This window comes from Shewanella sp. 10N.286.54.B9, from assembly GCF_041468565.1.
Taxonomy (GTDB): domain Bacteria; phylum Pseudomonadota; class Gammaproteobacteria; order Enterobacterales; family Shewanellaceae; genus Shewanella.
In genome coordinates, this window is the sequence record NZ_JBFRIY010000029.1 from 1 (window position 1) to 57671 (window position 57671).

At 42.4% G+C, this 57671-nt stretch carries 57 protein-coding genes (1 of these 57 running past the window's edge); 36 read left to right on the forward strand and 21 right to left on the reverse strand.

Going from position 1 to position 57671, the window contains the following annotated elements; genetic code table 11:
* From AB4135_RS10655 to AB4135_RS10665, 3 genes are all read right to left on the reverse strand, one after another.
* Positions 1-510 (reverse strand): CIA30 family protein, encoded by a 510-nt coding sequence (locus AB4135_RS10655; RefSeq protein ID WP_371992707.1) that lies wholly within the window; start codon positions 508-510, stop codon positions 1-3.
* 254 nt (positions 511-764) lie between these two features.
* The gene (locus AB4135_RS10660) at positions 765-1280 is read right to left on the reverse strand and encodes a hypothetical protein (RefSeq protein WP_371992709.1); all 516 of its coding nucleotides are present in this window, start codon (positions 1278-1280) and stop codon (positions 765-767) included.
* Positions 1281-1291: 11 nt separating this feature from the next.
* Positions 1292-3451 carry an LruC domain-containing protein gene (locus AB4135_RS10665; protein ID WP_371992711.1) on the reverse strand — a complete coding sequence of 720 codons (2160 nt, stop codon included), beginning with the start codon at positions 3449-3451 and terminating at the stop codon, positions 1292-1294.
* Between the two features lie 308 nt (positions 3452-3759).
* Between AB4135_RS10665 and bshA the strand changes: the two genes are divergently transcribed.
* Complete coding sequence (gene bshA, locus AB4135_RS10670; RefSeq protein WP_371992713.1) at positions 3760-4920, forward strand: N-acetyl-alpha-D-glucosaminyl L-malate synthase BshA; 1161 nt, start codon at positions 3760-3762, stop codon at positions 4918-4920.
* A 19-nt stretch (positions 4921-4939) separates the two neighbouring features.
* Positions 4940-7171: a cation:dicarboxylate symporter family transporter gene (locus AB4135_RS10675; protein WP_371992714.1), complete on the forward strand. Its 2232-nt coding sequence runs from the start codon at positions 4940-4942 to the stop codon at positions 7169-7171.
* An 87-nt stretch (positions 7172-7258) separates the two neighbouring features.
* On the opposite strand, the gene AB4135_RS10680 is transcribed toward AB4135_RS10675, so the two are convergent.
* Positions 7259-8263, reverse strand: a complete 1005-nt coding sequence (locus tag AB4135_RS10680; protein WP_371992716.1) for a lipid A deacylase LpxR family protein — start codon at positions 8261-8263, stop codon at positions 7259-7261.
* A 426-nt stretch (positions 8264-8689) separates the two neighbouring features.
* On the reverse strand, positions 8690-9688 hold the full coding sequence (locus AB4135_RS10685; RefSeq protein ID WP_371992718.1) for a helix-turn-helix domain-containing protein: 999 nt from the start codon (positions 9686-9688) through the stop codon (positions 8690-8692).
* A 194-nt stretch (positions 9689-9882) separates the two neighbouring features.
* Between AB4135_RS10685 and AB4135_RS10690 the strand changes: the two genes are divergently transcribed.
* The 12 genes from AB4135_RS10690 to AB4135_RS10745 all read left to right on the forward strand — a co-directional run bounded on the left by AB4135_RS10690 (position 9883) and on the right by AB4135_RS10745 (position 22865).
* On the forward strand, positions 9883-10386 hold the full coding sequence (locus tag AB4135_RS10690; RefSeq protein ID WP_371992719.1) for a hypothetical protein: 504 nt from the start codon (positions 9883-9885) through the stop codon (positions 10384-10386).
* A 166-nt stretch (positions 10387-10552) separates the two neighbouring features.
* Positions 10553-11275 carry an oxygen-insensitive NADPH nitroreductase gene (gene nfsA / locus AB4135_RS10695; protein ID WP_371992721.1) on the forward strand — a complete coding sequence of 241 codons (723 nt, stop codon included), beginning with the start codon at positions 10553-10555 and terminating at the stop codon, positions 11273-11275.
* A 214-nt stretch (positions 11276-11489) separates the two neighbouring features.
* Complete coding sequence (locus AB4135_RS10700; RefSeq protein WP_020911583.1) at positions 11490-11831, forward strand: zinc ribbon domain-containing protein YjdM; 342 nt, start codon at positions 11490-11492, stop codon at positions 11829-11831.
* A 442-nt stretch (positions 11832-12273) separates the two neighbouring features.
* Positions 12274-12678 carry a hypothetical protein gene (locus tag AB4135_RS10705; RefSeq protein WP_371992723.1) on the forward strand — a complete coding sequence of 135 codons (405 nt, stop codon included), beginning with the start codon at positions 12274-12276 and terminating at the stop codon, positions 12676-12678.
* A 172-nt stretch (positions 12679-12850) separates the two neighbouring features.
* The gene (cyoA, locus tag AB4135_RS10710) at positions 12851-13753 is read left to right on the forward strand and encodes a ubiquinol oxidase subunit II (protein ID WP_371992725.1); all 903 of its coding nucleotides are present in this window, start codon (positions 12851-12853) and stop codon (positions 13751-13753) included.
* A 2-nt stretch (positions 13754-13755) separates the two neighbouring features.
* Positions 13756-15741, forward strand: a complete 1986-nt coding sequence (gene cyoB, locus AB4135_RS10715; protein WP_371992727.1) for a cytochrome o ubiquinol oxidase subunit I — start codon at positions 13756-13758, stop codon at positions 15739-15741.
* Complete coding sequence (gene cyoC / locus AB4135_RS10720; protein WP_371992729.1) at positions 15738-16373, forward strand: cytochrome o ubiquinol oxidase subunit III; 636 nt, start codon at positions 15738-15740, stop codon at positions 16371-16373. The genes cyoB and cyoC overlap by 4 nt, the downstream gene beginning before the upstream one ends.
* Positions 16373-16708 carry a cytochrome o ubiquinol oxidase subunit IV gene (cyoD, locus tag AB4135_RS10725; protein ID WP_371992731.1) on the forward strand — a complete coding sequence of 112 codons (336 nt, stop codon included), beginning with the start codon at positions 16373-16375 and terminating at the stop codon, positions 16706-16708. Before cyoC ends, cyoD begins: the two co-directional genes overlap by 1 nt.
* A gap of 13 nt (positions 16709-16721) precedes the next feature.
* Positions 16722-17654 (forward strand): heme o synthase, encoded by a 933-nt coding sequence (gene cyoE / locus AB4135_RS10730; RefSeq protein ID WP_371992733.1) that lies wholly within the window; start codon positions 16722-16724, stop codon positions 17652-17654.
* 160 nt (positions 17655-17814) lie between these two features.
* Positions 17815-19944 (forward strand): M3 family metallopeptidase, encoded by a 2130-nt coding sequence (locus tag AB4135_RS10735; RefSeq protein WP_371992735.1) that lies wholly within the window; start codon positions 17815-17817, stop codon positions 19942-19944.
* Positions 19945-20254: 310 nt separating this feature from the next.
* The gene (locus tag AB4135_RS10740; protein WP_371992736.1) at positions 20255-20545 is read left to right on the forward strand and encodes a hypothetical protein; all 291 of its coding nucleotides are present in this window, start codon (positions 20255-20257) and stop codon (positions 20543-20545) included.
* Positions 20546-20606: 61 nt separating this feature from the next.
* Positions 20607-22865 (forward strand): TonB-dependent receptor, encoded by a 2259-nt coding sequence (locus AB4135_RS10745; RefSeq protein ID WP_371992738.1) that lies wholly within the window; start codon positions 20607-20609, stop codon positions 22863-22865.
* A 341-nt stretch (positions 22866-23206) separates the two neighbouring features.
* Here the strand turns inward: AB4135_RS10745 and AB4135_RS10750 are convergent, their stop codons facing one another.
* Positions 23207-23866, reverse strand: coding sequence for a nitroreductase family protein (locus AB4135_RS10750; protein ID WP_371992740.1), 660 nt, complete (start codon positions 23864-23866; stop codon positions 23207-23209).
* A gap of 348 nt (positions 23867-24214) precedes the next feature.
* On the opposite strand from AB4135_RS10750, the gene AB4135_RS10755 reads away from it, so the two are divergent.
* The 3 genes from AB4135_RS10755 (at position 24215) to AB4135_RS10765 (ending at position 26817) form a co-directional block, all read left to right on the forward strand.
* On the forward strand, positions 24215-24532 hold the full coding sequence (locus tag AB4135_RS10755; protein WP_371992742.1) for a hypothetical protein: 318 nt from the start codon (positions 24215-24217) through the stop codon (positions 24530-24532).
* 565 nt (positions 24533-25097) lie between these two features.
* Positions 25098-25889, forward strand: coding sequence for a type IV toxin-antitoxin system AbiEi family antitoxin domain-containing protein (locus AB4135_RS10760; protein ID WP_371992744.1), 792 nt, complete (start codon positions 25098-25100; stop codon positions 25887-25889).
* Positions 25882-26817, forward strand: coding sequence for a nucleotidyl transferase AbiEii/AbiGii toxin family protein (locus AB4135_RS10765; RefSeq protein WP_371992746.1), 936 nt, complete (start codon positions 25882-25884; stop codon positions 26815-26817). The genes AB4135_RS10760 and AB4135_RS10765 overlap by 8 nt, the downstream gene beginning before the upstream one ends.
* A gap of 73 nt (positions 26818-26890) precedes the next feature.
* Here the strand turns inward: AB4135_RS10765 and AB4135_RS10770 are convergent, their stop codons facing one another.
* Complete coding sequence (locus AB4135_RS10770; RefSeq protein WP_371992747.1) at positions 26891-27220, reverse strand: hypothetical protein; 330 nt, start codon at positions 27218-27220, stop codon at positions 26891-26893.
* Between the two features lie 218 nt (positions 27221-27438).
* Here AB4135_RS10770 and hsdR point away from each other — a divergent pair, with 218 nt between their 5' ends.
* Together hsdR and AB4135_RS10780 are read left to right on the forward strand one after the other, a co-directional pair.
* A complete protein-coding gene (gene hsdR, locus AB4135_RS10775) occupies positions 27439-29892 on the forward strand; it encodes an EcoAI/FtnUII family type I restriction enzme subunit R (protein WP_371992750.1) in 2454 nt (817 codons plus the stop codon).
* Between the two features lie 87 nt (positions 29893-29979).
* Entirely contained in the window at positions 29980-31335 is a 1356-nt protein-coding gene (locus AB4135_RS10780; protein WP_371992752.1) for an MATE family Na+-driven efflux transporter, read from the forward strand.
* A 39-nt stretch (positions 31336-31374) separates the two neighbouring features.
* On the opposite strand, the gene AB4135_RS10785 is transcribed toward AB4135_RS10780, so the two are convergent.
* Positions 31375-31668: a hypothetical protein gene (locus AB4135_RS10785; RefSeq protein WP_371992754.1), complete on the reverse strand. Its 294-nt coding sequence runs from the start codon at positions 31666-31668 to the stop codon at positions 31375-31377.
* A 118-nt stretch (positions 31669-31786) separates the two neighbouring features.
* Between AB4135_RS10785 and AB4135_RS10790 the strand changes: the two genes are divergently transcribed.
* Positions 31787-31936, forward strand: coding sequence for a hypothetical protein (locus AB4135_RS10790; RefSeq protein WP_220738851.1), 150 nt, complete (start codon positions 31787-31789; stop codon positions 31934-31936).
* Positions 31937-31946: 10 nt separating this feature from the next.
* Positions 31947-32078, forward strand: a complete 132-nt coding sequence (locus AB4135_RS10795; RefSeq protein ID WP_371992756.1) for a hypothetical protein — start codon at positions 31947-31949, stop codon at positions 32076-32078.
* 63 nt (positions 32079-32141) lie between these two features.
* Here the strand turns inward: AB4135_RS10795 and AB4135_RS10800 are convergent, their stop codons facing one another.
* On the reverse strand, positions 32142-32546 hold the full coding sequence (locus AB4135_RS10800; RefSeq protein WP_371992758.1) for a hypothetical protein: 405 nt from the start codon (positions 32544-32546) through the stop codon (positions 32142-32144).
* Positions 32547-32798: 252 nt separating this feature from the next.
* On the opposite strand from AB4135_RS10800, the gene AB4135_RS10805 reads away from it, so the two are divergent.
* The 5 genes from AB4135_RS10805 (at position 32799) to AB4135_RS10825 (ending at position 42077) form a co-directional block, all read left to right on the forward strand.
* On the forward strand, positions 32799-34292 hold the full coding sequence (locus AB4135_RS10805; protein WP_371992760.1) for an N-6 DNA methylase: 1494 nt from the start codon (positions 32799-32801) through the stop codon (positions 34290-34292).
* A complete protein-coding gene (locus AB4135_RS10810; RefSeq protein WP_371992762.1) occupies positions 34292-36262 on the forward strand; it encodes a restriction endonuclease subunit S in 1971 nt (656 codons plus the stop codon). The genes AB4135_RS10805 and AB4135_RS10810 overlap by 1 nt, the downstream gene beginning before the upstream one ends.
* Before the next feature lie 75 nt (positions 36263-36337).
* A complete protein-coding gene (locus AB4135_RS10815; RefSeq protein ID WP_371992861.1) occupies positions 36338-39874 on the forward strand; it encodes an AAA domain-containing protein in 3537 nt (1178 codons plus the stop codon).
* Positions 39875-39910: 36 nt separating this feature from the next.
* Positions 39911-40906, forward strand: a complete 996-nt coding sequence (locus AB4135_RS10820; RefSeq protein ID WP_371992764.1) for a hypothetical protein — start codon at positions 39911-39913, stop codon at positions 40904-40906.
* A 34-nt stretch (positions 40907-40940) separates the two neighbouring features.
* The gene (locus tag AB4135_RS10825) at positions 40941-42077 is read left to right on the forward strand and encodes a hypothetical protein (protein WP_371992766.1); all 1137 of its coding nucleotides are present in this window, start codon (positions 40941-40943) and stop codon (positions 42075-42077) included.
* Between the two features lie 295 nt (positions 42078-42372).
* Here AB4135_RS10825 and AB4135_RS10830 read toward each other — a convergent pair whose 3' ends face one another.
* The 11 genes from AB4135_RS10830 to AB4135_RS10880 form a co-directional block, all read right to left on the reverse strand.
* A complete protein-coding gene (locus AB4135_RS10830; protein ID WP_371992768.1) occupies positions 42373-42939 on the reverse strand; it encodes an inovirus-type Gp2 protein in 567 nt (188 codons plus the stop codon).
* A 162-nt stretch (positions 42940-43101) separates the two neighbouring features.
* Positions 43102-43365: a helix-turn-helix transcriptional regulator gene (locus AB4135_RS10835; RefSeq protein WP_371992770.1), complete on the reverse strand. Its 264-nt coding sequence runs from the start codon at positions 43363-43365 to the stop codon at positions 43102-43104.
* Between the two features lie 78 nt (positions 43366-43443).
* Positions 43444-43635, reverse strand: coding sequence for an AlpA family transcriptional regulator (locus tag AB4135_RS10840; protein WP_220740484.1), 192 nt, complete (start codon positions 43633-43635; stop codon positions 43444-43446).
* Between the two features lie 228 nt (positions 43636-43863).
* Positions 43864-44697, reverse strand: coding sequence for a hypothetical protein (locus AB4135_RS10845; RefSeq protein ID WP_371992772.1), 834 nt, complete (start codon positions 44695-44697; stop codon positions 43864-43866).
* A gap of 52 nt (positions 44698-44749) precedes the next feature.
* Positions 44750-45952: an integrase domain-containing protein gene (locus AB4135_RS10850; RefSeq protein WP_371992774.1), complete on the reverse strand. Its 1203-nt coding sequence runs from the start codon at positions 45950-45952 to the stop codon at positions 44750-44752.
* Between the two features lie 357 nt (positions 45953-46309).
* Positions 46310-46921: a hypothetical protein gene (locus AB4135_RS10855; protein WP_371992776.1), complete on the reverse strand. Its 612-nt coding sequence runs from the start codon at positions 46919-46921 to the stop codon at positions 46310-46312.
* 136 nt (positions 46922-47057) lie between these two features.
* Positions 47058-48041 (reverse strand): hypothetical protein, encoded by a 984-nt coding sequence (locus tag AB4135_RS10860; RefSeq protein WP_371992778.1) that lies wholly within the window; start codon positions 48039-48041, stop codon positions 47058-47060.
* Positions 48028-49062 (reverse strand): tyrosine-type recombinase/integrase, encoded by a 1035-nt coding sequence (locus AB4135_RS10865; RefSeq protein WP_371992780.1) that lies wholly within the window; start codon positions 49060-49062, stop codon positions 48028-48030. The genes AB4135_RS10860 and AB4135_RS10865 overlap by 14 nt, the downstream gene beginning before the upstream one ends.
* A gap of 20 nt (positions 49063-49082) precedes the next feature.
* Positions 49083-49691 (reverse strand): hypothetical protein, encoded by a 609-nt coding sequence (locus AB4135_RS10870; RefSeq protein WP_371992782.1) that lies wholly within the window; start codon positions 49689-49691, stop codon positions 49083-49085.
* A 33-nt stretch (positions 49692-49724) separates the two neighbouring features.
* Positions 49725-50348: a hypothetical protein gene (locus AB4135_RS10875; RefSeq protein WP_371992784.1), complete on the reverse strand. Its 624-nt coding sequence runs from the start codon at positions 50346-50348 to the stop codon at positions 49725-49727.
* A gap of 28 nt (positions 50349-50376) precedes the next feature.
* The gene (locus AB4135_RS10880) at positions 50377-51051 is read right to left on the reverse strand and encodes a helix-turn-helix domain-containing protein (protein ID WP_371992786.1); all 675 of its coding nucleotides are present in this window, start codon (positions 51049-51051) and stop codon (positions 50377-50379) included.
* Between the two features lie 93 nt (positions 51052-51144).
* Here AB4135_RS10880 and AB4135_RS10885 point away from each other — a divergent pair, with 93 nt between their 5' ends.
* The 9 genes from AB4135_RS10885 (at position 51145) to AB4135_RS10925 (ending at position 56821) form a co-directional block, all read left to right on the forward strand.
* Entirely contained in the window at positions 51145-51351 is a 207-nt protein-coding gene (locus tag AB4135_RS10885; RefSeq protein ID WP_102038998.1) for a DNA-binding protein, read from the forward strand.
* Positions 51352-51418: 67 nt separating this feature from the next.
* Positions 51419-51961 (forward strand): phage regulatory CII family protein, encoded by a 543-nt coding sequence (locus tag AB4135_RS10890; RefSeq protein WP_371992788.1) that lies wholly within the window; start codon positions 51419-51421, stop codon positions 51959-51961.
* A 16-nt stretch (positions 51962-51977) separates the two neighbouring features.
* Positions 51978-52373 carry a hypothetical protein gene (locus AB4135_RS10895; RefSeq protein WP_371992790.1) on the forward strand — a complete coding sequence of 132 codons (396 nt, stop codon included), beginning with the start codon at positions 51978-51980 and terminating at the stop codon, positions 52371-52373.
* 85 nt (positions 52374-52458) lie between these two features.
* Positions 52459-52698: a hypothetical protein gene (locus AB4135_RS10900; protein ID WP_371992791.1), complete on the forward strand. Its 240-nt coding sequence runs from the start codon at positions 52459-52461 to the stop codon at positions 52696-52698.
* Positions 52699-52953: a hypothetical protein gene (locus AB4135_RS10905; protein ID WP_371992793.1), complete on the forward strand. Its 255-nt coding sequence runs from the start codon at positions 52699-52701 to the stop codon at positions 52951-52953.
* Positions 52953-55256, forward strand: coding sequence for a replication endonuclease (locus AB4135_RS10910; protein ID WP_371992794.1), 2304 nt, complete (start codon positions 52953-52955; stop codon positions 55254-55256). The genes AB4135_RS10905 and AB4135_RS10910 overlap by 1 nt, the downstream gene beginning before the upstream one ends.
* Complete coding sequence (locus tag AB4135_RS10915) at positions 55243-55506, forward strand: PapB/FocB family fimbrial expression transcriptional regulator (protein WP_371992795.1); 264 nt, start codon at positions 55243-55245, stop codon at positions 55504-55506. The genes AB4135_RS10910 and AB4135_RS10915 overlap by 14 nt, the downstream gene beginning before the upstream one ends.
* Before the next feature lie 658 nt (positions 55507-56164).
* The gene (locus AB4135_RS10920) at positions 56165-56473 is read left to right on the forward strand and encodes a hypothetical protein (protein WP_371992797.1); all 309 of its coding nucleotides are present in this window, start codon (positions 56165-56167) and stop codon (positions 56471-56473) included.
* 126 nt (positions 56474-56599) lie between these two features.
* Positions 56600-56821, forward strand: a complete 222-nt coding sequence (locus AB4135_RS10925; protein ID WP_371992865.1) for a hypothetical protein — start codon at positions 56600-56602, stop codon at positions 56819-56821.
* Here AB4135_RS10925 and AB4135_RS10930 read toward each other — a convergent pair.
* On the reverse strand, positions 56745-56996 hold the full coding sequence (locus AB4135_RS10930) for an ogr/Delta-like zinc finger family protein (RefSeq protein WP_371992799.1): 252 nt from the start codon (positions 56994-56996) through the stop codon (positions 56745-56747). The two genes, AB4135_RS10925 and AB4135_RS10930, sit on opposite strands and share 77 nt — an antisense overlap.
* Positions 56997-57180: 184 nt before the next feature.
* Here AB4135_RS10930 and AB4135_RS10935 point away from each other — a divergent pair, with 184 nt between their 5' ends.
* On the forward strand, positions 57181-57671 hold the 5' portion of the coding sequence (locus AB4135_RS10935) for a YEATS-associated helix-containing protein (RefSeq protein ID WP_371992800.1). 358 nt of this gene lie beyond the right edge of the window; only the first 491 of its 849 coding nucleotides appear in the window; it begins with the start codon at positions 57181-57183; the stop codon falls past the right edge of the window.

Below are 57671 nucleotides of genomic sequence, written 5' to 3' on the forward strand. Positions count from 1 at the left end.
CTATTTTAGGACTAGACAATCTAATAAAATAGATTTAAACGACAAAGAGAATGGTCCTGGTTGCTTGTCAGCAAGTAAAAAGCCTATCTGTTTTACATTTGTGAGTTTCAGTTCTGGCGCATTGACCTTTTGCCCGCGAAAAAGTGCGCTGAACTCGTCAGCACTAAATTGGTAAGTTAACCATCTACCAGGTTCGGTATTGAAGGTGCGAGAGTACGCCGCAGCGTCCCAGTCATTATTTGTACGTAAACGCAGTTGATACTGCCTACCATCGCCTTTCACGCGAATATTAACGTGCGTTGCCTTTGCTGGCACTTTAGTGGTTAAACTCGTTCTTGTTGAGGCAAAGCCGCCGTTGTTATCAAGTGATAACTCACCACTAAAAGTCGCGACTTTATTGTCATAACTAATGGCGCTGCTTGTTACTCCTCCCATTACAGAATCATTGATAATATTCCAGTTATTCTCGGGCTCAATAGTAAAAGGTGCAGCAAGGCTCACGCTACTCATTAATAGGCTCCCTAGAAGCAGTGTAATGTTGGTTGATAAGTTGCGTTGTTCTTTCCCGTGTTGATTCATTCTATATTGATAGCTGGCTGGCTTCATATTGTTCTCTTGTAAATAGCTTTATCATCAATACGACGCAAGCACTGATTTGGATGACTGTTTATTTTTTAAAAAGTATATGGAATAGGAAACGATATAAAAAAGCCGCGATGGGTGGAGTGCAACATCGCGGCAAAATAGACCTACTTTTGAGAGTGTTAATCCATTGTCAGTATTTGGCTCTCGCTGTCAGCCATATAACTCCATTCCACATACTGTGGGTTTTGTCCTTCATAATACCAAATCACGGCAATTAACTGACTTTCATGGTTAGCAATTTTCAGCTCTTTGTTTAGCTTACCATCGCTTAAAGGGCCTCTAAATAAACAAGAGTCAAAGTTAACGCTGTAACTGCCACCTTGAGCGGTATAGTCATCACATAGTGAGAAATAACCGCGGCTCTGGTTGCTTTTATCGACATTAATCGTTAGCTGATAAGAAGCTTCTAAGGCGTTATCAGCATCAACGACTAAATCATCGAGAGACGTCGGATCAGGTGCTAGCTCCGGATCTGTGGTCGTTGTTGTCGTTGTCGTCGCTGTTGGTGTAACCGCCGCAGGCGTAGGACTTGCACCGTCTCCATCGCCGCCACCACCACAAGCTGTTAATGCCAATAATGACAATGCGATAAGACTTAAACGAACATTGATGATTTTTTCAATTTGAGTTTTCATGTGATTCTCCATTAATCGTTAAAGATAAGTGCATTGTCGGCATTTTCGTACCAAGTTGGATTAGTTGCGCCTGTGTCATCGGCAGCAAAATCAACAAACTCGGAATAAGCATTGTCTAAGCGCTCTTTCTCTTTAGGGTGCTTCCATGTCACAGGGATCTCAATTGCCCAAGCCATGCCATTCTCATTCTGGAAGTACTGGTTTTCACTTGGATTTGAAGCATCTTCTCGGTAGCCGAAATAGTTGCTTGAGAACTTATCCGTAGGTGCTTGGTTCTTTAAGTGGATCTCAAGCTGACGACCAGGATTAGCACCAACTGCATTTTTGGCTGCAAGTCCATGATCGGTATTCGGTGTTGCGAAAATAAATGGGTCATAAGGGAAAGCTGGGATTATGCTTTCTGACACTGGTACATCAAATGGGATATCCAGTGACCATGTGGTTCTGAAGGCGCTTTCACAACCTGTTTCAGTTCTCAGGTATTCACAACCTTGCTCTAGCGTCACATAATCGGAAAGATCTTGAGTAAAGATAAACACCGCATTAGTTTGGCCGGTTTCCAGTGGAGAATCTTGCTGAGCAATATCATCAATGCTCCAGTTAATCAAAGACTCCTTAATCTTGTTACGACTAACACCAGGTAGATGCACGCCAAAGCCGTTATGATAAGCTGCGCCCATCGCTGCTAGCTGAGCTTCAAAGCCAATACGCCTCACTTTATTGTCTTTTACATATTCAATAATGCGTAGCTGCACCACTACATCGTTCATGTCAAAGTCGCCCAAATCTGGGTATAGATCCTCATAGGCAAGCGTGGTGAAAGTAGAAGAAGAAGGGTAGTAGTTAATGGTGACACCAGTTTCAGTTAAGGTCACGGCATAGTCTTCAACTTCGCCATCTCCAACACCACCGGTCGCGGCAATATCTTGTTGCGTGCTTAAACGAAAGCGTGCCCAGGTTGGTCCCTCTTTTGCCCAACTAGGAACTTCAATGCTAATGGTGTTTAAACCGTTGTCTAACGGTTCGCCAAGGATGATCTGTTCTTCTAATTCAAAGGTACCGCTTTGATCCCAATCAAACCATGCATTTAAATAGCCATCTCCACCTTTGGCAGTAACCAGTAAAATGGCGCTTTCACCCAGTTCAAAACCGGTCGGCATGACCACACCATCATCATCATCGGAGTTATCGCTAGCATCATCTGACAGTGGCGCTGCGTAACCATCGGACTCATTATCAACTAATGCACCTAAGTACAAGTTATCGCTTATTGAGTGACGAGCACCGTTTGAGTCTAGTACCGTACCGTATGAATCAGGAGCATCACCAAAATCCACTGAGTCACCGACAGTCACTTCAGCTAAAGCACATCTCGCGCCGTCATTACTTGAGGATGCGGGTCCATAGGCAAATAAAACGGCAGTTGGTGAAGCATCATTCACGTTGACTTTGTAGATATTACCGTTGCTATTATTACTGACGTATAAATTTCCATCAGGGTCGAAAAACTGTGCGCCAAAGATAAAATTTCTACCACTCGAGGTTATTACAGTACCTAAGTCCGTTGCTGCCCCGGTTGTCACGTCAATACGCAGCAACTTGCCGTTAGAGCCATTGCTTATCGCATAAATGTGACCGTCTGTTGGGTGAAAGGCCAGATCGGTAATATAGTAATTAGCATTCTGTTTACTTCCTGGAATGATAGTCATGTTGTAGTTTGCAGGGTTATCGAGGGGGATTTTGAATAAGCCTTTACCTTTACGGTAGCCATACCAGACGTTTTCCGCAATGGCGACATCACCGACATAGATAGAGCCCGCAGCGGCTGAGTCAGCATCTTTAGAGACAGTTAACGCGGCTATTTGATAGTCGTTGCCTGTCTTGCCCAATGTTCCGTTTGAATAATCCCAGCCGTAAATGTAGTTGTCGTGGTAGTTAAAGCCAACACCATTATAAGCGTCGCCGTTGCCCATATCATTGGACAATACAGTGTAACTACCTGTCGCTAAATTCACACCGTAAGTTTTGGCCGTATTTGATTGTTTTTGAATGACAAACGCTTCAGTAGGACAAGCGCTAAAAGGCTCAGAGGCATTAACATTCGCTGATATAAGAAGGCTAAGAAGTAAAGGGGAACCGCAGCTCAATGAAATAGTCTTGGATATTTTCATAATGCATCTCTCACTGTCATGTTATCAAAGTAAACTAGATAATGCATAAGACGTGCCATTATATAAACATTATATTTATCAATAGCTTGATTTGTTTTTGTGTGGCGTGACAGCTAGTTTTTTGCATTTTGCAAACAGAAATAGTAACAACAAGCACTATGGTCCGTGATGCAATAGAGAGTGAATTAGCAGTGAATAAATCGTTGTGAGTGTATGTTTATTATACTTATTTGCTTAACTGCATAACGGTGCTAAGTTTTATCTAGCGATAACATCTTGTTAACTATTGTTTGGGTGGTAGCAAATTTATGTCTAAACTGCGTATCGGAATAGTATGTCACCCTAGCATTGGTGGCTCAGGCCTAGTCGCAACCGAACTTGGCCTTGGTTTAGCCAAACTTGGTCATGAGATTCACTTTATTTCCAGTGTTAGGCCTTTTAAACTCATTGAAGATTTTCAGCAGCTTTTCTTTCATTCTGTAGAGGCAATTAATTATCCGCTTTTTTCAGACCCTCTATATACCTTTGCGCTAACGGCTAAAATTGTTGAAGTTGCGGAGCAATATCAACTCGATGTAGTGCACGCGCATTACTCTATACCTCACTCTTTATGTGCGTATCTTGCGGGGGAGATCAGCCAACATAAATTCTCTACGGTAACAACCATTCACGGCACTGATGTCACGGTAGTTGGGCAAGATAAACCTCTGTATCCGCTTAATAAGTTTAGTATTCACAAAAGCAATAAGGTCACAACAGTCTCAAGTTTCCAACGTAACTATATTTACAGCCACTTTGATAATGATAAATCGATAGATGTCATCCATAACTTTATTGATCTGAATGTGTTCTCGCCAACATTTGCCAACATTAATACCCGCAGACAAATGGCGAAAGACGATGAAAAAGTGGTGATGCATGTTTCAAACTTTAGAGCACTTAAAAATACCGATACGGTGATTCAAGCATTTCATCTACTACTTCGTAAAGTGAATGCACGTTTGGTGCTGCTCGGTAGTGGGCCATATATAGATAACATTAAAGCTCAGTGCGACCAGCTCGGCATATTGCGCCATGTTACTTTTATGGGGGATGTGATGCATGTGGAGTCCTACCTTCCGAATGCTAATTGCGTTATCCAGCCAAGTTATCGTGAGTCGTTTAGCATGGTGCTGCTGGAAGCTATGGCCTGCGCAGTTCCGACTATCAGTAGCAATGTAGATGGGATCCCTGAAGTGGTTGAGCATGGAGTGAGCGGTTATATGTTTGATCCTGACGATGCATTAGCGATGGCAAAAGCAATGGAAACTATTCTGCTAGACGATAATAAGCAGCAACAAATGGGACTCGCAGGGAGGGCGCGGGCTAGAGCACTCTTTAGTCCCGAGCAAAAAATAGCCCAGTATGTTGAGTGTTATCACAGCGCTATTGCCGATAATAGCGACTTAAAGGCTGTTGTAAATAGCTAAAAAAAGGACGATTTGGATTATGCTTGATAAGACAGCAGTCGCCGATGTAAATAATGACATTGAGCCAGAAAAAGAGAGTATAGAAGAGCCTAAAAAAAAGATGAGTATGTCTACGCTTGTCCTGCTGTCATTTGCAGCGGGTATTGCGGCAGGGCTGTTTTTCGGCGAGATGTTAGCTTGGATGTCGGTGATAGGTGATGCCTTTATTAAGCTACTGCAGATGACCATTATACCCTATATTATCGTATCGCTTATCTCTAGCTTAGGCAGCTTGACCCTAGCACAAGCTAAATCTCTGGGGGTGAAGGTGGGTAAGTTGATGCTGGTGATTTGGATGTTTGGTTTGCTATCCATGTTCCTTATCAAGTACAGTTTCCCCGATTGGCAGGCGGGAGAGTTTTTCAGCTTAACCGCGCTGCAAGACCCAAATTCGATTAACCTACTCGATGTGTATATCCCATCAAACCCGTTCTTTTCTTTGTCTAATAGTTATATTCCTGCGATTGTGCTTTTTTGTGTGGCTACCGGTATAGCGCTTATCTCTATAGATGACAAAGAGTCGTTAATGCGGCCGATGCAACTGCTAGGCGAGTCATTCAACAAGGTGACGCAAAGCATTGTAAAGCTAATGCCAATTGGTATTTTTGCCATGACAGCAGCGACCGCAGGCACCATGGACTTTGAAGAGTTTCAAAAGCTGCAAGTTTACTTTGTCGCCCATGTCGTCATGACGCTGATTTTGACCTACTGGGTATTGCCAGCAATCTTGGCAACAATTACACCATTTTCATATCGTGACATAACAGGTATTGCAAAAGATGCGATGATCACCGCATTCGCAGCGGGTAATATTTTTATTATTATTCCGCTACTTATCCAGCGAACCAAAGAGCTATTTCATAAATACGATATTGGCGATCAACAGACAGATGATTACGCCAATATCATTATTCCGGTGGTGTTTAGTTTTCCGAACCTTGGCAAATTGTTAACCATCGTTTTCGTGCTGTTTGCTGCTTGGTTCTCTGGCAAAGAGATTGATTTTTTAACCTACCTGCCGATGTCGATAAACGGCCTAATTAGTCTGTTTGGCAGTGTATATTTAACCATTCCTATGTTGCTAGATTCGCTCGAGTTGTCATCGGACCTATTCCAGCTCTATATGGTGTCGAGTCTGTTTACCAGTCGATTCACCTCCTTACTCGCGGCGATGAATATCTTTATTCTTGCCGTGGGAGGTACAGCCATGCTGGTGGGTATTGCTAAGGTGAGCTATACACGATTAATCATGTATAGCGTTTTGACGCCAGTGGTCATTGGCGTGAGTCTACTGGGCTCTAGTTGGCTATTGAGCAGTATTGTTAACACCGAATATAGTATGGATGAAGTGGTCGCACAGATGAGCGCCGCAGAAAAAGTACCTGATCAGGTCACCTCTTTTAGATGGGATGAATTAGCCGAAGCTACCGGCCCTAGAAGTGTGGCAGAGATAAAAGAAAGCGGTGTATTAAGAGTGGGCTATAACCCCATTCAAGTGCCGTTCTCATTTTATAATGCCCAAGATGAACTGGTGGGTTTTGATGTTGAGTTGATGAAAAAATTAGCGACAGAGATGGAGGTCAAAATAGCATTTGTACCTTACACTTTTGCCAACGTGTTAGGCGCGATAAACCAAGGTCAGTTCGATATCGCTATATCGGGGCTACAGATGACCACTAAACGCATCGAGCATGTTGGTTTTACTACACCAGTACTCGATCTGCATTACTCGTTTGTGGTTAAAGATCATCGCGCTGATGAGTTTAAGACCGATAAAATGCTGCGCGAGGCTGGTCCGCTTCGTATTGCTTCTGTAGGTTCTTATTCAATCATTCCACATCTACAGAAGAAGTTTACTAATTTTACGTTCGACACTATCCAGTCTGACCGTTTGTTCTTCGAAGATGACGGTCAAACATGGGACGGGTTGATGATAAGCCTTGAAGCGGGCAAGACTTGGACTATTTTGTACCCAGAGTACACCACGCTATATAACCGAGAAGAGATTAAGTCTTTTCCAGCATCCTATGCTGTTGCGCGCGATAATGCATCACTACAGACATTCCTTAATAGTTGGTTAGCGATTCAAAAGTCATCGGGTTACGTCGACAAGCTCTATGGTTACTGGATTTTAGGTGAAAATGCCAAACCCAAAAAACCGCGCTGGTCAGTGATTAAGGATGTGTTGCATTGGGTTAAAGAGGAAAGCTAACGCTGCTAAGCACTGCATCATTGAATGACAGCAAGTAACCTAAAACCAGCTTAAAACTGTTTCTAGGTTACTTGAGCGAGATATGCATTACATTATCCAGCTATAACTTAATACACCATAAGCATGCCAATTCTGTGGATCAGATTGATACTCTTTACTGTAAAAATCAAAGCGCCAACTTAGCGACCAATTCGGAAAAGCCCATACGACTCCCGCACTGGCCTGTGCTTGTTGATTTTTTAGTTGCACATAAGAGTCGTAGGGGAGATCGCCCTCAAGCGTTAAATCATTGAAGCGATAACCCGTTTGAGCGCGAGTAAATACCGTCCAACTGCCGCTGTCTTTTGCTGACAAGCTGTATTGGCCGTAATGCCCTTGATGACTACTGAGCTGTCCAAATGACTGTGCCAGATCATCGCCCCAGCGCAAGGTCATGCCAAGGTTGGTTTCAGAGCGAAAGTTACCCAGTTGCGAATAACTGTGACCGCTCAATTCCCAATCACTGTTTTTAAAAGCTTTTTTTCGAGTGAATAGATAATCTGCTTCATAAGCAAATTGCATAGTGAATTGGTTCTCTATCTGAAATTTCCAGCCCTGAGGCTCTGTCGAGGAGGTTATCTTGTGCACTAATTCTTGGGTTGCTTGAGCACCTGAAGCGGGTCCCATGACGCCAATGCCCAACCAATTCTTTTGCGCGATTTGGCTGCTGTAGGCAGCGGTAAAGCTTTCGAGCTCTAGTAAGCCTGCGTAAGGCCGTTCATTAGGTTGGGCATAATCATAACCAATCTCGGTGGGCGTCCACATGCGCTGATAAATTTTAGCGCCCCATTGTTTACGGCCCTGTTGTGGAGAGAACAGTAACTTTGATTGCCAGTTAAACAGTAAGAGAGCGTGTGAGAAGTCGTTATCGTCTGCGGTCTGCCAGCCAATAACAATGCCATTGGAGAAGTCACCATCATCACCAATCACCACGTCATTATCTAAGCCTAGATTCCATTGGTCCGCATAAGCGGGCATTGATAGGGAAATTGCTATAAGTGCGGCGACAGCTGGTTTTAGTGTCGCTGGATCTCTAGAGGGGTAGAAGGTCAAAATAGACTCCTCAATTTAGTTCAATGCATGATTTCAGGCGAGAAGATCCACAAAACTAACACTGTCAGCATATAGAGAAACAACAGGCAAGTATATACCCGTTCTACTTGAATATGTTCGTTTCAGAGGCATTGTGCCAGCTCAATTCTAGGCGCACTAATGTGGAAATGGTTATTCCCTTTTAAGTTAGTGCAACAACGAAGTGGGCTGACACAAAGCCTTCTTCGATGGGCGTTTCTTATATAACAAGCATGGGCTTTACTCCGTGTTATTGATTTTACTAAGGGAACGACCATTAATGGCAATCAATGCCTCGCCTGCATGGATGTAGGTGCTTAGGTTCAGCATGGAGCAATGAACCTGTGATTAAAGCCGATTAAACTCCCACGGAATCCTGCATCTTCAGGTAGCACGGGTATAGCTGGCCTAGCTAACTTGTTGACGATAGGCTCGTGGCGATAGACCTGTTATGCGTTTGAATGCCCGTGAAAAGTGTGGCAGATCAGAATAGCCCAAAGAAGAGGCGATACGGCTGATAGGAATGTTTGTATCAGACAACATCTCACAAGCTTGGTTGAATAGAATATTCTCAACGATGTTTGAGTAGCTGGCATTCTCCTTTTTTAAACGCCGCTGTATGGTGCGAACCGGCATCCCTAAGATATCTGCAGCAGTCTCTATTGGCAGTCTTCCTAAACCTAAATAGGGCTTAAGCGCTTGCTTTAGCGAGTCTGCGAATAATGTAGGTTTCAAGTGAGGCCGAGCAGAAGTTTCTTGCCAATTTAGCGTGAGTGTTACCGGTGAGGCTAACTCTTCTGTAGACAGAGATAGCCCAATCACTCGGCGGTTGAGATAAAACTCAGCGTTCTCAAGCAGTAGAGATGCTTTAATCTCTTCGACATTACTGCCAGTGAGCATTATTGCAGTCGGGGACCACTGTCTATCTGTTAGTGCCCGCACCAGTTCGACCAAAAAAGTGACAATAAAGTGTGCTCTAAAGTCTTGTAGTTGTTCACTATAGAAACGGTGTTCACGGATAAACCAATGACGTCCTGCAAGATGTCTAAGTTTTACAGTCGAATGTAGCGACTCTTGATTAAATAGCTGCGCAAATTCATTTAAGGCCTCTTCGAGGGTCTTAGCATATTGCATTTTACCAATATAATTGGGGATCAAAACTTGTCGACATACTTGCCATATTAGCTGACTGTATCTGTCTGGCCCCGCTTTTTCGCCAATAATGTTTAGCAGTTTGATTAAGGGTAGCTGAGGTATGTAATCATGACTCGGTGCTAGAATGTTTTCGGGTAATTGAGCTTTGGCAATCGATGGGTAAATATCACTGTCTATCTGCTTAAGAATATCGACAAAAGCTAAGGCGTACTGGGTTTTGATCAAAGGAACGATAGGCGTAGTTTTGTCCATAGTCTCTCTTATCAAAATGAGCGGTTGCGTTTACCTTACTCATTATTAGCCTAAGCCGCAGGGTTAGGCAATGCACTAAAGATAAATTCCCTTGCAAACTGATAACTAACAGCAATTGCCTTGAAATCCCTAGAGTAAGTGTTAGGTTAGCGAAGTGACTAAATTTTCAACAAGTTATTGCAAGGGGAAAGTCGATGAGCCAAGAATCTGTAGCAACAAATGCTAAACCCACACTAGCGGCACCGATTAAAGAGTATGGGTTCAATACTCCTCAGCGTTTCTTTGTAGGCTATACGCTCGCAGTCTTGGTCGACCTTACCGTATTGAATCTGTTTAATGAATTTTGGCAATACATTACGGTTGAGTCTTTTTCTATTTCGCTATTAGTGGCTATTTTATTGCAGTTACTATTAAAACTGACGATTGCAGCAGAGCATGCTATTGCTAATTATTTTAAAGATAAACCAGGCAAGGCTCCCAAGTTTTACCGTGCATTTTGTACCTGGCTTATCTTATTTGGATCTAAGTTTGTGATGTTAGAAGCAATAAACTTGGTCTTTGGTGACAGGATTAATTTTACTGGGCCGGTTGATGGTATTGTGGCCTTTTTTGCGCTGGTTTTTGGGATCTTAATTGCCGAGTTTATCGTTTCGAAAATCTACTTCTCGTTAGAAGATAAGCCTAAATCTGCCGCTTAAAACCTTACAGCAGCCTTTATGTCATCAGCAACATTTTATTGTTAAAGGCTGCTGTCGTTTCACCGACGCATTTATCTAAAAACATCTACTCGTTGAACACTAACCATTGCACTGCGCTTTATTGAAAAGTAGTCTGATGAAACATAATCGATAGAATCTAGCAGACATGACTCCAACAATTGCAACAATAATGAACCATCGCTCAGTAAGACATTTTACTGATCAAGCAATACCTGCCGCCAATCTTGAGCAGATCTTGAATTGTGCATTGGCGGCATCGACCTCAAGCTTTATTCAATGTAGCAGTATCATTCGGGTTTCAAGCCCTGATAGTCGAGCAAAGCTGGTGCAATATGCTGGTGGCCAACCTTATGTCGCCTCGGCTGCGGAGTTTCTGGTCTTTTGTGCTGACTTTAATCGTCACCAACAGATCCATCCCAATGCGCAACTTGGTTTTACAGAGCAAACCTTGATTGGCGCGGTCGATACCGCGCTCATGGGACAAAATGCTTTACTTGCCGCTGAATCATTGGGTTTAGGCGGTGTATTTATTGGTGGCATTCGTAACAATCCGCAGCAGGTGAGTGAGCTATTAGGTTTGCCTAAACATGTATTACCGCTGTTTGGTTTATGTATTGGTTACCCAGCCAAAGAGCCTGAGCAGAAACCACGTTTGCCACTCGATATCGTGTTGCACCAAGATAAGTACCAAACGTTAGACCTCGCGGCGGTAGCAGCCTATGACCAACATATTCTTGAGTATTACGCTGGTCGCAGTAGCAATACTAAACAGGTGACTTGGTCACAGCAAATCACCGCTACGTTAAGCAAAGAGTCACGACCTTTTATGAAAGACTTTCTCAATCAGCAAGGGTTTAGCGATAAGTGAGCGATGGCTATGCACTAGTATCAATTTTGCTACCTTACGCAGGTAAAGTTGCTTTTGAACTGCGGCAAGTTCACAGGACAAGATTTTGAATCTAGATGATATTCGAAATATTGATTATAATGTGCCTTTGAAATACGAGTTATATTGATAGCTGCCTAAGTAAAAACCACTATCAAGCATTATTCACCAAATTATTGACTAAAGAGAGTACGCCATGAGCGCTTTACCACCATGCCCAAAATGTGAATCCATCTATGCATATGAAGATGGCTCACAGCTAATTTGCCCAGAATGTGCTCATGAATGGAACCCGAACGAAGTTATCGTTGATCCAGACGCTATCATCCTTAAAGACGCTGTAGGTAACCTATTAGCTGAAGAAGACAAAGTCACTTTGATTAAAGATCTAAAAGTGAAAGGTTCTTCACTGGTTCTTAAAGTGGGCACTAAAGCCGTCATCAAGCGTTTTGTAGACGCAGACCACGACATCGATTGTAAAGTCGATGGCCACGGTCAGATGATGCTTAAATCTAAGTTTGTTAGAAAGCAAAACTAATCCATTTTTAGTTAACTGCAATCTCGAAAACATCTGCCTAGTGCAGATGTTTTTTTATGGTTTTTTTAAAAGGCTCCTCAAACGGACTACAAAAGTCATAGGCTAATCTGATTTTTTTAACCGGAAAAAAAGGGGGGGGCGTTGCTAAATGGCTTTGCAGTAACGCTAGCATTTTGAGCGGTTGGTCATTGCTCATCTTTAATTAAGCTGTTACAACTCTCAATAGTGCTATTTTTGAGATGTTAAAGGTTTTTATTTTGTTAAATTGGTAATGCTTTGTGTGGTTTTATGTTTAATTTAAGGTTTATTTAATATAAAGCTAATTTTTAGCGCATAGTTGCTTTGATCCAATGCGGCCTTCTTGCTATTCTCCGGCGATAGCTTGAACTCAGAATATTTTTCAGGCAATAAAATAACTATAATTTTGCCAGCAGGACACCTTTTGAAACTAGCCGCTTACTCACTATCGCTTGCAAAGCTACCCATCGCGGTAGAGGTTTGTAATGCGGGTAAAGCTAATTTATCGCTGCTCCTCAGTGGATTACTGCTGCTGTTACTGTCTGACGGTCTATCTGTTTCTTCAGCTGGCTATCTTGATATTAGTGAGCTAATTGCGCTGACTGACAGTCTATTGTTTGAGTGTTTGGCTGCAAGTTTAGCCAGTCTGCTTCTAACCAACCCTATTGTTATAGAACAGCTTTGGCGACTGATTAGTTACATAATTAAACTCATCAATAAGTTAACGTTAATTGTTCTGTTACCCGACGTTTCAATTTCCCTTCCACAAGCTGGAGTGCATGCTGCACACGGCTGTCGTGCTCCACCTCTATCTACTTACAATTTCTAATAAAAATTTAGCTGTTCAATAATTTTCTCATGGGTTGAATTGTAAGATTCATCTCTGCAAAGGCTTAGCTGCGCAGAGCTAACCTTATTTTTAATTGTTGTGCAGCCAATGCTGCCGGGCTTGCAGTGCTTGCCTGCAGAGCGATACACCTTAAGGTTAGAGGAATCTTCCTTTGCTAATTCGAAATTTAAGTAAAGCTGCAGTGGCGATATTTGCAATATTGCTCAGCGGCTGTGAAGGCGGCGTGCTGGATCCCAAAGGGCAAATCGGCATCGATGAGAAACATCTCATTGTTGTCGCAACTTTGCTAATGCTCGTCGTTGTTATCCCGGTCATATTCATGACGTTGTACTTTGCGTGGAAATACCGCGATGGTCGGAACCATGAGATTTATGCGCCTAAGTGGGCGCACTCTAAAATGATTGAAATTGTGGTTTGGCTAGTGCCAATCGTGATTGTGATTATTTTAGGCATTATGACTTGGGGCTCGACCCATGATCTTGATCCCTACAAGCCTCTAGAGCATGAGGCGACACCAATCACGGTAGAAGTTGTTTCCCTTAACTGGAAATGGCTGTTCATCTACCCTGAGCTAGGTATCGCATCTGTTAATGAACTCGCTTTTCCGGCGAACGTTCCGGTGAACTTTAAGATCTCCTCTGACACTGCAATGAACTCTTTTTTCATTCCGCAATTAGGTAGCCAGATCTATTCCATGGCTGGTATGGCAACTCAGTTACATCTCATTGCCAATGAAGCCGGCGTTTTTGATGGGATCTCCGCTAACTATAGCGGTGCAGGATTTGCTGGAATGAAATTTAAAGCGATTGCCACTGCCACGCCCGAAGAGTTTGCCCTGTGGGTCGCCAAGGTAAAGCAGCAGAAGCAGCCGCTTAATTTTGACAGTTATCAACTCCTCGCTAAACCCAGTGAAAACAATGCTGTTCAGTATTACGACACCGTCAGCGAGGGCATGTTTAACCATATCGTTATGCAGTATATGCATATGGATGCAGGTATGGATATGTCATCACATTCTGCACATTCATCCCCTAAGCATGGGGAGATGGAGTAATCATGTCTATTCTTGGAAAACTTACATTAGATTCAATTCCGTATCATGAACCTATCATCATGGTGACACTCGCTGTTGTCGCTGTGGTGGCGGTGATTATCGCGGCACTCATTACTAAACATAAAAAGTGGGGCGTGTTATGGCATGACTGGTTTACTTCGGTTGATCATAAACGTCTGGGGATCATGTATATCGTACTGGCCTTAGTGATGCTGATCCGTGGTTTCTCCGATGCCATCATGATGCGGACACAACAAGCACTGGCAACAAGTGGTGCCGCGGGTTACTTGCCACCTGAACACTACGATCAAATTTTTACTGCTCACGGCGTCATCATGATTATCTTTATGGCCATGCCGTTCATGATTGGTCTAATGAATTTGGTGTTGCCATTACAAATTGGTGCTCGAGATGTGGCATTTCCATTTTTGAATAACTTGAGCTTTTGGCTCACGACTTCAGGCGCAGTGCTGATCAATATTTCGTTGGGCTTGGGTGAGTTTGCTAAGACGGGCTGGGTGGCATATCCGCCGTTGTCTGAATTGGCATTTAGCCCCGGCGTTGGCGTCGACTACTACATCTGGGCATTACAGATCTCGGGCATTGGCACCACGTTAACCGGGGTGAACTTTATCGCCACGGTACTCAAAATGCGTGCGCCGGGTATGAAGCTAATGCAGATGCCAATTTTCACCTGGACCTGTACTTGGGCTAATATTTTGATTGTAGCGTCGTTTCCAATCTTAACTGCTCTGCTGGGAATGTTGACGTTAGACCGATATATGGATTTCCATTTCTTTACCAACGCGGGTGGCGGTAACGCCATGATGTATATCAACTTGTTTTGGGCTTGGGGTCATCCTGAGGTTTATATCCTTATCTTGCCTGCCTTTGGTATTTTCTCTGAAGTTATCTCAACTTTTACCTCTAAACGTTTGTTTGGCTACACCTCTATGGTGTGGGCAAGTGGCGCTATCTCTATTTTGGGCTTTATCGTCTGGTTACATCACTTCTTTACCATGGGCTCCAGTGCCAATGTTAATGCGTTTTTTGGGGTGATGACCATGGTGATAGCAGTGCCGACCGGAGTGAAGTTATTTAACTGGCTGTTTACTATTTACCGTGGCCGCTTGCGGTTAACTGTGCCGGTATTATGGACGCTAGGCTTTATGGTGACCTTCACTATAGGCGGCATGACCGGAGTGTTGTTGGCGGTGCCAGGTGCTGATTACGTATTACATAACAGTCTGTTTTTAATTGCTCACTTTCATAACACCATATTAGGTGGAGCGGTATTTGGCTATTTAGCCGGATTCTCCTTTTGGTTCCCTAAAGCCATGGGTTTCCATCTCAATGAACGACTAGGTAAAGCGGCATTTTGGTGCTGGCAGATAGGCTTCTATGTTGCCTTTATGCCTTTATATGTGTTGGGTTTCTTAGGCATGACCCGCCGTATTAGCCATACCGATAACCCTGCATGGAACTTTTGGATCTATTTTGCCGCCGTAGGCGCTTTCATCATCTTCGCCGGCATCATATTGCAGTTTGTGCAGCTGTATGTGAGTTTCCGCGACCGTGAGCAAAATCTAGATACCACAGGTGATCCCTGGAATGGTCACACCCTTGAGTGGTCGACCTCATCTCCACCGCAGTTTTATAACTTTGCTAAGTCTCCCCATGTATCAGATATCGATGCCTTTACTGACATGAAAGAGAAAGGAGTCGCGTATCAGAGACCTGCGCAATATCAGCCTATCCATATGCCTAAGAATACTGCTAGTGGGATCTTGATGGCCGTTGGGATCACAGCTGCTGGCTTTGCTGTCATTTGGCATATTTTGTGGCTGGCTATCGTTGGCATGCTTGGCGCTTTTGTCGTGTTCCTATTCCGCGCCTATGGCACTGACCATGACTACTATGTTCAACCCGATGAAATTACCGCGATTGAAAATGCGCATTTGGATAAGGTTGCAAGGGGGATTATATGAGTACTGCCATCGCAGCCCAGTTAAGTATGACATCTACAGAAGAGGTCGTTTGCGAGCACCATGACGATCATCATGATACTAGCCAAAATACGCTATTTGGTTTTTGGCTTTACCTGATGACTGACTGCATCTTGTTTGCCTCTGTGTTTGCAACCTATGCCGTGTTGTACATGAATACCGACGGCGGCGTTTCGGGTAAAGACATCTTCGAGTTGAATTTCGTGTTATTTGAAACTGCCGCACTGTTGCTCAGTAGTATCACTTTTGGCTTTGCTTTAATTTGCGCTAAACGGCATAACCGTGCGGCAACTGTGCTCTGGTTGTTGATCACTTTTGCTCTAGGTTGTGTGTTTATTGGTATGGAAATTTATGAATTCCATCACTTAATCGAGCAGGGCAATGGACCTCAACGCAGTGCATTTTTGTCTGCTTTCTTTGCATTAGTGGGTATGCATGGTTTGCACGTGACTGCGGGCTTAGTCTGGATGGGCATCATGATGATAGAAGTGCTTAAAACAGGGCTGAATAATCGCAGTATTACTCGTCTAGGTTGTTTAAGTTTGTTCTGGCACTTCCTCGATATTGTGTGGATCTGTGTATTCACCGTTGTTTACCTGTTAGGAGCGTTGTGATGAGCCAAGCAAACCCGATAAAGAACCAGCAACCTGATGATCTATTTATACAGGTTAAGTCCTATATGGTTGGTTTTCTGCTTTCAGTCATTTTAACCGCTATGCCGTTTTGGGCGGTGATGACTCATCACTTTGAAAAACCGCTAACAATAGCAGTGGTGCTTGTTGCTGCAATCGTACAGATAGTGGTGCACCTGAAGTACTTCCTGCATCTGAATTTTTCTAAAGAGGGCAAGCTCAATACATTTTCGTTCTTATTCACAGCTTTGATCATTGTCATGGTTGTGGGTTTGTCGGTGTGGATCATCTACGCCGCTAACGCATTGATGATGTAGCGAGAGTAATGCAATGAAAACTCAAGGTCGATTTATGTCAGCACGGTTGCAGTCAACAATACGAGGTTATGTTCAGGTTACCAAGCCTGGCATCATCATGGGAAATTTGATTTCGGTCGCTGGTGGCTTTTTGTTAGCGGCAAAAGGCAATGTGGATTGGACCTTGATGTTGCTCACCATGGTGGGTTTATCAATGGTGGTTGCATCTGGCTGTGCGATTAATAATTGTATCGATCGCGATATTGACGCCAAGATGCAACGCACCCGCCATAGAGTCACGGTTACGGGAGCGATATCGCCGCGTTCTGTACTGATATTTGGCGTACTGTTAGGCGTTATTGGTTTTGCCATATTGGGGCTGTTTACCAATATTGTAGCTTTGCTGTTTGCCGTGATTGGCTATGTGGTTTATGTCGCTGTTTACAGCCTGTACATGAAGCGAAGTTCAGTCTACGGCACATTGGTGGGTAGCTTCTCTGGTGCCGTTCCGCCAGTGGTTGGCTACTGCGCCGTGACAGGGCAGTTCGATATTGCGGCCATCATTTTGTTGTTGATGTTCAGTCTATGGCAGATGCCCCACTCCTATGCAATTGCCATCTTCCGCTTTAACGACTATTCAGCGGCTAAGATCCCTGTGTTACCTGTTGCTGAGGGCATAGCAAAAGCACAGCTTCACATCGTGCTTTATATCGCTGTGTTTGCGCTGGTTAGCGCTCTATTACCGCTCGCAGGATATACCGGCATTACCTTTATGGCAGTGACTTGTGCTACCAGTTTATGGTGGCTGGCAATGGCATTAAAAGGCTATCGCCACGGGATTAACCTACAGCGTTGGGCCCGTCAAATCTTTGGTTTTTCCATCATAACGATTACCGCGTTGAGCGTGACTATGGCGTTGGATTTCCAGCTAGTAGCACAAGCACCGCAGTACATGTTGACTCACTAGCGTGTAGTGAGTTGAAGCGAACATACACAGTAGAAAAGAGGAAACGAATACCGCCAGTAAATTTAATTAATTCATACAGGCAGCTAAATCAAATAACGAATTCAGACAATGGATCACACAGCGAGCTTAAATAGATAACTCAAATAGGGAAGGTAAGCACATGCGTAAAAATTTAATTACTCTCACAATCACCATGGCATTTGTTTTAGGTGGCTGTTCGGCGCCGGCAAATGATATGGCCGAACCTAAAGCGGGTATGGGCAATTCAAGTATTAATAACGTTTTACTTTATCCGAGTCCGTTACAAGATCACGCGCCTCAATTTGATAAAATACACTCAACTGATTATCTACCTGCTTTTAGAGAGGGGATGAAGCGACACGATGAGGAGCTAGCCTCAATCATCAACAATCCATCAGCCGCTAATTTTGACAATACTATCTCAGCGATGGAATCATCAGGCGCTGCATTAAACCATGTTTCACGGGTGTTTTTTGCCTTGTCGTCTTTAATGTCGAATGATGACATGCAAAAGATCCAACAAACGATTACGCCAGAACTCACCAACCATGGCGACAACATTTATCTAAATCAGCAGCTGTTTGCACGTGTGCAAGCGGTTTATCAACAGCGTTCTGCACTCGTCGGTGAGCAAAAACGCTTAACAGAGATCTACTACAACAATTTCCTCCGTGCAGGGGCAAAATTATCTGCAGCTGAGCAAGCTAAAATTCGCAATATCAACGCCTCGTTAGCGAAAGATACCGCAGAGTTTGCCAATAACATTCTTAAGTCATTTAAACACGATGTGATTTTGGTTAGTGACAAAAGTCAGCTTGATGGATTATCTGCGGACGAAATTTCCTCACTGGCCGCAGCGGCTAAAGCAGCAGGTAAAACCGGTTATATGATCACGCTGGTGAATACCACCCGCCAACCGATCTTAGCCCAATTAACCAATCGCGATCTGCGTCAACAGATATGGCAAGCATCTTCAACTCGTGGCATGGCTAACAATGCTCCATTAGCGTTAAAAATCGCAAGGCTACGAGCAGAGAAAGCTGCGCTACTTGGCTATTCGAGTTGGGCTGAATATGCCGTTGCCGATCAGATGGCTAAAACCCCATCGGCTGTTTTCAATATACTCGATGCGTTAGTACCAAAAGCAATAGCCAAAGCAGATGCAGAAGCGCAAGACATACAAGCTGAAATGGCCAAAGAGGGCGTAAGTTTCGAGTTGCAACCATGGGACTGGGCTTTCTATGCTGAAAAGGTGCGTAAACAGAAGTACAACCTCGATGAGAGCCAGATTAAACCTTATTTTGAATTCAACCGAGTGCTAAAAAATGGTTTGTTCTATGGGATGAATAAGCTCTACGGCATCGAAGTCAAACCTCGCCCCGATCTACCGGTATGGAATGACGATGTTTTAGCGTTTGAGGTGTTTAATAAAGATGCCAGCTCAGTGGGGATTTTCTACCTCGACCCATACGCAAGACCTGGCAAGAGCGGTGGCGCCTGGATGGATGAGTTGGTCACTGAGTCTGGTCTTATGGGCAACAAGCCTGTTGTTTATAACGCGCTCAACATACCCAAGCCGTCAGCGGGTAACCCTACATTGATGACATTCGATGAAGTATCAACAATGTTTCATGAGTTTGGTCATGCGGTACACGGTTTATTCTCGCAAGTTAAGTACCCAAGTATTGCAGGCACTGCAACGGCGAGGGACTTTGTTGAGTTTCCGTCTCAGTTTAATGAGGACTGGGATATTAACCCAGAGATCATTTCTAACTACGCCAAGCACTATCAAACAGGAAAACCTATGCCTGCGGCGCTACTGGATAAGATATTAAAGTCTCACAAATTTAATCAAGGCCACGATACGACTGAATATTTAGCCGCCGCTATTTTGGATATGGAGTGGCATTCAATTGCTGCCACCACTCAAATATCAGATGTAGAAGAGTTTGAGCATCGCGTGCTAGCGAAACACGGCATCGACTATGCTGCCGTGCCGCCAAGGTATAAGACCAGCTACTTTAGTCACAGCTTTAGCGGTGGCTATTCAGCTGGTTATTACGCCTATTTATGGACTGAAGTGTTAGCAGCCGATGCATTCTCCTACATGAATAAAACCGGTGGCTTATCGCTGGAAAATGGTAACAAGTTTCGAGAGGCTATTTTGTCGAAAGGTAACAGCCAAGACTTAATGCAAGACTACATTAATTATACTGGCGGCGAGCCGAACATCGACAACCTGCTTATCCGCAGAGGGCTTACTGAGTAGCCTCAATTGGCGAAACCTTCTCCCTGCTAACATAGAAGGGAGAAGGTTGGGCAACGAGCAGAAGGCAAATATTCGTTATTTGCTAATGAATCTGTTTTTTATTGACGTGAGCTTATTGACGTGAGTTTATTATTTGAGATTGGCGTGTTGAACCGGTTGCTCAATGATTTTAGATAATTAGCAATTTAGGGATATTGACCCAAAATTATTTTTATCCATAGCTCAAATTTAAAGCTAGACAATTGATATATCTCTAAACCAAGCTGCTGGCTTACTAAATCATCAGTCTTTAACTAATGGGGGAGCCTATATGAATGATATACCCCTAAAAAAAGTAAAGGGTTATCTGTTACTTTTATTTGGTTTTTGGTTGATTGCTTTACAATCTATAACCTTATCTCATGCTGCAGAACATGCGTTAGAAGCCGATCATAGTTACTGTCAGTACAGCAATTTTTATCATGATGAATGTGCGGGTACAACATCAAGCCATGTCCCGATTGTTTGCCTGCAACAAGTTGAAAACACAGCCCAGCCATTATACTTCCAACCCGCAGTTGCTTGGTTAAGTAACCAGCGAGTTAGAGCGCCACCATTCTAATCCTTAAGCAAAATAAAAAATTACATTTAAATTAATTGCTTACTTACAAGGACAAGCAAAAATGAAACTTGCACTATCTTCTATAGCGCTAGCTATTGCTGGCTGTTTATCACCTGCAATGGCTGCAGAGTTAAATGGTCAAATTACCGAGACTAACGGCAACCCGATCCCAAATGCACATGTCAGCATTGATGGCGGAGCGGAAACAACCAGCGACTCTGAAGGCCGATACAAACTGACAATTGCAGATAATAGCCATGTTCATCTTCACGTCAGTGATGATAACTTCAGGCATGCAGATAATGACTTACAGATCACAACAGGTTCAGTGACTCACAACGTCGCGCTTAAGAAAACAATGATGGAAAACATTGTCGTCACGGCGTCACCTATGATGCGTTCAAGCATGGAAAGTACCACGCCAATTAGTGTTATGTCAGCGGATCAATTAAAGCTAAATATTGAACCTACTTTAGGTGACACCATTGACAAGCTTCCTGGGGTTCAGGCGACTCGATTCGGCGCCGGAGCAAGTCGACCCATTATTCGTGGCATGAGCGGCCCTCGAGTAATGGTACTTGAAAATGGCTTATCGGTAGGAGACGCGTCAACTGTGTCTGCAGATCATGCGGTAACTACCGAAGCGAGCACAGCGCAGCAAATTGAAATTCTCAGGGGACCAGGTTCATTGCTATACGGTAACGCAGCTATTGGTGGGGTGGTTAACGTCGTCAATAATCGAGTGCATGAGCAATCAGTTGATGAGCTAACGGGTAACTTTGGCACGCACTACACAACAGGAAACAACGGTAAAACTGTCAACGGTGAATTGAATGGCGGAAACGGTAAATTCAATTGGCATGTAGACGGTACTCATCGAAATACCGACGATTATGATATTGCTGGTAATGCAATTGAAGGGCAACCAGATACCCATGGAAAAGTCGCCAATAGTCAGCTTAAGCTCGATGACTATGCCGTTGGTGTGGGTTACACCGGTGATGACAGTTTTGTCAGTGTCTCAGGGGCAAATACTCAATCTAATTATGGTATTCCCGGTAGAGGGGGAGCCGGTGAGCCAAACATTACCATTGATCTTAAAAAGACAGATTGGCAGCTCCATGGCGGTATGCTTGTCCCATTTGCTGGGATCAGTAAAGTTCGTTTGGATGCTGGTTATACCGACTATCAACATGCGGAAGAAGAGAACGGCGACGCAGATACATTCTTTTACAACAAGCAAGGTGAAGCCCGTTTAAGCCTTAATAATAAGCCATGGGGGGAGTGGCAAGGAGTCATGGGCTTACATGCAATCCATAGAGACTTTTCTGTTCAAGGGGAAGAAGCACTGACACCTGATAGTATTACCGATACCGTTGCCGCATTTATCGTGCAAGAGCGTAAGTTGGGTGACTTTCGTATCGAACTCGGTAGTCGAATTGAACATTATCGTTTAGATCCCAATAGCATGACTTTGGGTAATTCGAAAAATTACCAGCCAGATGGTTTGAGTGATAACAATGTTACAGTGTCCGCCGGGGTTGTATGGGATTTTGACCCTGCTTATAACTTAGCGTTATCTATCGAAAGGGCTGAGCGTTCGGCAACCGCAGAAGAGCTGTATAGTTTTGGCGAACATGATGCGACTCAAAGCTTCGAGGTGGGTTCTCAATACAGAATTGAAAACGGCGGTGTTGTTCCAGATAGTGGCGATAGTGAAAAAGAAATTGCTAATAATATCGACTTAACCTTCCGTAAACTAGAAGGGGATTGGACTGGGTCTTTTAGTATTGCTTATAACAGAATAAGTGACTTCTACTATGAGAAAAATACAGGTCTTGTGGCCTCCGATATAGGGGCTGAAGGGGATTTGCCTGTCTATCAGTTTACCCAAGCCGATGCCGAACTTTATTCAGCCGAAGCCCAAGTGAATATTCCTATAAGTGAAATATGGTCGGTAGATCTTCTCGGCGATTATACTCGTGGCAAACTGGTTGATGGCGGTAATCTACCGCTAATATCGCCAATGCGGTTGGGCTCAACGCTCAATTTTGATCAGCAAGACTGGCATGCAGAGGTTGGTGTGATGGCTTATGCAAAACAGACTGATACCGCGGAAAATGAGACAGATACATCTGGTTACGCACTGGTTGATACAGCGATAACCTATCATTTGCCTACTGAAAATGGCGATATGATGTTTTATTTGAAGGGGAGTAATTTGCTAAACCAAGAGGCGCGGCCACATACATCTTTACTCAAAGATTATTCGCCGTTAATGGGGCGCAGCTTTATGCTTGGTATGAATTATGATTTTTAGATAAGTGTCATCAAGTGTAGGCATTGAAAGCGAGCTCAATAGAGCTCGCTTTATTCTCTCAATCATAATGTACAGTGGTAAATCAACATAGACTGATGAAGGATCTAGAGATGATTTTTGATAGTTGGGATACAGCCTTTGGTAAGCCCCTAGAACAGTAGACACTTCATAGAGTTATTCTTAACCAAGAAGATGAATATATCGGCGCTGACTTAGCCATTCATAAAATTGGCTCCACCAATGCAGACAAGTAACCGAAATTAATAAAACCAATCTAGTACTGATTTTCAGTAACAAAAAAGCTCAAGCAATGGCTTGATCTTTTTATTGAAATCTAACAATTATAAAACTGTAATGACGTCAGCTTCTGGTAAGCGGGCTTTCGGTAAGCCTTTGTTATAATCTTCGCCGTCTTTGTGGTAACCAATCGCTAAAGCGAACTGACAAACATAACCGCCTAATTCTTCTTTAAAAATCTCACCAATTAAGTCTGGGTCAACTCCTTCCATCGGAGTTGAATCAATACCTAAGCGAGCAAGTACATGCAAAGTATTACCAATTGCTATGTAAGTTTGTGCCTTAGTCCAGCCGCCATTATAACCATTCTCATCGGTATTAAGGTCCACAAAACCAAAAGCACCGTTAAGCATGTTGTCATACATTTCAGCGGGTAAATGACCTGAAGAGACTTCAACATCAACGACTTTTCTGTAGTCATCTTTAGTGAAATTAGGGTTATGAGCGAACATAATAATATGTGACGCTTCAGTTGCATGTGGTTGGTTAAACTGATGCATATTAGCAAATGTGTCGTGGAAACGTTGTTTTGCTGCATCGCTCTCAAGCACAATGAATTTCCATGGCTGTGAGTTAATAGAGGATGCTGATAAACGAATAGCTTCTTTAAGCACAGTCATATCTTCAGCCGAAATACGTTTTGATGAATCGTATTTTTTAGCAGTGTAACGGCTGTTTAAATCTTTAATAATTTGGTGAGACATGATGATTTTCCTCATTGAACGATGTCGATGGAGTGCATACTAGAGATCATTACGAAAGAGAAAAAGAGGCGATAGCTCCAATCATTATGGTCTTAATAGTCCACAATTGGTCACTTTGTTATTTCAATTTGTTTTCTAGTGAAAATTAGAACAAAACAAACTACAGGCTAGTGTTGGTTAGATTGATCTTTTAAGCTGAAAAGAAACAAATATTAATCAGGTATGTATTGAGCTAGCTGCATCAAGATATGGCTTATGGGTGAAAGCCTAACTGTAAAAGAATCAATTTCGAGTTACTGTCGTCGGCATTTAGGAAATCAGTTGTTATTTTCATAAGGAAAACCAGCCATGAAATTTAATCATTTAGGAATACCCACTAAGGATCGGTTTGAAGGGGAAATAGATATCCCTCATTTAAAAATGACGGTATCAAACCATGAGAGTAACCCTTATGGAATTCAATGGATGCGTTTTTGGGAAGAAGCGCCTTATCCTGATTTAGTAAAAACAGTCCCTCACGCTGCGTTTGTAGTCGATAATTTAGCGAAAGAACTAGCAGGTAAAAAGGTCATAATTGAGCCGAACTCTCCAAGCGAGGGATTAACGGTGGCATTTATCGAAGTTAATGGCGCACCCGTTGAGCTTATGGAATACCGTGAAAAATAGTACTTTTCTAAGTGACAGAAGTAAAAAAGCCCCGATACTTTCGTATCGGGGCTTTCTAGTAATTGGTGGAGGCGGCGGGGCTCCGCTTAATGATGTAACCATCTGTTTATAAAGTGTTTTGTGTAAAGGTTGAGTCCTGAGTGTTCCTATTGGTGTTACAATAAAAGCGCGTCACAGTCCTGTAGCAGCAAAATATTTAGAAAAAGTTTTAAAACTTGATAAAAATTTCATCCACGGCCTTCTTCGTATCATTCTAGCAAGAGAACACTCTTTAATTTTATAAAGTCTAACTTTCTGTACTTTATGGGTTCTGATAGTCCTGATACCAATAAAATCTAGAAATGTAGACTTTATTGAGCAAGTAGAGGTAAACCCGCAGATAAAGGTGTGAGAAATGAACAAGCTAACTACCGTACAGACTATTTGTACTATGAATGTAATAGATTTCTTTTAGTTTAATAATTTAAATAAAGATGTACCTCAGGTATCACTATATTGATTTTTATAAACTCAGGTTTTATAGTTGGTTTATAAATTGGTGTAAAGTGGTACTAAAGGTGTAACTATGTCATCAAAAGTAAACTGGCTCATAAATAATACACATCCAGGTGCTCTAGTGCTTCAATCGTGGCTGACGCAAAACAGTATAAGCCCATCTTTAGTGAGAAAATATGTAAGCAGTGGCTGGCTGAACAAGATCAGAGCGGGTGTTTATTTTCGTCCTGAATCAACGGGTAAATTGAAACCTACTTGGGTTGAAGCGCTAAATGCTGCTAATGAGCAGTTAGCGCTTTCTATACACCTTGCGGGAGTTAGCAGTCTAACTCATCAAGGGTTGAGTCATTATCTACAGCTAGGAAGCGAACAAGTGTGGGTTGGTTGTAGCAGTAAAAACGCATTGCCAAAATGGTTCCGTGAACTTGATGGGCAAAACTGGTTGTTCTATACCAGCAATAAATTGACTCAAACGTTAGAAAAAGACTTCATAACAATAACTGTGAACAACAGAGAAGTTAAGGCCAGCACCGCTGAACTCGCGGCTTATGAGGTTGTTAATTCGATAGGTAAGCAGATAAGCTTTGAGCATGCAGCTGAGCTGTTTCAAGGGCTGGTAAATTTGAGCCCACGACGAGTGCAGTCAATACTCAGTCGAAGTGATGCCGTGCAAACCAATCGACTCTTCCTATTTCTTAGTCACTACTATCAACATCAGTGGGCTAAGAGATTAGATGAATCACAAATACATTTAGGATCGGGAAAGCGCCAAGTCGTTTCCCAAGGTAGTTATGATGAACGGTATCAGATAACCGTGCCTGTATCATTTATGAAGTCAAAAGAAGAAAACCAATATGGATAAATCGTCGGTTTACTATCAACAAGTCACTTTGCTTATCCGGATGCTGCCGCTAGTCGCCAAAGAAGAGGTGTTTGCATTAAAGGGTGGCACCGCTATTAACTTATTTGTGCGCGACTTTCCAAGGCTGTCAGTGGATATCGATTTAGCATACCTTCCATTAGACTCAAGGGAGCAAGCACTCGAAAATGTAAAGGCTGCACTTGGGCGACTCACCGACAATATTAATACTCAGCCCAACCTCAATGCAGTGTTTCAAGATAATAAACACGATGAGTTACGAGTTGTTGTGACCAGTGAGAGGGTCACAATAAAGATTGAAGTATCACCAGTCGCTAGAGGGACACTGCACAATGCTGAGGTGATGCCAGTAGCTGAATCGGTAGAAGATGAGTTTGGCTACGCAGAGATCCCTGTTGTGAGCTTGCCAGATCTATACGGTGGTAAATTATGTGCAGCAATGGATAGGCAGCATCCACGCGATCTGTTCGATGTAAAAATGCTGTTGGCTGAAGAGGGGATAACAAGGAACATTTTAGTAGGGTTTTTAACTTATACTCTCAGCCATCCGAGACCAATTAGCGAAGTGATGTCACCGCGCTGGAAAGAGCTTGATGCAAGCTTTAAAGCTGAGTTCAATGGAATGACAACCAAGCCTATTGAGCTTGATGAGTTACTTGTCGCACGCACTGAAATGTTTACGGCTCTCAAGACACACTTTACAGCAAGGGATAGAGATTTTTTGTTGTCGTTTAAAAGTGGTCATCCTGACTGGTCACTGTTTGACGAGCCGAGTGTTGAGGCACTGCCAGCAGTAAAGTGGAAGTTATTGAATATCCAGAAGCTGGCAAATAACCCAGTAAAACATCAACAGCAACTCACTAAGCTTGAAGGTGTATTAGAGCTGTGGGTTGCTGGTGGCACTTTCTAATTTGGGTGGGTGTATTATCTAAGTTTTAGGTAGCTTTCTATGTGTAGATCTAAACTATTCCCTCTGAAAACGACTACCAGTTCTTGGCGAAATTACCATGCAGATTACGTTTTGCTAGGCCTGTATGGGTTATTAGCCATTGTATAGTTGTTGAATTACACGGCTTTGACTTCGGCACAATGCTCCTAATGACTTTAGTGCTTAGTTCCCCTGTTCGGAGTACTGCATAAATGTCCACCAGCTCGTTCTTTGAAACAAACTTCTTATTGCGTTCTCCAATACGATAGTAGATGTTTCCATTTTGCATCATTGCTAATATTTCTGAAGTAACTTTCGGTTTCTTAATGATGTCACCAACATTAATTCCAGCATATATTGTTGATATGAATTCATTCTCAGTCATAACTAAGTACGGTCCTTGTTTCAGGTAGGAAAAGTAAAAGGTGAACGATAAAAAATGATCAACTTTAGCGAATGATCTTAGTCCATTTTTTATAGGATGGTTAGTTCACCATATCCTTGAGCTAAATCCTGTGTTTCTATAATGGTTTATGGCACAATCCAAACGGGCATAACTGTCCGAAATTGTTTGTTATCTTCTAAGAAGGACCTTGATTGGCGATGAGCATTAATAAAGCAAAACTGACTGAAACCGATATCATTACCAAGTTCATCATGCCTGCAATAAAAGATGCGGGTTGGGATGATATGACGCAAATTCGCCAAGAGGTGAAGTTACGTGACGGTAAGGTGATTGTACGTGGCCAATTAGGTGTGCGTAAAACCGTAAAGTCTGCCGATATTGTGCTTTATCATAAACCGAGCATGCCGTTAGCGGTTATCGAAGCTAAAGCTAACAAACACAGTTTAGACAAGGGAATGCAGCAAGGGTTAGACTACGCTCGCTTACTTGAAGTGCCATTTATCTTTGCCACTAATGGCGATGGCTTTATTTTTCACGATAAAACCAAACTGGGTACAGCCGATGCACATAACCTTGAATCTGAAATCCGCTTAGAAGATTTCCCATCACCGCAAGAACTTTGGGCTAAATATTGTGCCTGGAAAGGTTACACCGAGTCACAGCTGCCGATTATTAACCAAGAATACTATGATGATGGTAGCGGTAAGCACCCACGCTATTATCAGCTGCAAGCCATCAATAAAACCGTAGAAGCCATCTCATCAGGTACAGACCGAGTTTTATTAGTAATGGCAACAGGTACAGGTAAAACCTACACCGCATTTCAAATCATTTGGCGCTTATGGAAGTCACGCGCTAAAAAGCGCATCTTGTTTTTAGCGGATCGTACAGCATTGGTTGAGCAGACTCAGCAAGGAGACTTTTTACCATTTGATACGGCAATGACCAGAGTGAAAGGCAGAACTGTCGATCCAGCATATGAAATTCATTTGGCATTATATCAAGCGTTAACTGGCCCTGAAGAAAGCCAAAAAGCCTTTAAACAAGTCGACCCAGATTTTTTCGACCTTATCATCATCGACGAGTGCCATCGAGGTAGCGCATCAGAAGAAAGCGCATGGCGCGAAATTCTAGAGTATTTCAGTAGTGCAGCCCAAGTAGGCTTAACTGCCACCCCAAAAGAAACCGATGAAGTATCTAACTCAGACTACTTTGGCGACCCAGCTTATACCTATTCATTAAAAGAAGGCATTGAAGATGGCTTCTTAGCACCTTACAAAGTGGTGCGTGTAGACATTGATGTTGATTTACAAGGCTGGCGACCAACAAAAGGCCAGATTGATAATCAAGGTGAAGTGATAGAAGACCGGATCTATAACCAAAAAGATTTTGACCGCACCATGGTGATTGATGAGCGCACACAGCTGGTGGCCGAGACAATAACCAATTATCTAAAACGTACCGACCCAATGGCAAAAACCATTGTATTCTGTAACGACATCGACCACGCCGAACGTATGCGCCGCGCTATTGCTAATCTCAACCCTGAGCAAATGGCCAAGAACGAAAAGTTTGTGATGAAAATTACCGGTGACGATGAACTCGGTAAAGCACAGTTAGGCAACTTTACTAATCCTAAAAAAGCCTATCCAGTCATTGCGACCACATCAGAGTTAATGACCACAGGCGTCGATGCTAAAACCTGTAAGCTCGTGGTGTTAGATCAAAACATACAATCCATGACCAAATTTAAACAAATCATTGGTCGTGGTACACGTATCGATGACAAATATGGCAAGCTGTGGTTTACCATTTTAGATTTCAAAAAAGCCACCGAACTGTTTGCAGATGAACGCTTTGACGGTACACCAGAAAAAGTCATTAAAGTCACCCCAACAGACATTGAAGATGAAGAGATTGATCTCGATTCAGTCATCGATGCAGATGAAGAAAATACCGATGCTGATCTGGCAACTGATGAACATAGCACTGATAACAATCAAGATGACACAGTAAACGAATCCCAAGGTGATGGTAGCTTTGACGGTGAGTGGACTGATGAACCGCAAAAGATTAACAAATACCGTGTATCAGGAGTCAGCGTCAGTAAAGTTGCTGAGCGTGTTCAGTACTACGACAGTGACGGTAAATTGGTGACCGAATCATTTAAAGATTACACCTGTAAAACCATGGCAAAACAATTTGGTTCGCTTGATGAATTTGTCAAACGTTGGAACGAGTCTGACCGCAAACAAGCCATCATTGATGAACTCGCCAATGAAGGCATTATCTGGCAAGCACTAGAGGAAGAAGTGGGTAAAGATATGGACCCATTTGATATGATTTGTCACGTGGTGTATGACCAACCAGCATTAACCCGTGCTGAACGCGCCAATAATGTTAAAAAACGCAATTATTTCACTAAATACTCTGATACCGCACAAGCAGTTTTAGAGAATCTACTGGTAAAATATGCCGATGTTGGTGTGCAAGAAATCGAATCCATGCAAGTGCTCAAAGTCGCCCCGTTTAATCAAATTGGCAACACTAAAGAGATCATTAAAAATGGCTTTGGGGGTAAACCGCAGTACGAGCAAGCAATTAAAGAGTTAGAAGCTGAGATATACCAAGTCCACCAGCAATCAGCATAATGGTATTAGCCAAGGTACATCCGCCAAAGGTTAGACCGTTGGCGGGTATATTACCCGTGTAACCATTAGTTAAGGTGTAGTTGAAATATGTTCCAAAGCTTGAGGCTATCTGCTTCCATCAACGCTTTTAAGCAGATCAATTTTGAGCTACTACTGGTACTTGTTCTTACTAGCTTAATACCACTTATTTATTCGACCACTCGTATTCATTTTTTAGGTAACTTACCTGAACCTTGGTCTTTCAGTATTGCAGCGCAAGTTGCGTGGCTGAATGTGGGTTATGAAGTGTTAGCTGAAGCATTATTATTGCCTTTTGCTTATATTTTAGGCCAGGTAAGAAAGCACCCGAAAGCTTACAATATCCGTATTTCTACAGGTTTAATATTATTGCTACTTGCCTATGCTGTAGTCACAGTTTTAGTCGCCATATTCACACCGCAACTGGTGAAAGGTATGCAGCAGCAAACAACACTTATCGCACAAACAGTTAGCTATATCAGGCTTGAAGCGCTCGGTATTTTCATATCGAGTGTATTTTCATTTGCTAGCTTAGTATTGGTACTGAAAAATCAAAAGGTGCTAATTTACAAACTTCTGATCCTTCAAACTGTGTTAATCATCCTTGGTGACAGTTTGTTTGTGAGTCATTTATCGTTTTCATACCAGCTTGGGGTAAATGGTATTGCATGGACAAATATCATTACCCATAGCATCTTGGCGGGCATATCTATTGTTTACCTTTCGACTAAAGGGTTATCAATAAAACGAATACATTTTATTGAACAGTCATGGCTTAAAGATTGGTTACGGGTAGGGTGGAAATCAGGATTAGAATCATTAGTGCGCAATACCGCATTTGTGGTGATGATTTTACAGCTAGTCAATCAAGTGCAGCAGGCAGGAACATACTGGCTAACTAATCAATTTATTTGGGGGTGGTTGTTATTACCTATTCTGGCGATAGGCCAATTGGTTAAGCGAGATGCGGCCAATAATAACGGCCTAAGTACAGATGAAATCAATGGTTACATGGTACTGGCATTAGTATTTGTCATGCTATGGCTTTGCTCTACAGCAGCATGGCAATGGTTTATACATCAAGTGATGGGCGTTGCAGAGCCTCAACCCGTCGTGCATTTAGCGTTACTCATGTTAGGCTTCTATATTGTTTTTGCTTTTAATCATGTCATCGACAGTTACTTTTACGGCATAGGCCGCACAGACTTAATGCTGTATCAATCGCTAATCGTTAACACTTTTTTCTATGGTAGTGTGTTTGTTGCTTATCAATTTGGCTGGTTTATTCCGTCACTCAATAAAATTGCCATTATGTTTGGTATTGGTATGACAATCGATGCGTTTATTACTGCTTACCTGTACAACCGGTTAATTAAAGCCCGCCAATCTCAGATGATTAACATTGTAGCTTGTGCTAATAAGTAACGAAATCAAAGGAGGGTAAGCGCTCCTTTGCTTATACAATTAGTTGTCCAGCTCACCAGAAAGCTCTGTAAGGTCAATAGTAATCTCATCATTTAAGCAGCTATGACTAACAAACTGGCTTCGGACTTTATCAAGGTTGAGTGCTTGATAACTAGGCTGTTCTGTCAATATATCAAGGTATGAATCTAACACTTCCTCTTTGGTCGTTTTTCGCTGTAGCTGCTTCTTAATGTTCTCAGCAAGCTTTTGCTCAGCCTCTTCATCATTGTCATCAAAACGTGCCTCATAAACTAACCCTGCAAAATTGTTGATACTCAAGTTTAGCTTTTGCATGATTTCTCTAATTTGCGCTTGTTTTAGCTTTGTCCCCATTGGTCCCCACACCCTATGTCATTCTGTGCCTGTCTTAGCGAAGACACTCATTAAATTAATCAGTAAAAAGGAATTAAGCATGACTAAAAGTAAAACCCCAATGACCCCAGAAGCCGCTGCTCGCATTCACTCAGGCACAGCCAAGCAAAATGGTGGCAAGGTAGATAAAGGTAGTTTTGGTGCTCGCGCACAACGTGCAGCAGAAACTAACAAAAAGTCAGGCAAATAAGGAGATTACCGTGAACAAATCAACACCTAAATCAAACTCTAAAGCACCGGCAGCGCCTCGTCCAAGTACCCCCCCCAACTACCCAAGCACAACGGGTAAACCGTCTGGCGGCGGGCGCGGTAACGTCCCAAAGGGTAAGTAAAACGATGTAACGTTAAATTCGACTAAAGCGGTCACCATTGGTGACCGCTTGTTTACCTATAAATTATCGGCAGCTCTTAGCATTCTGACGAAAAATAGGAACAAAGCCTTTCGCATTGTCTTTATAGTCAGCATAAGGATAATCTTCCTGAGTATCTTTAAGCGCGCATAGGCAAGCATCGCGCTTGCTGAGATAGTTGCTTTTAGAAATAGAATTTGTACTTCCATTAATACAGCTATCCAGCAACGCATATTCCACCGCTATTGGGTAACGCTCACCATAGCCTTTAATCTCATCATTGAGAGTATGAAAGCCAACATAAGTTAAAAGGGCGAGCGCAGTGCCTGTTATGATTTTTCGTTTAGAAAATTCAAAACCTTTGTAGTCTTTCTCACACTTCTTACAGCGTATGTTTTCAGCGTACTCGATTTTATTATCTTCGCTGCAATGGGGGCATTCAATAATCATGGGACACCACTAACTTTCATCCTTGTTAATCAGTTGTTTGGCAATTATTTAATCATAGTTAATTGATTACTGCATACGTTTATATCTCATTTTTTAAAATGCTTTTAATAATAACCGAGCAGTCAACTCTGTAATTTATCGAGCAGGAGAGTTTCATCATGTTTATGAGCCTTTTATGGCTTATTATTCAGTGTATTGATGTAGTGTTTTTGCTACTATCCTAAGCAGTTTTTTTGTATTCAGGAAAGTTTTATGTCTATCAGTTCAGCAATCAAATCCATCCAAGATATTATGCGTAAAGATGCCGGAGTCGATGGTGACGCACAGCGCCTAGGGCAAATGTCTTGGTTACTTTTCCTTAAAGTGTTTGATGCCCAAGAAGAAGAGTTAGAGCTTGAACTAGACGATTACCGTGAGCCTATCCCAGCAGAGTTCCTATGGCGCAACTGGGCGGCTGACAACCAAGGGATCACAGGTGACGAGTTACTGGACTTTGTAAACGACGAACTATTCCCTCAGCTTAAGAACCTTACCGCGCCAATCGATATGAACCCGCGCGGTTATGTCGTTAAAGCAGCATTCTCAGATGCCTTTAACTACATGAAAAACGGCACGCTACTTCGCCAAGTGATTAACAAACTCAATGAAATCGACTTTACCGACTCAAAAGAGCGCCATTTGTTTGGTGACTTATACGAGCAAATCTTAAAAGACCTACAAAGCGCCGGTAATGCAGGTGAGTTCTATACCCCACGCGCTATCACTAAGTTCATTGTCGCGGTAACCGATCCTAAGCTTGGCGAGTCTATTATGGACCCTGCTTGCGGGACTGGCGGCTTTTTAGCGTGTGCCTTTGACCATGTAAAAGCTAACTACGTAACATCAGGTGAGGACCACCAAACACTGCAACAACAAATTCATGGTGTTGAGAAAAAGCAGTTACCACACCTACTATGTACCACCAATATGATGTTGCACGGCATTGAAGTACCAGTACAAATCAAACACGGCAATACTTTAAACAAGCCGCTTTCAAGTTGGGATGACCAAGTAGACGTCATCATCACCAACCCACCCTTTGGTGGCACCGAAGAGGACGGCATCGAAAAGAACTTCCCGAGTGAATATCAAACTCGTGAAACTGCTGACTTGTTTCTGCAATTAATTATTGAAGTCTTAGCTACGAAGGGCAGGGCAGCGGTGGTATTGCCAGACGGCACCCTATTTGGTGAAGGTGTTAAAACCAAAATTAAAAAGCTGCTATGTGAGGAATGTAACCTGCACACCATCGTGCGTTTACCTAATGGCGTGTTTAACCCATACACCGGCATTAAAACTAACATTTTGTTCTTCACCAAAGGCACCCCAACCAAAGATGTCTGGTTTTATGAGCACCCATATCCAGCAGGGGTGAAGAACTACAACAAAACCAAGCCAATGAAGTTTGAAGAATTTGAAACCGAACTTGCATGGTGGGGCGTTGAAGGCGATGGTTTTGCATCACGCGTTGAAAACGAGCAAGCATGGAAAGTATCAATCGACGACATCATTGCACGCAACTACAACCTCGATATTAAAAACCCCCATGTGGGTGAGGTCATCAGTCATGACCCACAAGAGTTACTGCAAAACTACGCCAAGCAACAAGCGGATATTCAAGCCTTGCGTGACCAGCTTAAAGGCATTCTTTCTGCCGCCCTTGCTCCGACAGCTGTCACTCCAGTAAAGAGTGGAGAAGCTAAATAATGGCTGAGCATGATGTAAAAGTAAAAGAAACAGTAGAGAAAACAGCTGAACAACTCATCACAGATAATCTAGATATCTGGACGACAGCTATCGAGCAAAAGTCAGCGTCAGGCCGTGGTTCATCAAAGAAGTTCTCATTGCATGGCATCAAAAAGCTGCGCGAGCTGATTTTAGAACTCGCCGTGCGCGGCAAGTTAGTACCGCAGGCCAGCCGCGAGGCGAGAAATAGTGCTAACTATGAACCAGCTTCTGTATTGCTAGAGCGCATTGCCGCTGAAAAAGCGCAATTGGTCAAAGATAAGAAGATTAAAAAGCCAAAAGCCTTGCCTGAAATTAGCGAGGATGAAAAACCGTTTGTGCTGGCTGTAGGATGGGAGTGGAGTCGATTAGGTATTTTGTCGTTTAAATTAACGGATGGTTCTCATAACCCAGCAAGAGACAATGGCGAAGGTTATCCAATGCTAAGCGGGCAAAATGTTAATTATGGGCGAATAGACTTTGATAACCCATCTCGTTATGTTGATGAACTAAACTTTGTAAAAGAAGACTCAAGAACTCAGATAGAACCTAAAGATGTACTTTTGACGATTGTAGGCTCTATTGGCCGCTCGGCAGTGGTGCCAAACAACCCACCCAAATTTGTACTTCAACGAAGTGTTGCGGTGATTAAAACAAACTTGAAACCTGAGTTCCTTTGTAACCAGTTCATTTCGCCACTATGTCTAGAATATTATGATGAACATGGCAAAGGAACTGCACAAAAAGGTATTTATTTAGGTAAGCTATCGTTAATGCCTATAGCTGTTCCCCCTCTCGAAGAACAACATCGCATCGTTGCTAAAGTCGATGAGTTGATGAGCTTGTGTGATGCCCTAGAAGCGCAAACAGAAGCGAGCATCGCTGCACACCAAACCTTAGTTGAAACCCTGCTTAATGCGCTGTTACTGCCTAACACCACCCAGCCATCAGATGCCCAAACAGCCAGTGGCAGCAAAACAGTAAACAGGCCTAATTCAGGAGCCAGTGCTGAACATGCACAAAGCACTGAGCCGCACTTAAAAGGTAACCTGGAGCCGTCTTTAGCAAACAGCCCTGAGCCGTCTTTTATAAATGATTTCGCAAAAGATTGGCAACGTGTCGCCGAACACTTCGACACGCTATTCACCACCAGCGCCAGCATCGACACCCTAAAACAAACCATCCTCCAACTCGCCGTCATGGGCAAGCTGGTGGAACAAGATGCCAATGATGAGCCTGCCACTAAACTACTACAGCGTATCGCCGCAGAAAAAGCCCAGTTAATAGCTGACAAGAAAATCAAAAAGCAGAAACCACTGCCCGCCATCACCGATGAAGAGAAGCCGTTTGAACTACCGAATGGATGGGAGTTTGTAAGACTCGGGGATTTAACTTCTAGGCTTGGTTCGGGCAGCACTCCAAGAGGCGGACAAAGTGCATACGTGGATGAGGGAGTGATTTTTTTACGATCTCAAAACGTATGGAGTGATGGCCTTAAGCTTGATGATACTGCCTACATCAGCAAAGAAACGCATGAGAAAATGTCTAATACGCATGTATTTCCCAATGATGTGCTTCTTAACATAACAGGTGCATCTTTAGGCCGCTGTACAATATTTCCTGAAGAGCACATTACAGCAAACGTCAGTCAACACGTTACTGTTATCCGATTAATAGAACCTAAAATGAGCCTGTTTCTGCATTTGGGAATTATTTCTCCGTTAGTACAGCGTTTAGTGTGGGGGCGACAAGTTGGTATGGCGATAGAAGGACTTAGCAAGAAGGTGCTTGAGCAATTTGAATTTCCGTTACCACCACTCGAAGAGCAACACCGCATAGTAGCCAAAGTCGATGAGCTAATGGCGCTGTGCGACCAACTCAAAGCCCGTTTAAGCGACGCTCAAACCACCCAACTCCACCTCACCGACGCCATCGTCGAACAGGCTGTTTAACTATGGTTCCCTTTGGGGAAAGTATAAGACTCATAAAGCAATATGGCTGGCAAGGCTAAAAAGGATGTGTCATTGATGGTTCAACAGGCGTGGGCAACATATTGGCGTAACTCATTGGCTGATGCCGAGTCGGGTAAGGGAGGATTATCGGTTCATGACAGCAAGGCGATGATTCAGGTTGAGCGCTCAGTAAGAAAAACAGGCATGCTTAGCGCCGAGACGGTCGCTAGTTTGTTCAAGGATACTGATGAGAAAACTCATGCTGTCTATGTGATTTATCGGCCCGGTGTATTAAGGCTTACTCTGCAACATGGCAAAGCTCACCAAGGTAGTTTGCCCGCGATCCTTTCGGCCTTGGCTTGCCCGCTATGGGTCAATCGTCAAGGTTATCTCTTTCCTGCGGCACCAGCGGTAGTACCAAGAGACATACTCGCGCCACAAGATGAGAGTCGTTTGACCATAGGCAGTGTGGCTGAGCTAGACAGCTTCCTTACTGACAATCCATTTAGAGAATGGAGTGAAGCAGAGGTCGAAGATGAGTGTGTAGATGATGCAGTAGCCGAGCAAAAAGAAGTGTGGAAAGCGTATATTGACCATTGTGCGGCACTATATAAAAAGATTTGCCAGTCCCAGCTTACTGGCGAGTTAAGTGCCCGTTATCAGCAAGCAGATTATTCTTTGGTAGAACCTGTCGAACCATCATCTGGTATGTCAAAGAAAATTTTAGCCTTATATGATGGGATTATTAGCCACAAGGCTAAGATTGCGCTTTTCAATTCCTATGCTAGCAAAACGTATACTGAGCATGAGGCTTGTATCGATTTTTGTTTGTCGATAAGTCAACGCTTAGGCCATTCCAGTGAGCAATATGCCTTAGCCGATGCCCAGCGCGATGCATTGACCCATTCGTTAACGATGAAAAAGGGTGACATTCTCGCCGTCAATGGTCCGCCGGGCACCGGAAAAACCACCTATTTATTATCTGTGGTGGCATCTTTGTGGGTTGAAGCGGCACTTAAACAAACTTTGCCGCCAGTGATTTGTGCCGCCTCGACTAATAATCAGGCCGTGACCAATATTATCGATGCTTTTGGTAAGGATTTTTCAGAAGGTGAGGGCGAGTTAAGTGGCCGCTGGCTGCCTGATGTCACTAGCTATGGCGCCTATTTTCCTTCTCAACAGCGTCAGCAATCAGCACAAGAAAAGTATCAAACCCAAGCCTTTTTTGATCAAGTTGAAAATAGGGACTATATCGAGCGTGCAGAAGCATATTTGTTGCAACGGGCACACAAGTATTTTTCATCGGATAACGAATTAACACTGGCTGAGATTAAGTCTATGCTCCATGGGCAATTGCTTGATAATCAATCCAAATTAGCCAAGCTTGAGCAGCGGTGGCATGAGCTATCCGATATAAGAGAGTGTGTTAATAGAGCGCTTGGGCATGAGCCAGCTAGTCGGCTCGCACAGCTTAAGTCTGAAGTAACTCAGTTAGATGACAAGGCATCATCGATACAAGCTAAGTTACATCAATGGCAAGCATTTTTAGCTAATGAGTCATTATGGTTGTCACTTTTCACTTGGCTTAAACCTGTGCGGGTCAAACGTGATCTTAAACGAACCTTGTTTATAGCGGCTAATTTTACCGCTGAGCAGGCTCAGTTACTCCCGCCGAATGATTATGATCAGATTGTTGAATGCCTGAGTAACGAAATCAAGCGGTATCATCGCGGCTCCTTAATGCTTGCTAATGAGTATCAAGCTAAGCTCGCACTGTATAAAAAGCAGTTAGCCCTTGAGCGGCGTTGGAGTCAATTGGCTGAGTCTTTAGGTATGCCTGCTGATTCGACTCCTACCTTAAGTGAACTTGATAAACAGCTTGATACCCGCATACGTTTTTTAATGTTCCGTATAGCGGTTCATTATTGGGAAGCGTGTTGGTTGATAGAGAATAAAGCGCTAGGAGATGAGCTTAATAAAATAAAAGACAAGACAGGGAAAAAAACGGTGATGCCCCGCTGGCAGCGCAGAATGATGCTGACACCTTGTATTGTTGCAACTTTTCATACTTTGCCATCATTGATGACATGCCAAGCATTTAATGATGGTGGTTTTGATGACGAATACTTGTTCGACTTTGTTGATTTACTGGTAGTCGATGAAGCGGGGCAAGTCTCACCAGATGTCGCTGGAGCGTCGTTTTCGCTTGCAAAAAAGGCCTTGGTTATAGGTGATGTGCATCAAATTGAGCCTATCCGTTCAATTACTGGAGTGATTGACTTAGGCAATTTATTTAAGCAAAACCTTGTCGCTCAGCGTCAAGATTATGAAACTGTTTTGGAGCAAGGCAGAAGCGTGGTTAATGGCAGTGTAATGCATATTGCACAAGCAGCGAGTCGATATCAGTATCAAGCTGATATGGAGGCGGGAATGTACTTGCGCGAGCATCGGCGCTGTTTTGACGAGATTATCTCGTTTTGTAATGCACTGTGTTACAAGGGCGTGCTATTACCTAAAAGAGGCCTTTCTAAGCAGGGGAATGTGTTACCGTCTTTCGGACATCTACATATCGATGGGAGAGCTGAACAGCGCATTGGAGGCAGCCGTTTTAATGCGCTTGAAGCCGAAACAATTGCTGATTGGCTTAAGCAAAATACAGCTCAGCTCGAAGCAAGATATAGTAAGAAATTAGAACAGATTGTTGGAGTCGTAACGCCATTTTCAGCGCAAGTTGATGAACTCAAACAAGCTTGTAAGCAACATGGTATATCAGCGGGCAAAGATGTTGGCCAATTAACTGTTGGCACCACACATGCTCTGCAAGGAGCAGAAAGAGAAATTATTATTTTCTCGCCTGTATATACTCGGCACAGTAATGGCGAGTTCATAGACCGCAAGGATAGTTTGTTAAATGTTGCCGTTTCTCGTGCAAAGGATAGCTTTTTAGTTTTTGGCGATCTTGATGTTATTTCTGCTGCCTCATCCCATAGTCCACGTGGTTTGTTAGCAAAGTATTTATTTTCAGACGCCAGTAACGAACTTGTCTTCAAAGTCAGTCAACGGAAGGACCTACTCGCTTTATGCAGTGAACCCAAGTTAATTAATAATGCTAAAGAACACGATCAATATTTGATTGAGACTTTAGGCAACGTTAGTCAAGTTCTTCACATAGTTTCGCCGTGGGTAAATCATACTAAGCTTGAAGAAATCGGAATTTTAGCGGGGATTCGTGAAGCTATATCTAGGGACGTTGCTGTAAAACTTTATACGGATAGGCATTTCAATACCACTGTAAACAATAGATTTGATACGGCTAAAGAAAAGGCGTTTATTGATTGCTGTGAAAGTCTGGCTGATGAGGGCGTTGATGTTTCAGTTATACGTGGAGTACACAGTAAGCTAGTTATGGCTGATGACTCTCATATAAGTGTTGGTTCTTTTAATTGGTTTAGTGCGGCCAGAGAAGGCTGTTATGCCAATATCGAAACTTCCGTTATCTACTCTGGCGAGTTGGTAAAAGAGATTAAAACTCAGGTTGCTTTTTTACAGTCACGAGTGGATAAGTACTACCCTGGCACAAGAGAGAGCCAATACATTGAAAATTTGGTTTGATCTTTTTAGTGACAACGGAAAAAAAAGGCGGTTAAGTTGAGCTTATATAGTATTTCGAATCAATGCATAAGAGCCCTCAAAAAGACAACGTTTGCTGAAGCTGGCCTGCATGAACGCCGGGATCTGCAGGTAGCATTGAAGCAAAATATTGAAGCCATAGCACCTGATTGTCTTGTCATCTCCGAAGAGTTTTCTGATTGGGAAGACAGCCGGCGACGCATAGACCTTTTAGCTATCGATAAGAATGCAAACTTAGTCGTTATTGAACTTAAGCGAGATGAAACTGGGGATCACATGGAGCTACAAGCGCTCCGCTATGCAGCAATGATATCAAACATGACATTCGATAAAGCTTGTGATTATTTTGATAGATATATTCAAGCGGAAGGGCTTGAATTGGATGCTAGAGAATCAATCCTTGATTTTGTAGATTTAGATGAAGCAAGTATTGATGATTTTGGTAACGATGTTCGGATTGTTTTAGCCTCTGCCGACTTTGGTAAGGAACTGACAACCTCAGTGCTTTGGTTACGTGATAAGCAGCTTGATATAACTTGTGTCCGTTTAACACCTTATCAATATAACGATGATATCTTGATTAATGCAGAGCAGATTATTCCAGTTCCTGAAGCAGAAGAGTATCAGATTAAGTTTCGGCAGAAGCGAGCAGAGCAACGAAGTGAGTCTGCTAGCGGGCGTGATTATTCGCGCTTTAAATATAAAGAACGGACTTACAACAAGAGAAATTTAGCATTAGCGCTTATGGCCGATTGGATTGAAGATCAGCAGCCAAATTCTTTAACTGATTTGCTGAAAGTATTTGATAAAGATATACGTCGACGAATAGCTATACTTATATCGGATGTTACAGAAAGCAAAATGAAGCGATATCATTCAAATGATGAAGACCTCGTTGAACTTGATTCTGGTGAAGTTATTGCCATATCAAACCAATGGAGTATAGGTAGTGTAACTCGTTTAATTGAGCTAGTTAGCCAATATGGTTTTGAAGTGACGAAAGTTGAATCATAGTGAAATACAGTAATCTGAAAAAGGACAATTGTCCATGGTTGGATTAGGTGATATTGAAGCATTCTACTCTCTTAAAGATAGATTCAATAAATGGCGCAACCCTGAGCCAGTAGTAACAAACACCGCCCAGCGTTTCATTCGTTTGTTTGAAGCGCATGGCGTCGCTCGAGCGCAAATACCTCGCTTCTTTGGCCATAACCTTACTCTCCATCAAGTAGAAGACTACACAGAGCTTTTAAAGGCCTTGAGTACTGAGGTTGTAGACGCGGCAGCAACACTCTTTGGCATCCGTATTGACTGGCTTGAAGGTGGTTCAGAAGAGCTATATGAGCTTAAGCATTTCTATAAGCAGCCTAAGCTGTTTGGTGATTGGTTAGATGCTGTTTTACATGCAGGTGGAAATAAAATAGATGGCTGGTTGTTAACCACAGAGTCAATGCCTGATGAGTATGATGCATTAATATTGATGAGAGAGCAGGTTGGCGAGCTAGGTGAGTTTCCAATTTACCGATATCACTTTTGCGAATTATGGATTTATGGATATTGGAAGTGTCGAGCTGATATTGCAGCGTGTGTCGCGCAAGCCTGGAAACGTAATTGCTACATTGCTGGCAGGTTTGTCGGTTCGTTTTGTTTTAAGCACTTAGTCGATCTTAATCGTGTCCCGAATAATGAAGCCGAACGTACATTAATTTCCAATAGCCGATTCCATGCAGAAGATCTTACTACAAACCCTGCATTGTATTCACAAGGTCTAATGGATAAACAATTTGGCATCGATAGTGCTCTTGAACGTTGGTTGGAATACTCGCAGCAAGGGCTGATGGATTCGGGGTTTGGTGATAAAAGTGAATTGTTCAAGGATTTCTTTCACGATAAAAACACCTCAAAGGCATTCAAGTATGTAGGACTTTTTTCCAGAGAGTCATCAATCGGGGGGCTGTGTATGCAGCTAAAAACAGATGAAACTGCTGGACATGTTTTGCTAACGGTGAAAAGCGGCAATAAAGAAACAAGCTATACCGATAAGGTGGTTAGTTATAAACAAAATGAATCCAGCGTTATTATTTATATGGAACACCACTCCATTGAACTAAATTTTGCTGAATGGGCATCATATAAAGAGCTACTTTATGATGCTAATCCGGACCTTCCACGTTACATAAATTGATTGTCTTGCAATTTGCTACTTTTTGGATTGCTTTCATAGCATTTAGGCATTTTTGCGTATCGATTTTGTCTTTTAATTATGAGATGACTATGGCGCATAAAAGTGATCGATTTCCGTGACGAATTTTTGATGATTATTTTTTAATTTTTGCTGTTTATTTTTCTATAACTCAATGGCTTAGTTATCGGTTTTTTGATTTTTTGGATCAAAAGCCGAACCGTTCCACAAATATTGGTTTAATTATTTTTGAGTATAAAGCACTCAATTTTTTGCAGGAAAGTCTAAAGTTTGAGTTCTAATTTATCCTGTTGTAACCATAACGCTTAATTCCTGAAGGCGTAAATTCTTTAGTGCTGTTCTTGGCAAGGTAACTGGTCCGGTAGATGGCGAGTAACAGGCTATTTGTGTCGTTTTGGTTAATGACATAGTTACAGTTATCTGGAAAGTAATAGCTTATGTCTGCTGATAGATAGCATGCACGTTCAATATGTGGTTTTAGCCCAAAAGAGTTCTTGGCTTTCCTGCCATCAAGGATAAAGAAGCAGTGGTAATGAATATTGTTTTCCGGTGCGGTTTGTTCTCGGACCCAGAAGTAACCAACGATAGATTTGTAATGAGACTCTAGTGACCTGACTAGCTGCCTCATGAACTTGCTGATAAGTGTATTTTTACCGCTCGATTGGTAGAGGTTAATATCAACACGCACCAGCAATAATCTAGAGTATAAACTTTGCATATTTTTGATCTGACTGATGAGGTTATTCATAATCTGCTTATTGACACCTCCTGCTAATTTCTGGATAGGGAGAATTTGGTCTTGATACACATAGGGTTGATTATTGTCAGGTCTTGGTAGGGGCATAATAATAAAACCCGCCGTATTTCGGCCAAAAACATTGCCCAATGGCACTACACCAAAGGGCTATGCTGAGATTCATACAGAATTTATGTGGTAAAAAGAGCACCTGGGAATGCATAAAGGCTTATTAGGTCTTCTATGTACCGCTAAGGGCCAGGACTAGTGTTAGTGGAGTTGATTTACTCTTAGTATTGTCTTGCTTTTAATGGTTAACCACTCTATGTAATCGCTATATTTCCAGCCTTTGCTTCGTCCATTTTCTCGGATAGGTTCAGGGAACTCACCATTTTTTACCCATCGGTCAAGCGTCGTTCGGTGAATATTAAGCAGCTTAGCCATTTTTATGGGGCTGATGAGTTTGCTATAACCTATTTGATTGACGTTTTCTTGCTCTAAATGTTTAGGTAACCAAGCATTACTATTATTCATAATTTTCCCACCATTGAATGGTGCTTATTTAGTGAAGCTTGCCCCTACATTCAGGGGCAAACAGAGTTAAGTTAAGGGTTAATGGATAGTTGGGTTACGCTTTGCTGCTTTCTCTGTTAGCCAGTCATCAACCTCCTGCTCTACCCAGCCAACACATCTTGGACCTAGTGGAAACTGCTTAGGGAATTGATCACTTGCTATCAACTCATATACGGTAGAACGGGAAAGGCCTGTTTTTGCGGTTAGTTCTTTTAGTCTGATGATCTTCATCGGATCTCCTCATTAATTTACAGTTTGTATCGAATCGAACAACTGCATCATCACAAAGGAAGTGCTGAAAAGGGGGCAAGATAAAGAGGTGAGCACGCAAGATAAGTTTTTATGATTTAGTTATTTGATATTTATAGCGATATATTTATATTTTTTATGCGCAAGATAATCTCACTAAGTTTATCTTGCGCACTTTGAATGGCTAGCTTATTCAAATAATGAAAGGGATTACTTTTTGAGCTTTGCTAGTAAGTTTTGTAATGTTCTTTTTGATATGGGCATTACTTTCCCTTCTTTAGCTAAACTTCCTTCTAAGATATCGTATTTTTTGCTGATGGTTTTTACACCCGTTAAGTCTTTGTCTCGGTCTAATAGCATTTCAATTAGCTTGATAGATCCGAGGTCTTCTCGTTGTTTTCTGGGCTTTTTGACTTCGGAGTGAAAGGGGGGCTCGTCGCAGTTGAGAATAGGTAGCGGGTTTCCAGATTTAAGACTCTGAGCAATTTTTTGTAAGTCTTCTTTAGCAATACTGAGCTTGTTAATATTAGCCGTGTATGGCTTGTCTAATTCAACACCACACATCATTGAGAAATCAGTGAACAGTTCATCAATTTTTACCGTTTCATTATTCATAAACTCTAGTGCATAGCATGGTGGGATAACCCAGCGCCCCAACGCTTCGTAACCGTTATGGTTTCTGCTTTCGGTGGGGGCTAGTGATATGGCAGAGAGGATTGGATGTAAACATAATTGTTCATGCTGTACCTTCTCTAGCTCTAATTCTAATGCTCTTTTAAGCTCTGCCTGATCTTGCTTTAACGTTTTTAATTGCTCGCTAATCCTATTCTCGGTGATCGAATAATGGCGCATGTAATCATTAATTTCTTCACCATCGCCAGTGATACCTAAGCCAATATCTAAACTGACATAGAGCTTGATAGCATGGTCGTGAGCCCAATTCAGGAAGTCTTCTTTATCAAGGCCAAATGCTTTCGCAGCTCGGGCAATGGAGCATTTATCAGGCACGTGGTTAAAGTATTTTATCAACGGACTTTTAGTCATTTGTAATCCTAGCTAGTGAGGCTATAAAAATATTATTGAGGCAGACTCCTAGCTACCGTGCTTGCCCTGACTGGCAAATACGGTTGCTCCACCAGCACATAATTTCTCTTCTGCGTTCGATATATTCTGCTCGGTTGTAAGCGGCACGAACGGTGTTCTTATCTACATGGGCAAGTGATACTTCAATAAGCTCAGCATCAAAGCCTTGTTCATTTAATGTGGTGCTAGCTAACGCACGCATACCATGCGCCACTATGCGGCCTTGGAAGCCCATACGCTTAATAGCCATGTTGGCTGTTTCGGTGTTGGTGTGGTTATGTTTGTTTCTATCTGCGGGGAATATGTATTCCAAGTCACCACTGATCTTTTGCATGCGCTTTAGTAGCAATATGACCTGTGGTGTGAGTGGGATGATGTGTTCACGCTTCATCTTCATGCGCTCAGCTGGAATCGTCCACAACTGCTTATCAAAATCAATTTCAATCCATTTCGCTTTCGCGGCTTCCGCAGGGCGGGTCATAGTATGCAGCTGCAGTTCAATTAAGCATCGTGTGGTTATCTTGATGTTGGAGTAGGTTAGTGCTTCTATAAACTCTGGTAGCTCTTCTGGCTTGAGGGTAGGCATTTGTCGCTTCTCTGGAACGCCAAAGGCGGCAGCGATACCAATTAGTGGGTTTGAGTGTATTAAGCCTGTGTTTACCGCAAAGGTCATCACTTCGTTTAGCCAGCTGATCACCCGCTTACAGGTTTCTACATTGCCTTTAGCTTCTGCAGGCTTGAGAACTTGGATGACTTGTGGGGCAGTTAAGGCACTGATTGGTGTTTCACCCAGGGCTGGGAACAAGTACAGTTCAAGGCGACGATACAGTTTTTGGCCGTGATTTTCAGAAACCTTCTGCTTTTTAATTTCAAACCAAGCATCAGTTACCGACTTGAGGGTGTTTTCAGCATCTGTTTTTACAGCATCTTTCTGTTGCTGCTGGTGGTGTTGTGGATCGATTCCTTGAGATAGAAGGGTTCTGGCTTCATCACACTTTCTTCTAGCATTGGCCAATGAAACATCGGGGAAGGAGCCTAAGCTAAAATTTGTTCGTTTGTCTGTACTAGGTCTTTTAAAGTTAATTAGCCAAATCTTTGAACCGTTGGGTTTTATCCTTAGTCTCAATCCTCGGCCATCGCAGAGGTTGTACTCTTTCTCTTTAGCTTTTGCATTAGATACCTGAGTTGCTGTAAGAGGAGTCGTTGTTTTAGCCATAATAGGAACACCAGTAATCTGTAATGTGGCCTGATGTTACTATTAGTGTTCCCATTACCTCAAGGCTTTGTCGTGAGTCTTCGGTTCTTAACGTACGCTAAGTCATTGATTTTATAAATCGCAGGCAGAAAAAAAGACACCCTAGGGTGTCTTCGTTCCTATATTTGGTGGAGGCGGCGGGGCTCGAACCCGCGTCCAAAAAGCCTACATCCTATCCATGGCGCATGTTAATCAACGACTTACAATCTTTTCAGAAGCTTACGCGTTTGTGGCTATAGTTCACTATCGGTAGCTGTTGGCCTCTGTGGGCACTTTGTGGACACTTTAATAGTAGAAGGAGAACGTGACAAAAATTCACTATTCAAATTTATCAAAGTTAATCCAACTCTTTAATTTCAATTCTTTTAGTAAATGGTGATATTTGTCATTGTACCGTGCAACTTCAATTTCGTTGCCCAAGGTTTTTATTGAGTGTAGATATCGTTCTATTAAAACTATTTTAGATGAAATTGATGATACGGCTCTGTAATTATCATCAGGCCTTTGCAGTCCGGTCTTATTTCCAAGTAATGTCTCCCGCTTCTCCTCTATTAATTTTGTCGACATTGGATCATAACGAAGTAGAAGTGAGGTCAAATCATGTTTGATTCTTTCGTACTGGCCAGGATTGGTAGTGTAACCAAGGCAATGTGTCGCAAGACTCGCAATCTCGCTATCCAATTGATCTAATTTCAGCACTACTCGTTCGAGTTCTGCATTTCGTCTGTACATACTATTTTGTTGTATCAAGCCCCAGAATGCGAGAAAAGCACCAATAGGCCCTAGTGTGCCACCAATGTAGGTGCCGAAATGTGCCCACTGATTAGAATCATTAGATAGGCCTCCATTAAAAGTCATCAAATAGGGTACTAATAAGATAAGAAAAAAGCCAATAATGACCGCTACTATAACGTTTCTAGTTATCTTCATTTTGTGACAACTCCAAGTCGGTTAATGGTTATTACGTCGGTGGGGGACGTGGGCGTAACGCATTGTATCTGTGACATCGTAGAGGGGGAGTATTTATTTACCAAAGCTTTTCCTCCACTGGCGAGAATAAGATGTTTTACAGATTGATTATTTCAGGAATTAAAAATGGTAATAGCTCATACAATATTGTTAACGCTGATAAAATTAGTGCGGTAGTTGACAAATATCTTGGTATTTTATAGTTAATAAATTCATTTTTATTCCTATCTAAAGATGACTGCATAATTGTATCTATTAGCTTTGTTGTCACATTTTTAGTTTCTTCATAGTTACTATTAAGGCTTAGAATACTAGCTTCAGTTTCCCTATAAAAATTTGTTAAATTTGAAGTAATAGTAAGCTCTTTAAGAAGCTCACTACTTTGCACTTTCTCATGCGAACTATAAACCTCTATGATTCTAGTGATCCTGTTAGCCAATTCACCCAATTGTTCTGCATTATTTTCAGAGAGTAGTGAACATGGGCTTTCTTTAGATACTTTTCCACAATTGGATTGGATACCTGATAGCCTACGGTATTCGTTATTCATCTTAGTTATATAAGGCTGAATATCAGCGTTTAGTGCCTCAATTATGTTGTCAATTTCAACTCTTGTTTTAGCTAAACTATTAAATTTTTCAGAATTTTCACTTAATTTTTTGAATAGTTCTTTTTCAGTAGTTTTGAATTGTTCGTTTAAAGTACTAATTGGCAAGTCGATAGTTTTTCTCCAGTATGCTCTATCATCATTTTTTGAAGGCTTGACTACTTCATTAAATGCTTTAATCGACTCCTGGTAATTGTGTTTAAACATTACTAGCTCATATATAAGTGCAACGCTAGTGAAGAAAATTAAATGGTAAATTTTTATTCCAGGGTTAGAAATGTCACTTTGGGTACCAAACCTCATACCTAAAAAAGATCCAATGTAATCAATGTCTGCAAAAGTTGGTAGGTATACTAATACCAAGCTAAGTGCTGATAGGAATATTAAATTTCTTTTGTGTTTTATCGTCGCATCAGTAAGAAGAACAGTGTCTCTTTTAAAGCAAATGAAATCAATTTGGTTAGGTGTGGACATTGAGTAATCCTGCTATTGGGTTTTTGGTGATAGCGTCATCCAGGTGATCGGGGGCGAAGTGGGCGTAACGCATTGTGTCTTTGATATCTGAATGGCCGAGTATCTGCCTTAGTACCAGGATATTACCGCCGTTCATCATAAAGTGGCTGGCAAATGTGTGGCGTAAGATGTGAGTCATTTGCCTGTCTGGAAATTCTAGGCCAGTTCGTTTAATAGCTTGTTCGAATGATTTCCGGCATGGCCTGAATAATGGTCCACGAACGCGGGGCAGTATGTCGGCCAACTCTTGGGCAATGGGGACGGTGCGGTTTTTCTTACCTTTGGTTTTAACAAAGGTAATGCGGTTGTGGGCAATTTGGCTACCGCGTAAGCTTTCTGCCTCTGACCAGCGGCAACCAGTGGCCAAGCATATAAGCACAATAGTTTTAAGGTGCTCATATTTGGCATTGGCACATTCGCGCAGTACAACGGGAATCTCTTCTTTATAAAGAAATGCTAATTCGATGTCTTCAATTTTAAACAGCTCAATACCATCTAAGGGGTTGGGTAATGACCATTCCCCCAGTTTTTTAAGCGTATTGAATACCGTGTTTAAGTAGGCGTGCTCGTGGTTAATGGTGTTTGGTTTTACTTTGGTCTTATTACCTTGCGCGTCGGCGACTTCACCATCTAAACGCATTTGACGGTAATTGGCAAAATCGTTAACTGTGATCTTGTGTGCGACAGGGTCACCCAACGCACCGCAAATCATTTTGAGTTTAGTCATTCGCTGAGCGGGTTGGGTCAGTTGTCGCCCATGCAAATCATGCCAGCGTTCGATTAACTCAGATAAGCGGCGGTTATCCACCTTTTCCCCCAGCCAAGGTTTAGCGTCGACTTTCTTTAAAACAAAAACTTCATAAGCAGCAGCTTCACCTTTGGTGGCGAAGGTTTTTCTAATGCGCTTGCTTTCTCTGCCGTCGACACGTATGTCGAGTTTCCAAGGTTTGTTGCTGCCATCTTTTAAGTTACGAATAGACATGGTTTATCTACCTTTGGTACCTAAGTTATTACTTTGTAGAGAATGCCTGCAGTTAAAGCTGCTGATAGTGATACAGTAACTATTATTCTTCCTGCTGAAATAATGACACGATTCAGAAACTCTCCTTTTTTAACTCTTTTCCACTCATAGGAAATGATTTTATTCGAATCGGACAGTAACACTTCAACTAAATCCTCTAGATCCAACTTAGTGGCTGTTCCATTTTTGTACTTACTACGCCATTTAGATATTTGGGATATAGTTGCCATTATCTCAGTGTGCTCATCCCAATTTAAGCGAAGCTTTATTCTTGCCTCGGATGAATTAAAAGCCAATATATTAGGGTTCAAGTTCGCGCTTCCACTTTCAAACAGCACTTTCTCTTTTGGCTCTTTATCATCGCAAGTCATATTGTTAGATATACTGACATAATCAAAACAAAGAGATATGTACTCAGCAATATCAACTCTAAAAGCATCAATCCAAGCTAGCCTAAATTCGGAAACTTTCTGTTCTTTGGCGATAGTAGTAACGGTTAAGGAAACTACTCCAAGAATAAACGCCGCTATAATTGCTGCTGCACTGCTAAACCAAACTGTCATTTGAACTGACGATTCAGGCTCCATCATTTAGATCTCCATTGAAAGGAATTAGACTTTCTATTACCAAAACCTCTTAATCTCAACATCCTCAGCGATAAAGGTTGCTTGCTCACCTTTTTGTGTTGTCAATTTTGCATTGAAACCAACTTTCATTGGCATACCCTCAGCGGCCTCAATTATCTGAACTTTTGCATAAGTATCGTGATTGCTCGAAAGTACATAATATTTATCAGTCCAGCTACAACTGAAATCAAAGTCTGGTTGGTTACGTTTCACGTTGCTTAGTTCGCCGACTCCAGCAATCAAGTAATCAAGAGTAAACACAATAGTACAATTGTTTTCTTTAGAATCATCAGTTAAAGAAAGTGTATGTGCTTCTTTTTTATTGAGGGTAGTAGTTATCGATGTTACAAACGTGTTCAGTACTTTCAAGTCTGGTGATGATGCAGTAGCTACTTCACGGGGTATAGCCTCAGCTATTGATTGCGTGCTAACTATTGTTTGGTTTTTACTACTAGGCACGAAAATTAACATGATAAATAACCCAAGGAATGTAAAACCAAGGGTCATAAAAAGAGGCTTAACTAACTTTCTCGCCTTTGATTGGGCTGGAGTATCGACATGGTTAGCTTTCAATTGTGCTAATTTTTTTTCCATGTCACTAATATGATTTTTGTTACTCATCATTAAATCCTTTTAATTGAGAACTCGTTTAAACGCTTTTTAGCTCTGAAACCACTTTACCGTGGATCTTGGTTACTTCTGGGGTGATGGGATATTTTTCATCACCATCTAACAGATAGGTATTGCCATCGGGCAAGAGCTTTAGCTCTCCGAGTTGATATCTATTATTTGTGGAGAATAGATATTTACCTGAAACACCCTCATTTTCTTCTGAGTTGATAAATAGCAAATTATCAGAGTCTTTGATTACTAGGTCGTGATCGTTACCTTTAATCTTGAAGTGACCAATGACGTTATCTGTCGCTTCAAATTTTTCGTAAGGTTCAAGGCTACCATTTTTTATCGTGAAAACTTTTAAAACACTTCGATGATAAGTGAGGCTTGATTCGCGTATTTTATAATTAGAGCTCTCTGTTGCCTCGTTATTCCCACCGCGCTCACCTTTGCCAAAACACAGGTATTCCATAGACCAACCGGTTAACAGATGGATCCTAATCAACAACTCATAGGGTGTTGTCTGGCGAGTCGTCCAAGTTGATAAGGTGGCAGGGGTTACACCTATAAGTTCACTCAATTCGACACGATTTCTAACTTCAAATAGGTGGATTAACCTTTCGATTAGGTGTCTTCCACCATCACAATTTAACGGTTTGTTAAGTTCTTTAAACGTTTTGTCGTTTTTATATTTGACGAATCCACTCATTTGGGTGTAATCTCACTCGTAAGTTAAATGCAGTGTCTGTCAGCCTCGACAACTTATAGACACAAACGCTATTAAGTAAAAGGATAACACCAAATGAGCAACTTCACATATCAAATTGACGCACCTTTCATTTCATTTGAAGAGTATGCCCGCCGAGCAGGCATTCAACCGAGTGCCGTACGTGCGCAGGTAAGAGAAGGGCGCCTTCCGATTAGGCCGAAACTAAAACCGCAAGAACGACCTTTCATCAACATGTTAGCGCTAGCCAAGGAAGCGGCTGAGTTAGCTGAAGCGTACTAATTAACCGTCTATTCAAATTGTCACGTTTCTCTTCAATTGAATATTAGCAAAAATGGAATTTGCGAACATGTATACAGACAACAGCAGTAAACAGGGTCACGAACAGGTCAGTCATTTAAACGGCGCTTTACGACAGTTCGCGCAGGATGAGAATTTAAAAGAGGTCGCACAGGCCGCTAATTTTTACCGCTCCCAAATGTTACGCAATAAGCTGTGTCTCGAACAACCGCATCAGCTCTCTGTTCACGAACTCGTTAACATCAGTAAAGCCAGTAATAACCGATGTATCGTTGATGGCATTCTGCTTGAACTCAATTGTGCCCCGTCGGTCAATTTGGGCGGCTTAGCGAATGCAGACCAAACCCCATTGACTGATCGCGCTCTTGATATATCTGCAAACACCGCCCAGCTGGGCGCACTCGCACTCGATGTTAAAACCACTAAACGTGTCACTGAACGTATGCGGCACGAAACAGTAAAACGTGCCACTTACGTAATGGCAGAACTTGCCATTTTTGTACACGACGTTGAGCAGAAGTTTCAAGCGATACCTGTGCTAACCGTCGCCAGTGATGCATTTCAAACTATGCCCATACCTGGCCTGATGTAACGTAAAAGGAGATTCTATGAAAGCTTTACAGCAGATTGAGCGCGAACAAACGCCGAGATTAGAAACTGACTTACCAACAAATAAGCCTGCCGCCAACGATGTGGTGCGCGTTCAACACGGTGTTGACGCTTTGCGTGACTTATTGGACCGCAGCTGTGTGGCAAGTCGATATAGTAAATTGTCTGACCAACAAAAAGCCATGATCCTCTACGGCGCAAAACTTAAACCCAGTACTCATATTAATATACCGCTCGACAAAATGACTGCTTGTGAACGTGAGCAAATACGTCTTTCTATTATTGCTTTATGCGAAATCAATAACACATTTGGTAGGGCTATGTTGAGTCGAGACCGTTTCAATATGCGCCCAAAGCTGACCAATAGATCGAGAACTAATCAACTTGAACATTAAATAGCGGGCACAAAAAAGCCACTTCCGTTGCACCGGTTGTGGCCGTGTCGCCCAAATCAATTATACGTACTAAGGAATAACCATTATGGATACGACAATACAGAGTTTAACAACTGATGATGCTATTCGCAATGAAGCTAATAGAGTCATTAACGCTCTATATCACTCAAGCTTCCCAATTAAACCCATAGTAGCTGAGTCGGTGATCGAGTCATTAGAAACGTTAGCTGAATCTCTTGAGCTGCCTGTCGCTAAAACACTACGGATTAGATTGATAGCAATCCGTAACAATATTCACGTGAACCAAATTTCAAAGGTGGCATAAATGAAGAATGCAGCCTTTAGACATTTGCTTAACCATTACCGAGCAGAAAAGCGCATTTTAGTGAGCGACGTTAAACACTATGTTGAGCATCAGCATACGTGCGCCGACTCAAGCTACTTATCTATTGCCAAACATACAGGTGCATTGAACTGTTTATATTGGCAAGCGTTGGGAAATGATCTAACGAACTTTGCTAAAGGGATCCGTCGAACGCTGGAAAAAGCTAAGGCGATGCACGGTATCGAGGGCTTATAATGTATAGCCCAACACTTTCCCCACAGACCGAGGCATTGCCCTCGGCTGTTTTTTCTGGTTTTGTTAAAGCACCGCCGCAGGGGCGTGAATGTGTATTTACTGCTAATTACCAGCACATTGAAAAAGTTGAGCCGAAAACGTTTGAGCAATATCAACAACTCAACTTTCTTGATGGCTATAGAACCGCGGTTTTACCTGCTCACAGAAATGCACGCCAGTCACTCAAAGAGGTTAACGAGTTACTCGAACAAGTATCGCCAAATCATACGGTACTAAATAGTAATCGCAGCTTTGCCAATACCCGCTTAAGTCACCTGCCTAATAACATTCGCCTTAAAATTACAGAAGAATACCAGCGTCGCTTGAGCTTAGCGGGTGGTAACCCAAGCAATAGAGTGCGCAGTGCCAATATTTATCTACGGAATACCACCGACGTTATCAATAAGGTGTGGCTTAAATACCCGTTTCATAACGTCGGTAGCTTTTTAAGTACCACGTCAAAACACGTTAACGAAAGTAACGGTAAACGAACGACTCACTACGGCGGGTTTGATTTAATCAAATACCGCAAAAGCAAGCGCCTCAAAGATGTGGCTAACCGCTTGGCTCTGGCGGTACTCGATGAAGTGAAAGACAGCGCCAGCCATTACAGTGGTGATGTGGCCTTTTTAAAAGCGTATGACGCTGCAGCTGCAGTTTGCCTGCATTGGCAAGTTAACCCACCTGATTACGCAGACGTAAAACGTAACCAAATTATCGAAGCGGCAGAGTGTGCCATTTTGCGTATGACCAGTCCTAAGTGGTGGCTTAACCAGTTACGTTCATTGCGTGACTTGTGTTGTGAGCATTTGAATGTTGCCGCCGGTCTTGTGGGTGAAGAGAGTCCATACCTAAGCCGCGAAAGTTTTAACGAGTGGTGCGAGCAACAAAAGAGTGGCCGTGAGTGGTTAGAGAACACCATGATTGAGTCAGAGGCGGGAGTCATTCTGCCGTTGATAGATGCCGCTATGGCGGGTACGGCTAACCCGTCAAATCGGTTCGTTGAACTCATTGTTAGAGCGCGTGGGCTGGAAGAGGTTGCAGAAGAGCAAGGCAAGGTGGGCTTTATGGTCACCTTAACCGCCCCCAGTAAATATCACTTCAATTCAGATAAATGGAACTGCGAGAACGCGCAGTTTACGCAAGCCTACCTGTCTGGCCAATGGCGCAAAATCCGCTCAGCTTTATCCTATCGAAAAATCAAAGTTCAGGGGCTACGAGTTAGCGAACCCCACAAAGACGGTACACCACACTGGCACATGTTGATCTTCGTTCATCCTGAACATAGCGATGTATTAAAAGCATTACTTGAAAAATACGCCTTTGAGGTGGATGGCGATGAAGAGGGCGCAGCAGAACACCGCTTAGAGATTGAACCTATAGATAAAACCAAAGGTTCGGCGGTGGGTTACATCGTTAAATACCTGTCGAAAAACATCAAAGGTGAACATATGCAGGGCGAGTTAGATTTTGAATCTGGCTTGTCAGCAAATGATGGTGCGGCGAATGCGGCGGCATGGGCTAGCCGTTATCGTCTACGGCAATTTCAATTTTTTGGATCTTCATCGGTGCAGGTATGGCGTGAACTTAGACGGTTAAAAGAGTGCCCACAACCTGCTGAAATAGAACATGCCAGGGCGGCGGCTGAAAGCTCAAATTGGAAAGCTTTTGAGCAAGCCTTAACGGTTAATCCTATCAAACTTGAATATGAAGAGACTGAATGCGGCAATGAGTTTGGCGAAATGACCAAGCGGGTGCTTGGCTTATGCGCTTTGGCTACCGTCGATGGTGGTGAAACCAAAGTGAGATCACTTATTACCCGTGGTGAGAAGTGGACGCTTAGAACCATGGATGAAAACGAAAAAGCTAATTACAAGAAGCTGAAGGAAGAACGCGCTGCCATTTTTAGAACTAACAGCAGTATTGAGAACAAAGAAGACAAGTTGCCAATGCCAAAGTGGAAGCAGCAGAAAGCGGTTGCTGTTGGCAGTTGCTCTTGCCCTAAGAGTCGCGGCAGCGGCGATACTTGGACTTGTGGGAATAACTGTACAGAATCGATTTTGTCGGCTGAACAGCCTAGTTTCTCTGCAGAGTCTTTGCGTTATTTAGCCTCTCACGGTGTTGTCGATCCTTATTCGCTTGAGCAGCTTGCTAAGGGGTTAAGAGTCTTTACTGATTCTGGTCGTATTTGGTGGGTGAGTAACGGCCAGTTGCAGTTTGAGCGGTTGTTTGATCATGAGGAGAATGAATTTGATTGCTTCTAATAATTCAAGACCGTTAAAGGTTCTTGTTCAAGGGCGTGAAACCGCTGAGGGAGTGGGAGTGTTGCTTAAGATGACCCGCATAAGTAGCCAAGCGAAAGTTGATGCGCTAATGGCGCACTTGGTTGATGGCCTGCCCGCTAAGAGGGCTTATTGGCGTTATCAAGTTTCTCAGCAGCATTTTAGCCAGGCATTGGCGAAGTTGAATCATGCTGCAGATCTTGCGTTGCAGTATCAAGTGATAAGGAAATAACCAAAACAAACATTAGTTAGCTAGTGTTCATAATTGATGGATACATTCATTGTTAATAGATCTCTTATGTTCGCATCCAAACAAATGATGTAATAAATCATCTGTTTATAATCAATGCTTTAGCTTGTTTTTTTGCTTGACGTCAAAGCCATTTAAGCAATAATGTTCTATTAGTGAACGAAGTTATAGAGGTGGATAAACTGAAATGATCAGTGGTTATTTTAGTGAAGAGCTAGCTATTTTTAGTTGCTACCACAATTCGTAAATCACGCAAGAGGCAAAATGTGTTTTTTATGATTTATTCTTATTAAAAACCATTTATAGAATGCTGGTTAAGGTGGTTTTTACTTACTTAAAATCACTTTTAATCTTTATATTGTCAGAAGGGTTTATAGGCTTAAGTGACTGTTTATTTTGAATTGTTGTGTAATATTACCTCTTATTGTTTAGCTGTGACAATGGCGATCTTTCATTAGAAAAAATAATGTATTTATTTTCGCGGCTAAATGTAGGTTTACGGACCGAAATTATTGATTCATGCTAAAAAAACAACCCGTTATTGGCTAGAAAGTTTTCATTGAAAACCCTGTTATGGCTTATTAGCAGCTCATTCAATGACATTTTTATTATCTGACTAAAAATTAACAAGGAGCTACCAATGCTAGAGTTCAAATGCATCAGCCGATTTGGAGACTTTAGGGCCGGATATATCGTAGAAATAATCGATGGTAAGGAAGTTATTAAAAATTTTGTTGTTCGTGATGGCGCTGGGAAGACCCTAAAGACTGGGTGTCAATCATTGGCTGATGCCATCAGTTGGGCTAGAGCAACATTCATGGGTTTGGCAATTAGCCAGTCAAATGAATTAGCTAAGTCGTTAGAGGAGCTTAGTCAAAACCTTGAATTAGTCCCTGAACAAGCTAGTGAAACTGATGTTATTACTGAGATTGCTAAACATGCTCCTTGAGGCGAATGTAATGTTGAGCTTTCAATGACGGCTCTAATTCAAATTTGGTAATCATAGAATTGACGATATATGTGAATAATAGGTTAGGCACCGCAGTTGGTGTGCCAAACGATGGAAAGTAGAATAATGACTGATGAATTTATGTTGTACGAAAAGATGGACATGCTAAGTGAATTGTTTGCAACATTACATACAGAGACAGACAAGGACTTGTGGCACGCAATGTTCGGAGACGTATTAATGAGTTATGCAGTGCAGTATAAGGATTTAGCTATAGAAGGTTCAACTCCTGTTGAAGTTGCTGACGCTGAGTTGGCGAAAGGGCACGAGCAAGTTCCGACACAATAGCACTGGACGTTCGTGCGCTTGGGCTTAGGGTGTGACTAAAGCTTAAACTGGTCACAAACGTGTGGCCGCATTCAGGGTCAGAGCATGAACAGTACAGATCGGCATGGGCAAGGCTCAGTCGGTTTGTTTTACCGATTATCGCAACAGAACCACAGCCCGGACAAAGTACCCGCATATTGACTTCTCAGTTGTTATAGTCTGGTTATTCTATATGACAACACTGTTTTTATAAACAGTGTTGTTAATTTATGGCTAAATAGGCTCTATTTTATGTAGTAAATCTGATGACATTCATTATAACTATATATAACATTGAGCAAATTTTTTTATATTTATATATTTAGAAGGTATTTACCGACATGGATTTGGTTACGGTTCAAGATAATTTGGTAGATAGCGCCGTTACTGCCGGTATTTGGGTGCATAGCCCTATGGTCTTAATGTTGGGGATTGGCCTGTTAGGTGGTTGGTTGTCATGGTTAAATACAGATTATGATTCACCATATTGCCATCGAAAGTTAGCTAGGAACCTTATTACTGGAGTTTTAGCTACATTTATGGTGCCATTGTTTTTACAGATGATAGGTAGTAGTTTGCTAAAAGATATTTCTCCACAATATCAACAGTTTTATGTTTTCTTGGGGATGTGTAGCGCAGCCGCATTTGTAGCACAAAGGTTTGCATCGACGATCTCTGAACAGCTGCTTCAAAAAGCTAATGATAAGGCTGAGCATGCGGAGCAAACGGCAAAAACAGCTTCAGAAAAAACCCTTTCAATAGAAATTCAGCAAATGCAGTTGCAAGGTTCTTTACATATGATAAAGAAGAATTTTGAAGAGGCGTTAGTGTA

What these genes read in the sequence shown, in the direction of transcription:
- AB4135_RS10655 (WP_371992707.1), bottom strand. Translation starts at nt 510, where the DNA reads ATGAGTAGCGTGAGCCTTGCTGCACCTTTTACTATTGAGCCCGAGAAT.
- AB4135_RS10660 (WP_371992709.1), bottom strand. Translation starts at nt 1,280, where the DNA reads ATGAAAACTCAAATTGAAAAAATCATCAATGTTCGTTTAAGTCTTATC.
- AB4135_RS10665 (WP_371992711.1), bottom strand. Translation starts at nt 3,451, where the DNA reads ATGAAAATATCCAAGACTATTTCATTGAGCTGCGGTTCCCCTTTACTT.
- bshA (WP_371992713.1), top strand. Translation starts at nt 3,760, where the DNA reads ATGTCTAAACTGCGTATCGGAATAGTATGTCACCCTAGCATTGGTGGC.
- AB4135_RS10675 (WP_371992714.1), top strand. Translation starts at nt 4,940, where the DNA reads ATGCTTGATAAGACAGCAGTCGCCGATGTAAATAATGACATTGAGCCA.
- AB4135_RS10685 (WP_371992718.1), bottom strand. Translation starts at nt 9,688, where the DNA reads ATGGACAAAACTACGCCTATCGTTCCTTTGATCAAAACCCAGTACGCC.
- AB4135_RS10690 (WP_371992719.1), top strand. Translation starts at nt 9,883, where the DNA reads ATGAGCCAAGAATCTGTAGCAACAAATGCTAAACCCACACTAGCGGCA.
- nfsA (WP_371992721.1), top strand. Translation starts at nt 10,553, where the DNA reads ATGACTCCAACAATTGCAACAATAATGAACCATCGCTCAGTAAGACAT.
- AB4135_RS10700 (WP_020911583.1), top strand. Translation starts at nt 11,490, where the DNA reads ATGAGCGCTTTACCACCATGCCCAAAATGTGAATCCATCTATGCATAT.
- cyoB (WP_371992727.1), top strand. Translation starts at nt 13,756, where the DNA reads ATGTCTATTCTTGGAAAACTTACATTAGATTCAATTCCGTATCATGAA.
- cyoC (WP_371992729.1), top strand. Translation starts at nt 15,738, where the DNA reads ATGAGTACTGCCATCGCAGCCCAGTTAAGTATGACATCTACAGAAGAG.
- cyoD (WP_371992731.1), top strand. Translation starts at nt 16,373, where the DNA reads ATGAGCCAAGCAAACCCGATAAAGAACCAGCAACCTGATGATCTATTT.
- cyoE (WP_371992733.1), top strand. Translation starts at nt 16,722, where the DNA reads ATGAAAACTCAAGGTCGATTTATGTCAGCACGGTTGCAGTCAACAATA.
- AB4135_RS10735 (WP_371992735.1), top strand. Translation starts at nt 17,815, where the DNA reads ATGCGTAAAAATTTAATTACTCTCACAATCACCATGGCATTTGTTTTA.
- AB4135_RS10740 (WP_371992736.1), top strand. Translation starts at nt 20,255, where the DNA reads ATGAATGATATACCCCTAAAAAAAGTAAAGGGTTATCTGTTACTTTTA.
- AB4135_RS10745 (WP_371992738.1), top strand. Translation starts at nt 20,607, where the DNA reads ATGAAACTTGCACTATCTTCTATAGCGCTAGCTATTGCTGGCTGTTTA.
- AB4135_RS10750 (WP_371992740.1), bottom strand. Translation starts at nt 23,866, where the DNA reads ATGTCTCACCAAATTATTAAAGATTTAAACAGCCGTTACACTGCTAAA.
- AB4135_RS10755 (WP_371992742.1), top strand. Translation starts at nt 24,215, where the DNA reads ATGAAATTTAATCATTTAGGAATACCCACTAAGGATCGGTTTGAAGGG.
- AB4135_RS10760 (WP_371992744.1), top strand. Translation starts at nt 25,098, where the DNA reads ATGTCATCAAAAGTAAACTGGCTCATAAATAATACACATCCAGGTGCT.
- AB4135_RS10765 (WP_371992746.1), top strand. Translation starts at nt 25,882, where the DNA reads ATGGATAAATCGTCGGTTTACTATCAACAAGTCACTTTGCTTATCCGG.
- AB4135_RS10770 (WP_371992747.1), bottom strand. Translation starts at nt 27,220, where the DNA reads ATGACTGAGAATGAATTCATATCAACAATATATGCTGGAATTAATGTT.
- hsdR (WP_371992750.1), top strand. Translation starts at nt 27,439, where the DNA reads ATGAGCATTAATAAAGCAAAACTGACTGAAACCGATATCATTACCAAG.
- AB4135_RS10780 (WP_371992752.1), top strand. Translation starts at nt 29,980, where the DNA reads ATGTTCCAAAGCTTGAGGCTATCTGCTTCCATCAACGCTTTTAAGCAG.
- AB4135_RS10785 (WP_371992754.1), bottom strand. Translation starts at nt 31,668, where the DNA reads ATGCAAAAGCTAAACTTGAGTATCAACAATTTTGCAGGGTTAGTTTAT.
- AB4135_RS10790 (WP_220738851.1), top strand. Translation starts at nt 31,787, where the DNA reads ATGACTAAAAGTAAAACCCCAATGACCCCAGAAGCCGCTGCTCGCATT.
- AB4135_RS10800 (WP_371992758.1), bottom strand. Translation starts at nt 32,546, where the DNA reads ATGATTATTGAATGCCCCCATTGCAGCGAAGATAATAAAATCGAGTAC.
- AB4135_RS10805 (WP_371992760.1), top strand. Translation starts at nt 32,799, where the DNA reads ATGTCTATCAGTTCAGCAATCAAATCCATCCAAGATATTATGCGTAAA.
- AB4135_RS10810 (WP_371992762.1), top strand. Translation starts at nt 34,292, where the DNA reads ATGGCTGAGCATGATGTAAAAGTAAAAGAAACAGTAGAGAAAACAGCT.
- AB4135_RS10815 (WP_371992861.1), top strand. Translation starts at nt 36,338, where the DNA reads ATGGTTCAACAGGCGTGGGCAACATATTGGCGTAACTCATTGGCTGAT.
- AB4135_RS10825 (WP_371992766.1), top strand. Translation starts at nt 40,941, where the DNA reads ATGGTTGGATTAGGTGATATTGAAGCATTCTACTCTCTTAAAGATAGA.
- AB4135_RS10830 (WP_371992768.1), bottom strand. Translation starts at nt 42,939, where the DNA reads ATGCCCCTACCAAGACCTGACAATAATCAACCCTATGTGTATCAAGAC.
- AB4135_RS10835 (WP_371992770.1), bottom strand. Translation starts at nt 43,365, where the DNA reads ATGAATAATAGTAATGCTTGGTTACCTAAACATTTAGAGCAAGAAAAC.
- AB4135_RS10840 (WP_220740484.1), bottom strand. Translation starts at nt 43,635, where the DNA reads ATGAAGATCATCAGACTAAAAGAACTAACCGCAAAAACAGGCCTTTCC.
- AB4135_RS10845 (WP_371992772.1), bottom strand. Translation starts at nt 44,697, where the DNA reads ATGACTAAAAGTCCGTTGATAAAATACTTTAACCACGTGCCTGATAAA.
- AB4135_RS10850 (WP_371992774.1), bottom strand. Translation starts at nt 45,952, where the DNA reads ATGGCTAAAACAACGACTCCTCTTACAGCAACTCAGGTATCTAATGCA.
- AB4135_RS10855 (WP_371992776.1), bottom strand. Translation starts at nt 46,921, where the DNA reads ATGAAGATAACTAGAAACGTTATAGTAGCGGTCATTATTGGCTTTTTT.
- AB4135_RS10860 (WP_371992778.1), bottom strand. Translation starts at nt 48,041, where the DNA reads ATGTCCACACCTAACCAAATTGATTTCATTTGCTTTAAAAGAGACACT.
- AB4135_RS10865 (WP_371992780.1), bottom strand. Translation starts at nt 49,062, where the DNA reads ATGTCTATTCGTAACTTAAAAGATGGCAGCAACAAACCTTGGAAACTC.
- AB4135_RS10870 (WP_371992782.1), bottom strand. Translation starts at nt 49,691, where the DNA reads ATGATGGAGCCTGAATCGTCAGTTCAAATGACAGTTTGGTTTAGCAGT.
- AB4135_RS10875 (WP_371992784.1), bottom strand. Translation starts at nt 50,348, where the DNA reads ATGAGTAACAAAAATCATATTAGTGACATGGAAAAAAAATTAGCACAA.
- AB4135_RS10880 (WP_371992786.1), bottom strand. Translation starts at nt 51,051, where the DNA reads ATGAGTGGATTCGTCAAATATAAAAACGACAAAACGTTTAAAGAACTT.
- AB4135_RS10885 (WP_102038998.1), top strand. Translation starts at nt 51,145, where the DNA reads ATGAGCAACTTCACATATCAAATTGACGCACCTTTCATTTCATTTGAA.
- AB4135_RS10890 (WP_371992788.1), top strand. Translation starts at nt 51,419, where the DNA reads ATGTATACAGACAACAGCAGTAAACAGGGTCACGAACAGGTCAGTCAT.
- AB4135_RS10895 (WP_371992790.1), top strand. Translation starts at nt 51,978, where the DNA reads ATGAAAGCTTTACAGCAGATTGAGCGCGAACAAACGCCGAGATTAGAA.
- AB4135_RS10900 (WP_371992791.1), top strand. Translation starts at nt 52,459, where the DNA reads ATGGATACGACAATACAGAGTTTAACAACTGATGATGCTATTCGCAAT.
- AB4135_RS10905 (WP_371992793.1), top strand. Translation starts at nt 52,699, where the DNA reads ATGAAGAATGCAGCCTTTAGACATTTGCTTAACCATTACCGAGCAGAA.
- AB4135_RS10910 (WP_371992794.1), top strand. Translation starts at nt 52,953, where the DNA reads ATGTATAGCCCAACACTTTCCCCACAGACCGAGGCATTGCCCTCGGCT.
- AB4135_RS10920 (WP_371992797.1), top strand. Translation starts at nt 56,165, where the DNA reads ATGCTAGAGTTCAAATGCATCAGCCGATTTGGAGACTTTAGGGCCGGA.
- AB4135_RS10925 (WP_371992865.1), top strand. Translation starts at nt 56,600, where the DNA reads ATGACTGATGAATTTATGTTGTACGAAAAGATGGACATGCTAAGTGAA.
- AB4135_RS10930 (WP_371992799.1), bottom strand. Translation starts at nt 56,996, where the DNA reads ATGCGGGTACTTTGTCCGGGCTGTGGTTCTGTTGCGATAATCGGTAAA.